Source organism: Acetobacter sp. DmW_125128, assembly GCF_008704325.1.
Classification (GTDB): domain Bacteria; phylum Pseudomonadota; class Alphaproteobacteria; order Acetobacterales; family Acetobacteraceae; genus Acetobacter; species Acetobacter oryzifermentans.
Map to the genome: position 1 here is coordinate 1 of NZ_VHOP01000017.1, position 57671 is coordinate 57671.

General features: G+C 53.8%; 58 protein-coding genes (1 of these 58 running past the window's edge). 14 read left to right on the plus strand and 44 right to left on the minus strand.

Annotation, left to right across the window (positions count from 1 at the left end; translation table 11 throughout):
* The 6 genes from FKW19_RS06360 to FKW19_RS06385 all read right to left on the minus strand — a co-directional run.
* Positions 1-566 (minus strand): MerR family transcriptional regulator (locus FKW19_RS06360; RefSeq protein WP_150150642.1); only part of this gene is annotated, 566 nt, incomplete at its 3' end.
* Entirely contained in the window at positions 559-879 is a 321-nt protein-coding gene (locus tag FKW19_RS06365; protein WP_003623929.1) for an integration host factor subunit alpha, read from the minus strand. The genes FKW19_RS06360 and FKW19_RS06365, both read right to left, overlap by 8 nt.
* 72 nt (positions 880-951) lie before the next feature.
* A complete protein-coding gene (locus FKW19_RS06370; protein ID WP_089179255.1) occupies positions 952-1932 on the minus strand; it encodes a beta-ketoacyl-ACP synthase III in 981 nt (326 codons plus the stop codon).
* Between the two features lie 64 nt (positions 1933-1996).
* Entirely contained in the window at positions 1997-3103 is a 1107-nt protein-coding gene (plsX, locus tag FKW19_RS06375; protein WP_003623933.1) for a phosphate acyltransferase PlsX, read from the minus strand.
* Between the two features lie 87 nt (positions 3104-3190).
* Positions 3191-3394, minus strand: a complete 204-nt coding sequence (gene rpmF / locus FKW19_RS06380; RefSeq protein ID WP_006116507.1) for a 50S ribosomal protein L32 — start codon at positions 3392-3394, stop codon at positions 3191-3193.
* 165 nt (positions 3395-3559) lie between these two features.
* Positions 3560-4114: a DUF177 domain-containing protein gene (locus FKW19_RS06385; RefSeq protein ID WP_193561124.1), complete on the minus strand. Its 555-nt coding sequence runs from the start codon at positions 4112-4114 to the stop codon at positions 3560-3562.
* Between the two features lie 246 nt (positions 4115-4360).
* On the opposite strand from FKW19_RS06385, the gene FKW19_RS06390 reads away from it, so the two are divergent.
* The gene (locus FKW19_RS06390) at positions 4361-4924 is read left to right on the plus strand and encodes an outer membrane protein assembly factor BamE (RefSeq protein WP_019088338.1); all 564 of its coding nucleotides are present in this window, start codon (positions 4361-4363) and stop codon (positions 4922-4924) included.
* A gap of 12 nt (positions 4925-4936) precedes the next feature.
* Here the strand turns inward: FKW19_RS06390 and FKW19_RS06395 are convergent, their stop codons facing one another.
* The 5 genes from FKW19_RS06395 to def are packed head-to-tail and all read right to left on the minus strand — an operon-like array spanning position 4937 to position 8768.
* The gene (locus tag FKW19_RS06395) at positions 4937-6319 is read right to left on the minus strand and encodes an ATP-binding protein (protein ID WP_089179257.1); all 1383 of its coding nucleotides are present in this window, start codon (positions 6317-6319) and stop codon (positions 4937-4939) included.
* 9 nt (positions 6320-6328) lie between these two features.
* A complete protein-coding gene (locus FKW19_RS06400) occupies positions 6329-7051 on the minus strand; it encodes a response regulator (protein WP_003623943.1) in 723 nt (240 codons plus the stop codon).
* Positions 7041-7562 carry a MarR family winged helix-turn-helix transcriptional regulator gene (locus tag FKW19_RS06405; protein WP_089179939.1) on the minus strand — a complete coding sequence of 174 codons (522 nt, stop codon included), beginning with the start codon at positions 7560-7562 and terminating at the stop codon, positions 7041-7043. The genes FKW19_RS06400 and FKW19_RS06405 overlap by 11 nt, the downstream gene beginning before the upstream one ends.
* A gap of 21 nt (positions 7563-7583) precedes the next feature.
* On the minus strand, positions 7584-8240 hold the full coding sequence (locus tag FKW19_RS06410) for a rpsU-divergently transcribed protein (protein ID WP_089179258.1): 657 nt from the start codon (positions 8238-8240) through the stop codon (positions 7584-7586).
* Between the two features lie 3 nt (positions 8241-8243).
* Positions 8244-8768 carry a peptide deformylase gene (gene def, locus FKW19_RS06415; protein WP_006116500.1) on the minus strand — a complete coding sequence of 175 codons (525 nt, stop codon included), beginning with the start codon at positions 8766-8768 and terminating at the stop codon, positions 8244-8246.
* A 213-nt stretch (positions 8769-8981) separates the two neighbouring features.
* On the opposite strand from def, the gene rpsU reads away from it, so the two are divergent.
* Entirely contained in the window at positions 8982-9185 is a 204-nt protein-coding gene (gene rpsU / locus FKW19_RS06420; protein WP_003623949.1) for a 30S ribosomal protein S21, read from the plus strand.
* Between the two features lie 151 nt (positions 9186-9336).
* Here the strand turns inward: rpsU and leuB are convergent, their stop codons facing one another.
* The 15 genes from leuB to ubiA all read right to left on the minus strand — a co-directional run bounded on the left by leuB (position 9337) and on the right by ubiA (position 23956).
* The gene (gene leuB / locus FKW19_RS06425; protein ID WP_006116499.1) at positions 9337-10461 is read right to left on the minus strand and encodes a 3-isopropylmalate dehydrogenase; all 1125 of its coding nucleotides are present in this window, start codon (positions 10459-10461) and stop codon (positions 9337-9339) included.
* A gap of 15 nt (positions 10462-10476) precedes the next feature.
* Positions 10477-11100 (minus strand): 3-isopropylmalate dehydratase small subunit, encoded by a 624-nt coding sequence (gene leuD / locus FKW19_RS06430; protein WP_089179259.1) that lies wholly within the window; start codon positions 11098-11100, stop codon positions 10477-10479.
* Positions 11100-12503: a 3-isopropylmalate dehydratase large subunit gene (gene leuC, locus FKW19_RS06435; RefSeq protein ID WP_063354281.1), complete on the minus strand. Its 1404-nt coding sequence runs from the start codon at positions 12501-12503 to the stop codon at positions 11100-11102. Before leuC ends, leuD begins: the two co-directional genes overlap by 1 nt.
* Positions 12504-12656: 153 nt before the next feature.
* Complete coding sequence (gene rplS / locus FKW19_RS06440; RefSeq protein ID WP_035350614.1) at positions 12657-13040, minus strand: 50S ribosomal protein L19; 384 nt, start codon at positions 13038-13040, stop codon at positions 12657-12659.
* A gap of 14 nt (positions 13041-13054) precedes the next feature.
* Positions 13055-13807, minus strand: coding sequence for a tRNA (guanosine(37)-N1)-methyltransferase TrmD (trmD, locus tag FKW19_RS06445; RefSeq protein WP_089179260.1), 753 nt, complete (start codon positions 13805-13807; stop codon positions 13055-13057).
* Positions 13804-14346: a ribosome maturation factor RimM gene (rimM, locus tag FKW19_RS06450; RefSeq protein WP_006116495.1), complete on the minus strand. Its 543-nt coding sequence runs from the start codon at positions 14344-14346 to the stop codon at positions 13804-13806. Before rimM ends, trmD begins: the two co-directional genes overlap by 4 nt.
* Positions 14347-14360: 14 nt before the next feature.
* The gene (rpsP, locus tag FKW19_RS06455) at positions 14361-14714 is read right to left on the minus strand and encodes a 30S ribosomal protein S16 (protein WP_003623956.1); all 354 of its coding nucleotides are present in this window, start codon (positions 14712-14714) and stop codon (positions 14361-14363) included.
* Positions 14715-14777: 63 nt separating this feature from the next.
* Positions 14778-16181, minus strand: a complete 1404-nt coding sequence (ffh, locus tag FKW19_RS06460) for a signal recognition particle protein (protein ID WP_089179940.1) — start codon at positions 16179-16181, stop codon at positions 14778-14780.
* 116 nt (positions 16182-16297) lie between these two features.
* The gene (locus FKW19_RS06465; protein ID WP_070324973.1) at positions 16298-16813 is read right to left on the minus strand and encodes a Spy/CpxP family protein refolding chaperone; all 516 of its coding nucleotides are present in this window, start codon (positions 16811-16813) and stop codon (positions 16298-16300) included.
* Positions 16814-16917: 104 nt separating this feature from the next.
* Positions 16918-17685 (minus strand): ATP12 family chaperone protein, encoded by a 768-nt coding sequence (locus FKW19_RS06470; RefSeq protein WP_089179261.1) that lies wholly within the window; start codon positions 17683-17685, stop codon positions 16918-16920.
* Positions 17682-19835, minus strand: coding sequence for an AsmA family protein (locus FKW19_RS06475; protein ID WP_089179262.1), 2154 nt, complete (start codon positions 19833-19835; stop codon positions 17682-17684). The genes FKW19_RS06470 and FKW19_RS06475 overlap by 4 nt, the downstream gene beginning before the upstream one ends.
* A 32-nt stretch (positions 19836-19867) precedes the next feature.
* Entirely contained in the window at positions 19868-20854 is a 987-nt protein-coding gene (locus FKW19_RS06480; protein WP_089179263.1) for an RluA family pseudouridine synthase, read from the minus strand.
* A gap of 16 nt (positions 20855-20870) precedes the next feature.
* Positions 20871-22232, minus strand: coding sequence for a replication-associated recombination protein A (locus FKW19_RS06485; RefSeq protein ID WP_006116489.1), 1362 nt, complete (start codon positions 22230-22232; stop codon positions 20871-20873).
* Positions 22233-22336: 104 nt separating this feature from the next.
* Entirely contained in the window at positions 22337-23032 is a 696-nt protein-coding gene (locus FKW19_RS06490; RefSeq protein WP_089179264.1) for an outer membrane lipoprotein carrier protein LolA, read from the minus strand.
* Between the two features lie 6 nt (positions 23033-23038).
* Positions 23039-23956 (minus strand): 4-hydroxybenzoate octaprenyltransferase, encoded by a 918-nt coding sequence (gene ubiA / locus FKW19_RS06495; RefSeq protein ID WP_089179265.1) that lies wholly within the window; start codon positions 23954-23956, stop codon positions 23039-23041.
* Positions 23957-24064: 108 nt separating this feature from the next.
* Here ubiA and FKW19_RS06500 point away from each other — a divergent pair, with 108 nt between their 5' ends.
* Both FKW19_RS06500 and FKW19_RS06505 read left to right on the plus strand, forming a co-directional pair.
* Positions 24065-24838 carry a 16S rRNA (uracil(1498)-N(3))-methyltransferase gene (locus tag FKW19_RS06500; RefSeq protein ID WP_089179266.1) on the plus strand — a complete coding sequence of 258 codons (774 nt, stop codon included), beginning with the start codon at positions 24065-24067 and terminating at the stop codon, positions 24836-24838.
* A 69-nt stretch (positions 24839-24907) separates the two neighbouring features.
* Positions 24908-26317 (plus strand): glutamate--cysteine ligase, encoded by a 1410-nt coding sequence (locus FKW19_RS06505; RefSeq protein WP_006116485.1) that lies wholly within the window; start codon positions 24908-24910, stop codon positions 26315-26317.
* Between the two features lie 35 nt (positions 26318-26352).
* On the opposite strand, the gene FKW19_RS06510 is transcribed toward FKW19_RS06505, so the two are convergent.
* The 6 genes from FKW19_RS06510 to FKW19_RS06530 all read right to left on the minus strand — a co-directional run bounded on the left by FKW19_RS06510 (position 26353) and on the right by FKW19_RS06530 (position 32127).
* Positions 26353-27744, minus strand: coding sequence for an MFS transporter (locus FKW19_RS06510; RefSeq protein WP_063354290.1), 1392 nt, complete (start codon positions 27742-27744; stop codon positions 26353-26355).
* Positions 27745-27774: 30 nt separating this feature from the next.
* Positions 27775-27951, minus strand: coding sequence for a hypothetical protein (locus FKW19_RS15410; RefSeq protein ID WP_157884514.1), 177 nt, complete (start codon positions 27949-27951; stop codon positions 27775-27777).
* Between the two features lie 93 nt (positions 27952-28044).
* Complete coding sequence (gene der, locus FKW19_RS06515) at positions 28045-29463, minus strand: ribosome biogenesis GTPase Der (protein WP_193561125.1); 1419 nt, start codon at positions 29461-29463, stop codon at positions 28045-28047.
* Between the two features lie 13 nt (positions 29464-29476).
* On the minus strand, positions 29477-30874 hold the full coding sequence (locus tag FKW19_RS06520) for a PQQ-binding-like beta-propeller repeat protein (RefSeq protein ID WP_063354291.1): 1398 nt from the start codon (positions 30872-30874) through the stop codon (positions 29477-29479).
* A 4-nt stretch (positions 30875-30878) separates the two neighbouring features.
* Entirely contained in the window at positions 30879-31574 is a 696-nt protein-coding gene (locus tag FKW19_RS06525; protein ID WP_089179268.1) for a tetratricopeptide repeat protein, read from the minus strand.
* Between the two features lie 157 nt (positions 31575-31731).
* Entirely contained in the window at positions 31732-32127 is a 396-nt protein-coding gene (locus FKW19_RS06530) for a hypothetical protein (protein WP_063354293.1), read from the minus strand.
* Between the two features lie 148 nt (positions 32128-32275).
* Between FKW19_RS06530 and FKW19_RS06535 the strand changes: the two genes are divergently transcribed.
* From FKW19_RS06535 to hisI, 5 genes are all read left to right on the plus strand, one after another.
* Positions 32276-33181, plus strand: a complete 906-nt coding sequence (locus FKW19_RS06535) for a glycosyltransferase family 9 protein (RefSeq protein WP_193561126.1) — start codon at positions 32276-32278, stop codon at positions 33179-33181.
* Positions 33178-34239 carry a glycosyltransferase gene (locus FKW19_RS06540; RefSeq protein ID WP_089179270.1) on the plus strand — a complete coding sequence of 354 codons (1062 nt, stop codon included), beginning with the start codon at positions 33178-33180 and terminating at the stop codon, positions 34237-34239. Before FKW19_RS06535 ends, FKW19_RS06540 begins: the two co-directional genes overlap by 4 nt.
* Entirely contained in the window at positions 34240-36000 is a 1761-nt protein-coding gene (asnB, locus tag FKW19_RS06545; RefSeq protein WP_089179271.1) for an asparagine synthase (glutamine-hydrolyzing), read from the plus strand.
* An 82-nt stretch (positions 36001-36082) separates the two neighbouring features.
* The gene (locus tag FKW19_RS06550; protein ID WP_089179272.1) at positions 36083-36958 is read left to right on the plus strand and encodes a folate-binding protein YgfZ; all 876 of its coding nucleotides are present in this window, start codon (positions 36083-36085) and stop codon (positions 36956-36958) included.
* Positions 36955-37374 (plus strand): phosphoribosyl-AMP cyclohydrolase, encoded by a 420-nt coding sequence (hisI, locus tag FKW19_RS06555; RefSeq protein WP_006116475.1) that lies wholly within the window; start codon positions 36955-36957, stop codon positions 37372-37374. Before FKW19_RS06550 ends, hisI begins: the two co-directional genes overlap by 4 nt.
* 6 nt (positions 37375-37380) lie before the next feature.
* Here the strand turns inward: hisI and lpxB are convergent, their stop codons facing one another.
* Entirely contained in the window at positions 37381-38568 is a 1188-nt protein-coding gene (gene lpxB, locus FKW19_RS06560) for a lipid-A-disaccharide synthase (RefSeq protein ID WP_089179273.1), read from the minus strand.
* A gap of 184 nt (positions 38569-38752) precedes the next feature.
* Here lpxB and FKW19_RS06565 point away from each other — a divergent pair, with 184 nt between their 5' ends.
* On the plus strand, positions 38753-40210 hold the full coding sequence (locus tag FKW19_RS06565; protein WP_089179274.1) for a SulP family inorganic anion transporter: 1458 nt from the start codon (positions 38753-38755) through the stop codon (positions 40208-40210).
* Between the two features lie 64 nt (positions 40211-40274).
* On the opposite strand, the gene FKW19_RS06570 is transcribed toward FKW19_RS06565, so the two are convergent.
* On the minus strand, positions 40275-40895 hold the full coding sequence (locus tag FKW19_RS06570; RefSeq protein ID WP_089179275.1) for a sulfite oxidase heme-binding subunit YedZ: 621 nt from the start codon (positions 40893-40895) through the stop codon (positions 40275-40277).
* A 224-nt stretch (positions 40896-41119) separates the two neighbouring features.
* On the opposite strand from FKW19_RS06570, the gene FKW19_RS06580 reads away from it, so the two are divergent.
* The gene (locus tag FKW19_RS06580) at positions 41120-41995 is read left to right on the plus strand and encodes an NAD(P)-dependent oxidoreductase (RefSeq protein ID WP_006116471.1); all 876 of its coding nucleotides are present in this window, start codon (positions 41120-41122) and stop codon (positions 41993-41995) included.
* Here FKW19_RS06580 and FKW19_RS06585 read toward each other — a convergent pair.
* Positions 41944-42798: a squalene/phytoene synthase family protein gene (locus FKW19_RS06585; RefSeq protein WP_089179276.1), complete on the minus strand. Its 855-nt coding sequence runs from the start codon at positions 42796-42798 to the stop codon at positions 41944-41946. The two genes, FKW19_RS06580 and FKW19_RS06585, sit on opposite strands and share 52 nt — an antisense overlap.
* A 194-nt stretch (positions 42799-42992) precedes the next feature.
* Here FKW19_RS06585 and FKW19_RS06590 point away from each other — a divergent pair, with 194 nt between their 5' ends.
* The 3 genes from FKW19_RS06590 to FKW19_RS06600 all read left to right on the plus strand — a co-directional run bounded on the left by FKW19_RS06590 (position 42993) and on the right by FKW19_RS06600 (position 47193).
* A complete protein-coding gene (locus FKW19_RS06590) occupies positions 42993-43601 on the plus strand; it encodes a superoxide dismutase (protein ID WP_035350597.1) in 609 nt (202 codons plus the stop codon).
* 255 nt (positions 43602-43856) lie between these two features.
* On the plus strand, positions 43857-46472 hold the full coding sequence (gene clpB / locus FKW19_RS06595) for an ATP-dependent chaperone ClpB (RefSeq protein WP_035350595.1): 2616 nt from the start codon (positions 43857-43859) through the stop codon (positions 46470-46472).
* An 88-nt stretch (positions 46473-46560) separates the two neighbouring features.
* Complete coding sequence (locus tag FKW19_RS06600) at positions 46561-47193, plus strand: NUDIX hydrolase (RefSeq protein ID WP_089179277.1); 633 nt, start codon at positions 46561-46563, stop codon at positions 47191-47193.
* Between the two features lie 59 nt (positions 47194-47252).
* Here the strand turns inward: FKW19_RS06600 and hflX are convergent, their stop codons facing one another.
* The 9 genes from hflX to FKW19_RS06645 form a co-directional block, all read right to left on the minus strand.
* Positions 47253-48599 (minus strand): GTPase HflX, encoded by a 1347-nt coding sequence (gene hflX / locus FKW19_RS06605; RefSeq protein WP_035350592.1) that lies wholly within the window; start codon positions 48597-48599, stop codon positions 47253-47255.
* Complete coding sequence (gene hfq / locus FKW19_RS06610; RefSeq protein WP_003624011.1) at positions 48553-48837, minus strand: RNA chaperone Hfq; 285 nt, start codon at positions 48835-48837, stop codon at positions 48553-48555. Before hfq ends, hflX begins: the two co-directional genes overlap by 47 nt.
* 77 nt (positions 48838-48914) lie before the next feature.
* Positions 48915-50306 carry a sigma-54 dependent transcriptional regulator gene (locus tag FKW19_RS06615; protein WP_089179278.1) on the minus strand — a complete coding sequence of 464 codons (1392 nt, stop codon included), beginning with the start codon at positions 50304-50306 and terminating at the stop codon, positions 48915-48917.
* A complete protein-coding gene (locus FKW19_RS06620; RefSeq protein ID WP_006116464.1) occupies positions 50296-52560 on the minus strand; it encodes a PAS domain-containing sensor histidine kinase in 2265 nt (754 codons plus the stop codon). The genes FKW19_RS06615 and FKW19_RS06620 overlap by 11 nt, the downstream gene beginning before the upstream one ends.
* A 9-nt stretch (positions 52561-52569) precedes the next feature.
* Positions 52570-54012, minus strand: coding sequence for a nitrogen regulation protein NR(I) (ntrC, locus tag FKW19_RS06625; RefSeq protein ID WP_006116463.1), 1443 nt, complete (start codon positions 54010-54012; stop codon positions 52570-52572).
* A gap of 56 nt (positions 54013-54068) precedes the next feature.
* Positions 54069-55178 (minus strand): nitrogen regulation protein NR(II), encoded by a 1110-nt coding sequence (locus FKW19_RS06630; protein WP_006116462.1) that lies wholly within the window; start codon positions 55176-55178, stop codon positions 54069-54071.
* Positions 55175-56245 (minus strand): tRNA dihydrouridine synthase DusB, encoded by a 1071-nt coding sequence (dusB, locus tag FKW19_RS06635; RefSeq protein ID WP_089179279.1) that lies wholly within the window; start codon positions 56243-56245, stop codon positions 55175-55177. Before dusB ends, FKW19_RS06630 begins: the two co-directional genes overlap by 4 nt.
* An 84-nt stretch (positions 56246-56329) precedes the next feature.
* The gene (locus tag FKW19_RS06640; RefSeq protein WP_035350588.1) at positions 56330-57484 is read right to left on the minus strand and encodes a bifunctional 2-C-methyl-D-erythritol 4-phosphate cytidylyltransferase/2-C-methyl-D-erythritol 2,4-cyclodiphosphate synthase; all 1155 of its coding nucleotides are present in this window, start codon (positions 57482-57484) and stop codon (positions 56330-56332) included.
* Between the two features lie 61 nt (positions 57485-57545).
* On the minus strand, positions 57546-57671 hold the end of the coding sequence (locus tag FKW19_RS06645) for a glycosyltransferase family 2 protein (protein WP_089179280.1). Its footprint extends 849 nt past the window's final position; 126 of the gene's 975 nt are visible here — the last part of the coding sequence; the start codon falls outside the window, past its right edge; the stop codon is at positions 57546-57548.

Here is a 57671-nt window from a genome sequence, read left to right on the forward strand (position 1 = left end):
TCTGGCTCTGGCTCTGGCTCTGGCTCTGGCTCTGGCTCTGGCTCTGGCTCTGGCTCTGGCTCTGGCTCTGGCTCTGGCTGGATTGTGGATGCATTATCATCCACAGCAACTGCTTTTTCGGCAGAATCTTCTACAATTTCAGATTTTTCTACTACAGCTTCAGATGGTTCAGTTACCTCTGTTGCAGTTTCTGGTTGCTTTTCAGCCTCATCTTGTGGGGCTGTTTCAGGTGTAGGCACACCACCGCTTTGCAGAATCCGCTGCACACCTTTGATGGTATAACCCTGAGTGTAAAGCAAATCTGCAATATGGCGTAAAAGCTCTATATCGGCTGGCCGATAATACCGGCGGCCACCACCGCGCTTTAACGGACGCACCTGATGGAACTGCGTTTCCCACAACCGAAGGGTATGCTGCGGCACATGAAGTTCATCTGCCACTTCGCTGATTGTCCGAAAAGCAAAGGGCCCTTTATCGGAAGGCGCTGAATTCGTGCTTACATTTTCCGTTGCCGGAGGAGACTGCTCTCCCCCTGTTTCGGAAAAAGTCTGCGCCTCATCAGTCATGATCATGCTCCGCTTCTGCATCTAGCGTTTCGTGGTTTACTTCAGCGCGCAGAAGCTGACTCGGACGAAAGACCAAGACCGAGCGCGGCAAAATCGGAACTTCCTCACCCGTTTTCGGATTACGACCGCTCCGTTGGCCTTTTTTCCTAACCGAAAAAGTGCCAAACCCGCTGATTTTAACACTTTCGCCGCGTTCAAGAGCGTCCATCACCGTCTCCAGAACATCTTCCAGAAGAACGGAGGATTCTTTACGAGACAGGCCAACCTGCTGATAGATCTGCTCTATCAAGGATGCACGTGTGACAGTTTCCATAAAAATTAAAGTAACACGCTTACACGCCGCGTCAATTCATTCACGCAGTTGTGCTTACAATATGTTCTAAAATTATAGCCTTACTAAAGCGGAACCCCATGTCAGACCACCACCCAAGGCTTCCATCAAAACCAGGTCACCTTTCTGGATACGTCCATCACGCACAGCCTCATCCAATGCCAAAGGCACAGATGCCGCTGAGGTATTGGCATGCCGATCAACCGTTATCACCACCCGCTCAGCAGGCAGGTTCAGCTTTTTCGCAACGCCTTCAATAATGCGGATATTCGCCTGGTGCGGCACCAGCCAATCTACATCTGCGTAAGAAAGGCCTTCAGCTTCCAGCGCTTCATCTACAGAAGAAGAAAGTTTGCCAACGGCATGGCGGAACACATCACGCCCGCTCATTTTCAGATGTCCGCTTTTATCTGGCTGCCCCACGGCACCATCCACATACAACAGATCGCCCGCTGTACCATCGGAATGTAAATGCGTGGAAAGAATACCGCGCTCACCCGGCTCATCCGAGGCAGAAAGCACGACTGCACCAGCACCATCTCCAAACAGCACACAGGTTGTACGGTCTTCCCAATCCATGATGCGGGAATACACTTCAGAACCGATAACCAGCGCATTCCGAATCTGACCGGAACGGATAAACGCATCTGCGGTGGAAAGTGCAAAAATAAAGCCAGAGCACGCGGCTGTAATATCAAAGCCAAAGCCCTGCTTCATGCCCAATGCGGCCTGAACACGTACAGCCGTTGCAGGAAAAGCCTGATCTGGCGTAGCTGTCGCCACAAAAACTGCATCAATATCTTCAGCCGTTAGCCCCGCATAATCTAAGGCGCGCCGTGCGGCCTCTGCCCCCATGCTGGCTGCCGTATCATTCGGCCCAACAAGATGGCGGCGGGTGATACCTGTGCGGGTTTTGATCCATTCATCTGATGTTTCAAGACGTTCTGCCAGCTCTGCATTGCTGACAACCCGATCTGGCAGGAAACCGCCAAACCCTACCAGAAGCGAACGTTTCGCCATAAACCGTTCTTTCATTATCAGCCAACAGCATGCGGTAGCGACCCAACATGCCGCTACTGATCAGACAGTCTTGTACCAATCAGGAAACGGGAACCGCTGGCTCGCGCTCCTCCGCATTTTGCTGGGGAGAGAGAAGTGCACTCATATGGGAGAGACGATCACGGATACTGTCATTAAATCCGTGCGTCACCATATCCATCGCCACATCAACCGCTGCGGCAAAACCTTCTGCATCCGTGCCGCCGTGAGACTTAACAACCACACCGTTCAGGCCTACAAAAACGGCCCCATTGTAACGGCGCGGATCAAGCCATTCCTTCATGCGTTCCAAACCCGGACGCACAAGCAGATATCCAATTTTGGAAACAATACCACGCTTAAATACGCGCCGCAGGAGAGTGGTTGCCATTTTAAGCACCCCTTCCCCGGTTTTAAGCGCGACATTTCCGGTAAACCCATCAGTTACAACCACATCGGTTGTGCCTGCGGTAATATCATGCCCTTCCACAAAACCATGGAACTGCGAAGCCAGTGGGCTTTCTCGCAGGGCTTCTGCTGCTACACGCAGCTTTTCATCACCCTTCAGCTCTTCCGAACCGATATTGAGCAACCCGATAGAGGGCGCAGGCAGCCCCAACACAGCCTTGGCAAAAGCTTCACCCATTACGGCAAACTCTACAAGGTTGCGCCAGTCACACGCCACATTCGCACCCAAATCCAGCATGACCACATCACCCTTGATGGTAGGGCTGATGGCCGCCATGGCCGGACGGGAAATACCCGGAAGGGTTTTAACAACAATCTTGGCCAAAGCCAGCATGGCACCGCTGTTACCAGCAGAAACCACACCACGGGCGCGGCCACTTGCCACGGCATCCATGGCAAGGCGCATGGACGATCGCCGCATCCGCAAAGCAGATGTTGGCTTCATATCCATTGGGATAGACTGATCCGTATGCGAGATAGTGCATATGGATGCAGCCTTGGGGTACTTTGCCAGCAAAGGCCGCAACTGGGATTCATCCCCCAGCAGCAGCACCTTGATGCCTCGGTGCCGTTCAGCGGCGGCGGCGAGCCCGGCGACAACAACTTCCGGAGCCCCATCACCTCCCATTCCATCCACGGCAAGGCTGAACACCTCGTCCTGTTCAGAAAGGGAATTATCTGGAATCTCGGTCTTGTTCATGCCTGCTTCTCTGCCATACCGCAGATGCCTTGCTCCCACAGAACGCGCATCACGCTGCAATGCGCGTTTTACCGCAAACCCACGCTATTAAGCGCGGACAGCAACCTTAAGTGCCTTACCAGAAGCAACCACTTCACGACCATCGTAATGGCCACAATGGCTGCACACATGGTGCGGGCGCTTCAGTTCGCCACAGTTAGAGCATTCAGCAAAAGCTTCCACGTTCAGAGCTTCATGGCTGCGACGCATGCCACGACGTGAAGGCGAGGTTTTCTTCTTGGGTACAGCCATGAGCCCGAGCCCCCTCTTGAAAAACGGTTTAAAAACGCCCGGCAGCGTGTTTTTTCACCCCACCGAACAACAACACAGGTTTATCACCAGACTGAGCCGGGGCCTCTAGCAGACAGCAAGCATTTTCGCAAGCAATCCGGAAAGAAAACCCGTACCGCGCCTAGATCAGGCCTTCCCCGGTTTTAGCCGAGATAGGGCCGCAAAGGGGTTCTGCTTTTCATCCTGCTCCCCTTCTTCCAGAAGTTTTTCTGCCTCTTCCTCGCTCAGAACAAGGCCTTCTGGCAGATCAATTTCCGGCGCATGTGGGTATGGGTCCAGATCAAGCGCAAACTGCTCTACAGCAGCTTCACCCAAGTCAATATCCTGCCCTTCATACGGAATTTCATCAATTGCATCCAAATCAGGCTCTTCGGGTTCTACAAACCGTTCAGCAGGCACAAACCGAATGTTGAATGCTCCTGCCAGAACATCCTCAAAGTTTTCAAGGCTGACAACGCAGGTCTGCGTATAATGAACAGCCAGCGCACCTTCTGCCTCCACCACGCTGTGCCTATCGGCCTTAAGCAGATACCGACAGCGAAAAAGTGTAATTTTTGGCAAACCAAGGCGGCGGGCAATCGCTGCACATTCCTGTTCTGTTGCTTCCACCGTCACTGCAGTTTCCTGCCCTCCGATTCGGCGCAATGCCATTGGGCGGGAAAATTCTGGTTTTTCAGACATGGCAGCCTCCTGAGCTGGCAGAGGAAGATCGTTTACAGGGGCGCATACACTTACGGGCACATCCCCATCTGCAACGCTTTTTCTAATTGGGGCTTTTTGAAGGAAAGCTAAAGGGGGTAAAGTGTAAAAACGAATGGAAAAAACCATTCTGTAATTGACGCTTCGTATCAGTTTGAGGCATCCGACTGTTACATGGCCGCGATGTGCGGATGCCTTAAATGTTATACTTAGGGAAGCCTCAACCGAATGAAGCAGCCACGCCAGAACAAAATATCACGTCTGCGGAATACCTGCGGCGCGTTGGCGGCAGTAATAGCGCTTTCTGGCTGCGCCGTGTTTGGGCCAACCCCCACGCCCCGTGGCTCTTTGATTGAGGCAGATGATTACAACCAGCTTATCCCCGGCGCCAGCACACGGGCCGATGCGTTAGATCTGCTAGGCTCCCCCACCACCAAGGGAGCGTTTGATGACAACACATGGATCTATATTTCCATGAGCACATATCTGATTCCCATGGATTTCCCGGGAATCGGCAAGCAGCAGGTTGTGGTGCTGAAGTTTGATGATGCAGGCAACCTTCAGAGCTTACGCACACTGAACAAAAAAGATTCCCGCTCTGTAGCCATGATCAACAGCATCACCCCCACGCCGGGCACAAAAATCAACATCCTACAGCAGATTCTGGGGAACGTGGGCCGCTACAACCCCATGCAGAACATGATGGGCGCGGGCTCCGCAGGCGGTGGCGCAGGTGGTATGGGCATGAACAATCAGGGGCCAGGCCACTTTGGTTCTGGCAACTCTCTGTAACTGCCAGCGGGTCTAGCGCGGCAGGAACAGCCTGACGCGCAGGCCACCCATTGGGGAATCCAGCAATTCCATCTCGCCGCCATGTGCGCGCACGATATCGCGTGAGATTGTTAACCCCAGCCCGGTTCCACCCCCACGCCCGCTCTCAAAAGCCCGTAGAACGCTGCCTCGACGTTCTGGAGGGATACCCGGCCCATCATCATCTACCATCACCACAACGCCATCTGATCGGCCCTGAGCGCTTAAATTGATATGCTTTGCATAGCGCCGCGCATTATCCACCAAATTGGTTAATGCGCGGCGCATGGCATCTGGGCGCATATGCACGCGCAACCCCTGTGCCACACGCACAGAAAAAACATGCGCGCCAGCCCGCCGGGCCGCAGCAGCCACGTCTTCCAAAAAGGGTTCTATTTCGGTTTCTGCAACGTTTTCGGCCCCTTCCCCCCGTGCAAAGGCCAAATAACTGGCAATCATGTGCTCCATTTCAGCCACATCACCAATCATGTCTTCCACGTCGGGTTGAATATCCTCTGCACGTACCATGCCGGTACGGGGCATCATGTCCAAAGAAAGCCGCAAACGGGTGAGTGGTGTGCGCAAATCATGCGATACACCCGCCAGAACCCCCGTGCGTTGCGATACAAAACGGTAAATCCGATCTTGCATGCGGTTAAAGGCCACAGCAGCTTTACGCACTTCCTGCGCCCCTGCCGGACGAATAGGGCCAATATCACGCCCAAGCCCAAACTGTTCGGCCGCATGGGCCAACCGCCGGATAGCCCGCACTTGGTTACGCATGAACAGGCTGGCAATCACAAACAGCAGCAAGGAACTACCAACAGCCCATGCCACAAACAGCCAGATCTGCCCCATATCCAACCGTTTACGCGGTGCTTCTACATCCAGCACACCATCTGGCAACTGAATGGAAATTTTGACTGTATGGGGGTCTGCCCGCCAGTTTACAAAAAACGGGTAACTAATGGAGGCACGTAAGGCGCGAGCCAGATCTTCATCCATAGGCCCCAACACATGGGTAGAGCCAAAACGCCTAAGCCGCGCATTGGAATGCCACGATTCCACCAACTGCAAATGTTGCTGGGCTTGCTCTACAAACCACTGCCGGTCTGCCGTTTTTTTCAAATGCTCCAAGGCGTTCAATGAGAGCACAATTTCCGATGTAACGGAATCTGAAAGACGCCGCGAGGCAACCTGTAGAAAATTACCGTAAAACACTTCCAGCGCAATGCCCTGCGTGATCAGCAAGGGAATGAACACAATCAGCAAAGATCTCGCCAGAAGCGAACGTGGAAGCACGCGCCGCATGGATTTTTCCACCCTGCGTGATTTCCAGAATGAGGATGGAAAAAGCTTTAGCCCGCTGCGCTGCATGATCTAGTCTTACAGCCCGGGTTTGAGCACATACCCACGCCCACGAATGGTATGCAGGTATCGTGGTTCCTTGGGATCGGGCTCAATACGTCGCCTAAGACGCGTAACCTGCACATCTACGGCGCGTTCTCCAATTTCCGCCATATCCAGCGCCTTGGCAATTTCCTCCCGCGAGAACACATCATTAGGCCTGCGCGCCAATACGGAAAGCAGAGCGGCCTCCCCTCCCGTAAGATGGATGGTGCCATTGGGGCCACTAAGAATAAGCCGAACCGGATCAAACTCCTTATCCCCTAACCGCACGATGCGCAGATTATCCGTGGCCGGAGCAGGCTGATGCCGGCGCAAATGTGCTTTCAAGCGCAAAAGCAGCTCACGCGGCTCAAAAGGTTTCCCCAGATAATCATCTGCCCCAGCTTCCAGCCCCGTAATGCGGTCTGCTGGCTCTCCTCGTGCTGTAAGAAGCAGAATGGGAAGCTCCTGCCCTTCATCACGCAGTGCGCGTGTTAGCTCCAAACCGTTTTCACCCGGCATGGTCACATCCAGCACCATGGCATCGGGCTGAATACCTTCCAGCGTTTGCCGTGCTTCTGCCGCACTCGCCGCCACGCTTACCCGAAAACCGTGCTCAAACAGGTAACGCTGCAACAGCCGCCGCAACCGTGGATCATCATCCACCACGATAACATGCGGGGCGACATCTTCTTCCACACTCTCGCGCTCATGCTCCATGCCGCCCTCCTTTTTTGCCTGCTGCATCTTCATTCAGCACAGACCGACTCTGCTCGGATAACATTCCACGCATCACGCGCCGAAACCCTTCTACGGCGGCACCTCCTGCCTCCCGGTACGCTGCCACAAGGCGCTGGCGCACAACAGCAAACAATCTGGCTTCTGCCGCCTTACCTTCTGGGCTTAAAAAAAGCAGACGCTGCCGCCTATCCTGGCGGCCCGGTTGGCTTTCCAGATACTGCCTTGCTTCCAGTTCATGCATGGTGCGGCCAAGGCTTTGTTTTGTCACCCCCAACACAGCTTGAAGGCGGCTAACTGGAATACCGGGGCTAAATGCCAGAACCTGCAAGACCCGGTAATGCGCGTGCCCCAAACCATCTTCTTCTAAAACGGGCTCAACAGCCTGCGCCATATCGCGCGATGCCAGAAACATGAGGGTTTGCGCCAGCCTCAATTGTTCTTCCCGCAGAAAGAGCAGGTCTGCCCCTGCTGTTTCATGAGGTAGGGACATATGCATTCAGGCTCCCTGCTTTTAAGCGCGCGCCATAAAGGGAAGACCACCCATACGGGCCTTGATACGCCCAAAACGCAGAACATCTGCCAGACGCCTGTCCACAAACGCAGCCAAAGCGGCTTCATTCTCGCCACGGGCCAGCCAGTACAGCAGCACAGAGGCATATATGCCACCCAAGCTCAGGCGCTTGGTCATGTAAGTTAGCCCAGAAGAGTCATCCTGCGCGGCCTGCCAGATGGCATTAACGGTGCGCATCATGCTTCGGCGCAGCGCTTTTCCCTCACACGGTGCCAGCAAAACAGAAAGACCTTTACGCGAGGCTGCACGGACAGACGCCTCTGCTGGGAGCCGATACAGCAGCGCCTGCCTTACACGCTGGCTTAGTCGAGCTTCTTCCGTATCCCACATAGCTTCCAGCATATCTCTGTCACACAGATCAAACCACGCTTCCACAAGCTCCGCACTCCCACCCGGAAACAGCAGGTCCGCATCTGGTCCTGCCACTTGCAGCAGAACATCCATGCCCCATCCGCGCTCTCCGGCCACCGCAGCCATTTTACGCAAGATCTCATCCCGCGCTGGGTCACGCTCCAAAGGCGCAGGCATAATGCCAGCAGCCAAAGTTGCCACTGCCAATGAGATAGCCTGACTTATCTTACCTGCACCCGTGCTCATGCTTTATGCCCCATAACGTGTGATTTCTTTTGCAAATCCAAATTTGCTCATATCCGTCATCCGCATGGGATAGAGGATTCCATCCAGATGATCCATTTCGTGCTGCATGACATGCGCCCGAAAGCCTGTGGCCATGCCTTCCACTTTCTGACCATGCTGATCAAACCCAGCATACCATATGCGCTTATAACGCGGCACTTCCCCACGCAGGTCAGGCAGAGAAAGGCAGCCTTCCGCCCGTAGCTGCGTTTCATCATCAACAGGCGTTAAAATCGGGTTGATCAAAGCCTGCACAGGCAAAGGCGGATCATCTTCTCCTTCACTGCGGGCCAACGGCACGCTGTAAATAAAAAGCCTTTGAGACACAAAAACCTGTGGGGCCGCCAAGCCTACGCCACCGCTTTCTTCCAGAGTTTCACGCATATCGGCTATCAAGCGCTGAATATCTGGGGCTGTGGGGTCTGGCACCTCCTGCGCGGACTGCCTTAAAACCGGGTGCCCCATGCGGGCTATTGCAAGAACTGCCATTTTTCACCCCATTTCTATGGAGGTTGCACAATAAAAGCACTCAGAAGTGCATTTTAAACACGAAAGAACAAATTGTATCTTGTCTAAAGGCCGTGTTATAGAGGCCGCCAACAAAGGAATCGGCGCCCCGCAAGGCCGCGACGGTTCCGGTTCCGTATAATCTACAAAAAGCCGGGTTACCCGGATTTTTCTGAAACAGGGGTTAGAGACCAAGTGCACGTTCTCGTCCGTGACAACAATGTCGATCAGGCTCTTAAAGCGCTCAAGAAGAAAATGCAGCGTGAAGGAATCTTCCGTGAAATGAAGCTGCGTCGGCACTTCGAAAAGCCGTCTGAGCGTAAGGCCCGTGAAGCGGCAGAAGCCGTGCGCCGTGCTCGTAAGATGGAACGTAAGCGTCTGGAACGCGAAGGCTTCTAAGCCTTTCCATCCTTCTATCCAAAAAAGGCCGGCATCCTATGGATGTTCCGGCCTTTTTTGTGCCTGCTATGTTTGAGAGCTTCGCGCACATAAAAAAGCCGCTCCCACCTAAAGTGGAGCGGCTTTTTTAACTGGTAGCTTGCTAAAAGCGTTACTTCTGGAGCTTATCCAGCTCCCGCACAATGGCTTCACCCATAACGGATGTACCAACGCGCGCCATGCCTTCGCTCATGATATCTGCCGTGCGCAGACCGCTTTCCAACACGTTGGAAACTGCCTGCTCAATCATGTTTGCTTCTTCCTGCTTATTCAGGGAGTAACGCAGCAGCATGGCAAAAGATAGAATCTGCGCAATTGGGTTTGCAATGCCCTGCCCGGCAATATCCGGCGCACTACCATGAATGGGCTCATACAGCGCGGGGAATTTGCCATTTTCACGCACAGCACCAAGCGTTGCAGAAGGCAGCATACCCAAGCTGCCTGTTAGCATAGATGCAAGGTCAGACAGCAGATCACCAAACAGGTTGCCTGTTACAATCACATCAAACTGGCGCGGGTTACGCACCATCTGCATGGCGCAGTTATCGGCCAGCATGTGAGAAAGTTCTACATCCGAGAATTCTTTGGCGTGCACATCTGTCACCACTTCCTTCCATAGAAGGCCGCTTTCCATGACATTGCATTTTTCAACAGAGCACACACGGTTGGACCGCTTGCGTGCCAGATCAAACGCCACACGTGCCACACGTTCAATTTCGGATGTGGTGTAAACTTCTGTGTTCACACCGCGCTTGCTGCCATCTGGCAGGGTTTCAATACCACGTGGGTTGCCAAAATAGATACCACCCACCGTTTCACGCACGATCATAATATCCAGACCGCGCACCACATCCGGCTTAAGCGTGCTGGCATCAACCAGTGCATCAAACACTTTGGCAGGGCGCAAGTTGGCAAACAGCCCCAGTTCCTGCCGCAACTTGAGAATGGCTACTTCCGGGCGCTTTTCAAACCCCACATGTGCCCATTTCGGATCCCCCACCGAGCCAAACAGCACAGCATCCGCAGCCCATGCCTTCTCGATCACTTCATCACGGATAGGCACACCGTATTCTGCCAGAGAAGCACCACCAACCAGATCTTCCGTAATATCGAAGGACAGGCCACGACGGCTTTCCAGCCAATCAATAACGTGCCGGACTTCCCGCATGATTTCGGGGCCAATACCGTCACCCGGCAGAACAAGAAGTTTTATGGCTGTGTTCTGTGCAGTCATCATGCAGCTCCAGAATAATCAATCAATATGAATGGAAGGCATCCAAGGTTTTTCCCGGCTTTCCCGGTTTTCATACCCTTCGATATTTGTTTCGTGCTGAAGTGTCTGGCCAATATCATCCAGCCCCTCCAACAGCATATGCTTACGGAACGGATCGATTTCAAAAGGCACTTCCTGCCCATCTGGCCGCACAATCACCTGCCGGGGCAGATCAACCGTAAGGCGGGCATTGCTGCCCATGCTGGCATCCTCCATCAGCTCATCGCAAATTTCGCGCGGCAGACGGATCGGCAAAATACCGTTTTTGAAGCAGTTATTGAAAAAGATATCTGCAAAAGAAGGGGCAATCACGCACCGAATGCCAAAGTCCAACAATGCCCAAGGCGCATGCTCACGAGAGGAGCCGCAACCCAGATTATCATAGGTAATCAGGATTTCGGCTTTGCGCCATGGCTCTTTATTCAGCACAAAATCCGGGTTTTCTTTGCCATCTGGCAGATAGCGCATAGCATCAAAGGCATTTTTGCCCAAACCAGTGCGCTGAGTGGTTTTAAGAAACCGTGCCGGAATAATTTTATCGGTATCAATGTTAGCTTCTGGCAGAGCTGCTGCAATGGCCGACAGAGTTGTAAACTTTTCCATTATGCCAGCTCCCTTACATCAGTCAGGCGCCCGGTAACGGCAGCAGCCGCAGCCATAGCTGGAGACAGCAGATGTGTGCGACCACCCGGCCCCTGACGCCCTTCAAAATTACGGTTGGATGTAGAAGCGCAACGCTGGCCCGGTGTCAGCCGATCCGGGTTCATGCCGAGGCACATAGAGCATCCGGCCTCACGCCATTCAAAACCGGCATCCAGAAAAATCTGATCCAGACCTTCTTCTTCCGCCTGCCGCTTTACGTTGCCCGAACCCGGAACAATCATGGCGCGCACGCCTTCAGCTACCTTGCGGCCAGCCGCTATCTGCGCAGCGGCACGCAGGTCTTCAATGCGGCTGTTGGTGCAAGACCCAATAAAAACCACATCAATAGGTGTGCCTGCAATTTTCTGCCCGGCTTCCAGCCCCATGTAGTCCAGCATGCGCTGCATTTGAGTGCGCTTGGCTTCATCTGCTTCATCAGCAGGATTAGGCACGGCAGCCGTAATGGGCAGCACTGTTTCTGGGCTGGTGCCCCATGTCAGGCTAGGGCTGATATCTTCTGCCCGAAGCGTCACTTCCTTATCGAAATGCGCACCTTCATCAGAAGCCAGTGTTTTCCAGTAGACAACGGCCTTATCAAACTCTTCGCCTTTGGGGGCAAAGGGGCGGCCACGCACATATTCAAATGTGGTTTCATCTGGCGCAACCATGCCTGCACGTGCACCGGCCTCAATCGCCATGTTGCACAGCGTCATGCGGCCAGCCATGTCCAGACCACGAATGGCGGAGCCAGCAAATTCAATAACATGCCCTGTGCCACCAGCCGTGCCAATGTGCCCGATAATAGCCAGCATGATATCTTTGGCAGAAACGCCAGCACCCAGCGCGCCATCCACCGTAACGCGCATGTTTTTGGCTGGCCGCTGCAGAATGGTCTGCGTAGCCATAACATGCTCAACTTCCGATGTACCGATACCGAAAGCCAGCGAACCCAGAGCACCATGCGTAGACGTATGGGAATCACCGCACACAATGGTCATGCCTGGCAGAGATATCCCCTGCTCTGGCCCGACAACGTGCACAATACCCTGATTGGCAGATAGCAGCGGGAAATACGGAACCCCGAATTCCTTAACGTTACGTTCCAGCGTTTCAATCTGGTTACGGCTATCAGCTTCTTCAATCGGCTGGGTACGGTCAGACGTGGGCACATTGTGGTCAACCACCGCCACCGTTTTTTCCGGATGGCGCAGTTTACGCCCTGCCAGACGCAAGCCTTCAAAAGCCTGCGGGCTGGTGACTTCGTGCACAAGGTGCCGGTCAATATAAAGAATGGAGGTGCCGTCCGGCAGAGTTTCAACGACGTGATCATCCCAGATCTTGTCGAACAACGTACGCGGGCCCATGCCCCCCTCCTTTAATTTCTTACACTACATGCACCAGCACACCTACTTGGGCCAGTGCTGTTGCGGTATGCCTATATATCAAAAAGACCCGACTGACATAGGCCAGCCGGGTTTTAAAAACCATATCAGACCGCAGTAAACGGTTATATGGTTTTAGTTGGCTGCCGGGGCAACCACTTCACGCGGGCGTTCTGCAATACGTGCAGACTTACCGCTACGGCCACGCAGGTAGTACAGTTTTGCACGACGCACTTTACCACGACGCACAACCTTGATTTCTGCCACCGTAGGTGCGTACAGCGGGAACACACGTTCCACACCTTCACCATTGGAAATTTTGCGCACGGTGAAGTTGCTGTTCAGGCCCTTGTTGGAACGGGCAATCACAACGCCTTCAAAAGCCTGCAGACGGGTACGTTCACCTTCCTGCACCTTAACGGAAACGCGCACCGTATCACCGGCTTCGAATTCCGGAACAGCGCGCTCTGCTGTCAGACGCTTAATTTCTGCAGCTTCATACTGCTGAATGATGTTCATGTCGGTATCCTTCCTCAAACCCCAAAATGGTCTGTCTGTGCGGCCCCGCCCACAGCTTCAGCCATGTTTCTTTCCTTGCGAGCCAGCCAGGCAGACCACAGATCCGGCCTTCTTTCCCGCGTTATTTCTTCTGCCTGCTTCTGCCTCCAGGCCGCGATGGCGGCATGATTGCCCGAAAGCAGGATTTCCGGCACAGCGCGCCCTTCCCATTCAGCAGGACGGGTATAGTGCGGATATTCAAGCAGCCCTTCGGAAAAACTTTCCTCTACGCCACTTTCTTCACACCCCATCACGCCGGGCAGCAGGCGCACACACGCATCCAGCAACACCAGTGCAGCAGTTTCCCCACCAGAGAGAATGTAATCTCCGATAGATACCTGCTCGACGTCATGCGCTTGCAGCACACGCTCGTCCACACCTTCAAACCGACCACACAGCAACAACACCCCAGAACCAGCCGCATAACGCCGCACATCCTGCTGCGTTAAAGGCCGCCCACGTGGCGTAAGATACACACGCGGCACATCCGCTGGCGCTTGAGAAGTTGCAAAAGCAGCATCCACCACATCTGGGCGGATAACCATGCCTGCACCACCACCAAACGGTGTATCATCCACTGCACGATGCCGGCCCAGACCATGCCGCCGCAGATCTTCCGTCCGACATGTCCACAAGCCTTTTTCAAGTGCTCGCCCTGCAAGGGAAAGCCCCAGTGGGCCCGGAAACATTTCAGGAAACAGCGTGAGCACAGTGGCCTGCCAGTTCATGGCTGCACCTCTGTTTTCTGCCGTTTACCAACGCCACGTCCTTCTTCGCCCGAAACTTCTTCAGGGCGCACCACCGTAATTGTCCGTTGTTCCAGATGCACTTGCGGCACACAGGCCTGAGTAAACGGAACAAGGGAACCATCACTTAGTTCCAGACTGGCGCCAGCTCCATAATCATGCACCATCACAACACGACCAAGAGAAAGACCGTTTTCGAATGCTTCCATACCAATCAGATCAGCATGATAGAATTCTTCTTCCTCAGGTTCAGGCAAAGCTGTGCGCGGCACATACAGGCGGGTGTTTACCAATGCCTGCGCGGCATCACGATCGGCCAACGGCGTGCCATTGGCATCCCGCAATTCGGCCACGCTATCCGCCCCACGCCAACTAAGGAACCATTTACGGCCTTGATCATCCTGCAATGCCCCAGACTGCTCCAGCGTTTGTGGGTTTTCCGCATAAGCGCGCACACGCACAAGGCCGCGCACACCATGCGGTTTACCAACAACGCCCATCAGAATGAGGTTTGAGCACATGATGGTTTCAGGCTTTAGGCAGCAGCGGCTTCGGCAGCTTTAGCAGCTTCAGCAGCGCGTGCCTGTGCCTTCTTCTTCGGAGCAGACTTTTTCGGCTGTTCACGATAAGCGGGCTTAGGCGCCAGACCAGCGTTACCAAGGAAGCGTGCAACGCGATCTGTCGGCTGAGCACCTTCAGACAGCCAATGCTTGATGCGTTCTTCCGTCAGGCGCACGCGTTCAGCGTGGTCAGACGGCAGCATTGGGTTGTAAGCGCCAACCTTTTCAATGAAACGACCATCACGCGGGGAACGGCTATCTGCCACAACGATGTGGTAGTAAGGACGCTTCTTGGCACCTGCGCGGGCAAGACGAATTTTAAGACTCATTCGGAGTTACTCCAGACCCAAAAATAAAAAAACCCGAAAAACTGCTTCTAGAAACAGACCGCCTTAGCGGAAAGGATTGCCACCAGGCCCACCCGGCGGCCCTCCTCCTCCCATTCCTTTCGGCATGAGCGCGGACATTCCCTGGCGCATGAGACCTTTCAAGCCCAGTTTGTTGAAGCGCTTCATCATGGAGGACATCATATCAAACTGCTTAAGCAGCTTGTTAACATCCTGAACTGTAGATCCAGACCCGGCAGCAATACGCTTTTTGCGCGATGCCTTGATAATGGCAGGCTTTTTGCGCTCTGCCTTGGTCATGGAAGAAATAATGGCAAGGTGCTTTTTCAGGATCGAGGTATCAAGATCCTTGTCCCCCAAAGCTTCCTTAACTTTACCCATACCCGGCAACATGCCCAGAATACCGGAAATAGACCCTAACTTGTTGATCTGGCGGATCTGGGATGCGTAGTCATCCAGATCGAACTTGCCCGCCATCATCTTCTGGGCGAGGCGTTCACCTTCTTCCTGATCAAGCGTATCGGCGGCTTTTTCAACAAGCCCGGCAATATCACCCAAGCCAAGAATACGGCCTGCCACACGTTCTGGATAAAACTCATCCAGCCCGTCCAGTTTTTCACCCTTACCAATCAGCTTGATGGGGGCACCGGTAATGGCACGCATAGAAAGCGCTGCACCACCGCGGGAATCACCATCCATCCGGGTCATGACAACGCCGGTTACGCCCACAGCCTCATTAAAGGCCTTAGCGGTATTCACGGCATCCTGCCCGGTCATGGCATCTACAACCAGCAGAGTTTCTGCCGGATGCGTGACATCACGAATCTGCCGCACCTCATCCATCAACGCTTCGTCTATGGAAAGACGACCGGCGGTATCGAGGATAACGACATCGTAACCTTCAAGCCGCCCCGTATCGAGGGCACGCTTGGCAATTTCTACTGGTGTCTGTCCAGCGATAATCGGCAGGGACGTGACACCAACCTGCTCTGCCAACTGCGCAAGCTGCAACTGTGCTGCAGGGCGCTGTGTATCCAGAGAAGCGAGCAGAACCTTTTTACGTTCACGCGTTTTAAGGCGCAGGGCCAGCTTACCAGAGGTGGTGGTTTTACCAGACCCCTGCAAACCAACCATAAGAACAGGAACAGGCGGAGTGGAATTGAGATTAAGAGGAACAGCACCCGCACCACCAAGAGCATCAATAAGTGCATCATTGACGATTTTGGCGACAGCCTGACCGGGAGAAATGCTTTCCAGCACCTCATGCCCAATGGCACGTTCTTTAACTTTATTAACGAAGTCTTTAACAACAGGCAGCGCAACGTCGGCATCCAGCATAGCCAGACGGACTTCCCGCATTGCCTCCAGAACATCGGCTTCAGACAGCGCTCCCTGTTTAGCGAGGCCATCAAAAACGCCGGAAAGCTTGCCTGAAAGAGCTTCGAACAAAAGTATCACACCCCATAACAAGACGCGCCACTGCGCGAACACTCGCGGAGTGGCGGGCCTGATTTGTTGCAGGGGTTACGGGATACCCCTGCGAGAGTCAAGAACCTTCTGGCGGTTTACTTGCCAGATTTGTCTGCATCAGCCGCTGGGGCCGGATGTTCTACCGCATGCAGTTGATCCAGCAGGTCATGAATTTTTACCTGACGTGCATGGATTTGTGCCAGCTGATCGGTTGTCAGCACATCATGGATGCGGGAAGCCGTTTCCAGATGCTGAGATTCACGCTGGGCGCGCAGGGTAGCCATTTCCTGCTGCAAAGTTGCAACCTTATCTTTATCCACCGGGCCGGGAGATGTCAGGGCATCTTCAATCTGGCGATGAATTTTGTCGAAATCACCACGGAGATCCTGCGCCTGATCCTGACGGTGTGCTTCCTGCAGGATGGTCTGGATCTGCTTGCGCTGCTTTTTTGTAAGATCAATGCCATCCAGAGCATTCAGCCCTGCACCCGGAATACCGGGACCAAAGCCGTTTCCATTAAATCCGTTACCCGGTTCTGCATGTGCGCTTACGCCTGCAACAGAAACACCTGCAGCCACAATTGCTGCCAGAAGGGTCTTTTTGATTTTCATAATGTCTATGCTCCTTAAAAGCTTGAACTGCTCCATACTTGGGGAAGATTGCAAACTTGCCAAGGGTTACGCCGAATATAAATCCTTAGGCATTCGGGTTGACATCAATCCGCAGACTTGCGCGCTAACTCTAGAAAACGGGCGGCATCGGCCACTTCCCGCTGTATACCGGCAATACGGTCTGTTATTTCCGTATCCTCACCCCATACAGCCATCTGCATACGTTCATCCAGCGTTGCATTGGCCACCAGCTCATCTGCAGAACCTGCACCATTCACCAGCGCCAAACCCAGCACAAGGCTCCCCAATGCGGGCACGGAAACAGCAAGCACAGCCAATTCCGCTGGGTTCAGCTTTTCCATGGCATCATAGAGCTTTTGCAACGACTCTTCAGGCTGCACAATTGGCATCACGCCAGAGGATGTGTGCAGGGTGACACCATATTGCTTACGCAGCCACTCCAGCCACGGGTCCCATTCCTTACGCTGGGCTTGTGCCAGCTTACCTTCTCCCGGTTCCCGGTAGCACAGCAGATCACTTCCCGCATAAGCCAGAAGGCTGCGTAAAACCCCTTCCCGCTCAGCAGGAATACGCTCGATCATGGAGCCTGCAATGCCGGTAAGAGGCAAATCTGCAGGTGAAAAACGACCATCTGCATTTTGCCCGGCGGCTTGCCATTCCGCCGCCAGTGCATCTGCCAACGCGCGAGACTTTACGCATAACGGAGTCTTGCGTGGCAGACGAATGCTGCGCCCATCAAGTTGCACCACAAAGCCCTGCTCTTCCGGCGTGACATTGGCCAGCTTCCAGAACCGCTTACGGCCAGCAGGCGCATTGCCAGAAACATTATGTTCGGTAGATGCCATTTTCATTGGAACAGCCCCAAGCCACGCAACATGTTCATGACCTTTCCTTCCTTGCCCGCTTTTTTCTGCGGAGCATCTGGCCCAGCCACACCCTCACGCGCAGCGGAAAGCATAGAGGGGCAACCATCTCCCTCTCCATCATTTCCACCAATACTTATGCCGTATCGGCCCTCGTAAGCCGGGTCCATACGCGGTTTAGGGTCTGACAATGTACCTGTAACTGCAACATCGGAAGAAGCCGAAGCCCCACCCAGCAACACGCGAGGAGACAGATGCATATCTAGCGCCTGAGAGCCCAGCCCCACTGTGCCGTGCCCATGCAGAACCAGAAACGGCGTTTCCAGCCCTAGCATATCAATGTTGGCGTTACCCTGCGCAAACTGCATATGGCTGCCAAAGCATCTAACTGGCATTTTGCCTTTAACAGGCACCTGCGGCCCTAAAAGGGTACGAATAGCGGCCCCACTTACGCTGCCATCCACAACCGAAACCCCAAGGTGACCATCCAGATTGTTGCGCCGATCTTCCGGCATTTCCCCTTGTGTGGAAACTGCTCCTACAAGCTGCACCGTGCCAGAAAGAGATGCAGAAAGGCCAAGCCAGCGCTCAACAACAGGCAATGGTAAAAATACAGGATGCGCCGCCAATTCAATCTGAGGCACAGCACCTGCGACATCATACACCAAGCGGCCGACTTGCTGGAAACCATTGCCCTCTGCCTGCACGGGATCAAGCGTTAGCCTGCTATTTTGCAACGTAGCATGCGTGCTGACATGCGCCCATGTAACACCTTGCCAATTTACACTTTGCGCCTGCACATCCACCGCACCATGCGCGCCACGCAGCACATCCGGCACAGCATGGTGCCGTATCAACGCAGCCGTATCGGCAACATCTATGCGGCCATCTACCTTAAAATCATTGGCGGCTGGCAGATCACCACCGGGCGCCACATGCGCAAGCTGGCCATGCACATCCAACGCAGAAGCCCCAGCACTTAGGGTACCTGTGCCGTGTATGCTGGATTCACCCTGTGTGAGCGTTAAATCCACTGGCACAACCTGCTGCGCAACGTGCTCAGGCTGAGCCAACTGCTGTATTGTGCCAACCGTGCCGCGCAGGCTCAATACCTGCGCCCCAACCTGACCATCAATCTGGGTCGTCACCGGGTCTGTTGGCCGGGCTGTGTCTATCACCACACGTGTTAACGCGGCCTGTGGCAACCATGCGCCCACGTCCACATTTTCTGCCCGCACATGCAGGCTTTGTGGTGCAGGCTGCGCCCCCTGCCCACCAACAGCCATATCTATAGATACGTTACGGCCATCTGGCAGATTTGCATGCGGAAAAAAGACATTCAGATCACGTAGTTGCGCAACAGAGCCACCAATCTGCAACGCATAAACCTTTTGGCCCCGTGGATCTGTGATGGACCCATCTATATGGGCCAACCCAGCAGGATGACCATTAACGGTAAGGGAAATTCTGAGCTGCATTGGCAACTGCGCAGACATTGGCAACAAAGGCCCAGTTTGCCCGGTAAGCGCTAACTGACCAGCCCCTTTACGCAGCTTTACGTCAAAATCAGGCGCGTTACCTGAAAGCCCTTTAACCTTGCCTTCGGCAACCTGAAACGCACCGGAACGATGATGCACTGCATCAAGCCAAGCAACCTGCGCCTGCGTGAGTGAAAGATCTGAGACCGTTAGATTCCAGTGCATCTTACCGGAACTGGAAGAAGTCCCTCCACCGCTGCTCTGACGCTCCTGCGGTGTGAAGTGCCAGTCTGCCCGCCCATCCGCCAAACGCCGCAACTGCACTTGTGGGCTGATCAGGCTGACATCTTCAAACGCAATGCGGTGCGAAAACAGCGGCAACAATGCCAGCCGGGCACGGACTTGCCCGATATCCAGCATATTTACGCCATCTTCCGCCACGCTGGAAAGTTTGACACCCTTTGCTTCCACCCATGGAAAAGGCAGAATCCACACATGCAACTGGCCGATTGTGAGGTGACGGCCTGTGCTACTTTCCACGGCATCGGCCAACCGTGTTTTAAGCCAATCAGCATCCTGTGTAGCAGATACAATCGTGGCACCGCCCAGCGCCAGAACAGCGGCCCCCGCCAGTAGGCCGATTTTCCATTTCAGACGCATGTGCGTTTCTCCTGTTTCAACTTAAACCGTCCTTATCCTTGACCACCACGACGTGACGGTGGTGGTGTAGTGCCCGGCACAAACCCAAGGGTTCGGAAGGTTTCACGCATATGCGGCGGCAATTCGGCACTTACGGTTAAGCGCCCACCAGCCGGATGAGGCATATCCAGCATACGGGCATGCAGATGCAGTCTATCTGTAAAACCGGAAGGATGTGCAGCCGCCCCACCATATTTGGGATCACCCAAAATAGGCGTACCTAAAGACTCGCAATGCACACGTAACTGATGCGTACGCCCGGTAAGCGGTGAAAGCTCCAGCCAAGAAAACTTGCGCGCAGCCGAATCCAGCACTTCGTAAACAGAACGTGCAAATTGCGCATCGGCATCCTTGCGGTCTGCCGCCACGGTTATGGAACCGGGGCCTGCACCCAAACGCGCCAATGGCTGGTCTATTTCACCCGAAAGTGGGTCAGGCCGCCCAACCACAACCGCCCAGTAGATTTTTTTCACATCCCGGCCACGGAAAGATGCGGCCAGCTTGGCAGCCACACCGGGTGTGCGAGCTAACAGCAGCAAGCCGGAAGTATCTTTATCAATCCGGTGCACCAGCCGTGGGCGCGGGTCATCTTCTTCCCGCAGGCCATCCAGCATCATATCAATATGTTTGGTAATGCCGGGGCCACCCTGCACGGCAAGCCCTGCGGGTTTGTTAAGAACAATAACGTGCTTGTCCTGATACACCACCATCTTGCGGATTTCGCGCGCCAGTTTTTCATCCAGCGGGCGCGGCATATCTCGCGCGGGTTTAGCGGCCATGGGTATAGGGGGCACACGCACCGTTTGCCCCGGCTCCAGCCGAGTAGAAGCTTCTACCCTTTTGCCCTCAACACGAATCTGGCCTGTGCGGCACAGTTTTTGAAGCGCCCCCTGCGTAAGATGCGGGTAATGGCGGCGAAAATAGCGATCCAGACGAATACCATCTTCGTCTTCGCTTACGGTACGATTGACAACACTCATGCGCCGATATTCACGACTAACGCCGATCCCGCAAGCGGGACCACGTTTCTAGCCTGTGACGAACCTCCCGTTCATAGCCTCTGCCCGTTGGATTATAGAAGTTCTGCCGCCTCATACCGTCGGGAAAATAATTCTGACCAGAAAAGCCTTCTTCCGCATCATGATCATACTGATAGCCCTTACCGTAGCCGATATCCTGCATCAGCTTTGTGGGGGCATTTAGAATATGTGCAGGCGGCATGAGGCTGCCTGTGGCCTTGGCGGCACGGCGCGCAGCACCATAGGCTTTATAAACTGCATTGGATTTGGGTGCTGTGGCCAGATGTACCACAAGCTGTGCCAAAGCCAGCTCCCCCTCTGGGGAGCCTAGGCGCTCATATGTTTCCCACGCAGCCACAGCCAATGGCAGGGCGTGTGGGTCTGCCATGCCTATATCTTCTGCGGCAAAGCGTGTCATACGGCGGGCCAGATAACGTGGGTCTTCCCCCCCTTCCAGCATGCGGGCAAACCAGTAGAGGGCCGCATCCGGATCTGATCCGCGCATGGATTTATGCAGCGCGGAAATAAGATTGTAATGCTCTTCCCTATCCCGATCATACAAAATGGCGCGTTTTGCCAACAGGCGGGAAAGTGCCTGCGCATCCAGCGGCTTTTCTGTTTTCAGGCTTAAAAGCTGCTCCACCATGTTCAGCAGATAACGACCATCACCGTCCGCCATGGCGCGGAGGGTTACGCGTCCATCTTCCGTAAGCGGCAAGGGCCGGCCTGTTTCTTCCTCCGCCCTTACCAGAAGGGCTTCACAGGCAGGATCATCCAGCCGGTTCAGCACCATGACCTGACAGCGAGAAAGCAAAGCCGAGTTAAGCGCGAAGGAAGGATTCTCGGTTGTAGCGCCTACCAGCACAACGGTGCCGTCTTCCACAACAGGCAAAAAGCCATCCTGCTGCGCACGATTGAAGCGATGAATTTCATCTACAAACAGCAGTGTGCCACCACCAGCTTCTGCTTGCCTGCGTGCGTTCTCGAACGCTTTTTTCAGATCCGCCACACCAGAAAACACAGCGGAAAGCTGCACAAATTTCAGCCCCGCAGCTTGGGCCAACAGGCGCGCGATAGTGGTTTTACCTACACCCGGCCCACCCCACAAAATCAGACTGGCAAGAGAACCACGTTCGAGCATACGCGTTAGCGCACCCTCTGGCCCCAACAGGTGCGCTTGCCCTACCACATCTTCCAGCCGCTGCGGGCGCAAACGGTCGGCCAATGGCTGTGTGGGCGCTGGCTTTTTACGTGCGTCCGCGCTTCCCCCCTGCGATGGCTCAGGAGAAAGCCCAAAAAGATCATCACCCATTATCGGGGGCTCACGCTCTGCGGCCATGGCCTGCGTGCCTCACTTTAATCTGTCTCAATCTGTATGAATATATCGGCCCGCACGGCAGCTTTTTCCAGAAGAGAGGAGGAAAAAGCTGCTTTCAACACAGTTTAATCGTTCTCTGCTGGCAGTACGAAGGTGCTGGCTGGAATATCTGCGCCTGCATGCACATCAAACAAGGTTACACGGGTTTCCCGCCCCTGCGCATCCAGCACACTCCATGATCGCAGAGCAACTGGTGTTTCATAAAAAACCAGTGTCAGACTGCCATCACCGGGAGAAGACGTGCGCACAAGCGTTACCTGCACCAACCCGTTATCATGCTGAAAGCCCGTAACTGTTACGTCATCTATCAGGCTCACATGGGGGCGCAGCAAAAGGCCCAATGGTGTACGCTCAATGGGAATAACCGTGGTTTGATCCAGTTGGTTATCCCGGAACACAACCTTCCCGCCATTTGCCACCAGAAGCAGTGGGGATGGTGGATCATACGCCAAGCGCATCTGGCCGGGACGCTTCATCCATACGGTGCCGGTGGTGCGCTTTCCCTCTGCATCCAGTTGCTGAATGCGGGCCTGAAAGGTTTTGGATTGGTTGAGCGCCTGCTCAATCCTCTTCAGCCATACTTTATCTGATGCAGAAAGCGCCACAGCAGCCGGTGCGGAAGAAGATGCCACGGGAATAGCCGTTTCACCGGTATCATCCTGTGCGTAAGCTTGGCTGCCAGCCAGAACCAACCCCATAGCCGCTAGCAGAACAGCCCGGAAAATGGATTTCATGAACGTGGTTTCTTTCATATGAAACATGCAGGCTTATACAGCTATCAACCCAGCAACGAGCGCCAGCGCTACGGCCAAGCCAATTTCTCGATTAGCCCGAAACTGAGCCAAGCACAAAGCGGGGCTTGTGGGGTCTACCTTAAGGGCCTGTTGCCACAACAATATGGCAGGCACCACCAAAGCCACCCAAAACAACGGGCCAGCCCCCGCCAAAACAGCCGCCAGAGCCAACAAAACAAGCATCAGCCCGTAACAGGCGCCAATAAACCCACGTGCCCGACCCACCATAAGGCGAGAGGTGGATTTTACACCAATACGGGCATCGTCTTCCATATCCTGAAAGCCGTAGATGGTATCAAACCCCAGTTGCCAAACGATGGTTGCCGCATACAAAGCTGCCTGCGCCCAAGATAAATGCCCTGCGGCTGCCGCATACCCCATGGGAGCGCCAAACCCAAAGGTAAAGCCCATGACAAGCTGTGGCCACCACGTAAACCGCTTGGCCAATGGGTAAAGCGCTACCAACAGCAGGGATGACACACCCAACACCCACGAAAGGCTGTTTAACTGCACCAGAACAGCCAAGCCTGCCAGCAAAAGCAGCACCAAAAACAGTGTCGCCTGCTTCATGCTCAACGCGCCAGATGCCAGTGGCCGCCCCGCTGTGCGCGCCACCTGCCGGTCTATGTCCCTATCCCACATATCGTTTACAACGCAGCCTGCGGCCCGCATAACAAGGCTGCCAATACCAAACAGCACAATCAGCCGGATACGCTCGAAAGTAGCAACACCCTGAGGCAGCAGAATGCCCCACATGCCCGGCAGCCATAAAAGCCACGTACCTATGGGCCTATCCAGCCGTGCAAGCAAAGCATAGGCCTGCAATGCCGGTGGTAGATGGGCAATCCACCCTGTAATGCGGATATCTGTATGGCTGGAAGAAACTGACACGGCTGCTCACGTATCCTGTTCAGAAAGGCATATGGTGTTAAGGGCTGGTGTTCTATGCCACAAAGCGGGAATCACTTACACCTTTCAGCTTAGACAGACCCGGTAACCATGGTTGTAACAGATGCCACAGCGCACCTTCCGCGCCTTTACAATGCTCCAGAAACGTTGGGAGACGCCCAAACAGGCCTAACTCTGCCCATCGCGCCAGATCAGGCCCGCTATCTGGGCACCGTGCTGCGCAAAAAAACCGGAGACCATGTGCGCATCTTCAACGCAAAAAGTGGAGAATGGCTGGCACGCATTACGGAAATCCGGAAGGACAAAGGTTTTTTTACGCTAGAACACCAATTGCGCTCCCCCACGCCACAACCTGCTTTGGTTCTGGCTTTTGCCCTATTAAAGCGTGATGCCACAGACTTGGCCTTGCGCATGGGCACGGAACTGGGTGTCACGCACTTTGTGCCCCTTATAACCGAACGCACCAATACTCACCGCATCAACCCAGACCGCCTGCACGCCATCGCCACCGAAGCCACGGAGCAATGTGAGCGCTTTGATGTGCCACACATAGAGTCCCCACAGTCATTCACAGATTTTCTGGCAAGCTGGCCACAGGAACACCGCCTGTTTGCAGGCATAGAACGTGGAGAGAACCGGGCAATACATACCCCCGCGCTGCTACCCGATGCACATGCAGGTGATGGTTTTTTAGTTGGCCCTGAAGGTGGCCTAAGTGATAGAGAATGTCAGATGATGCTGAAATATTCCTGCATCACCCCAATATCCCTAGGCCCGTTGGTGTTGCGGGCTGATACAGCCGTTGCTGCTGGGCTTGCTCTTATAGGCTGTGGCTTGCGTTCGGCTGCGGTTTTGTCACAATAACGCTTCCATATCTTCGCTTTGCTGGCGCAGAGTGCGATTTCTCTGTTTTTCAAGGATCTGTGATACCCCATGTCCAACCCCGGCGCATCAGATGAAACCCCTGCCCGCACCGTTGCACAGCTGGCCGAAGTGCTTGCGCAGGGATGCAAGCCGCGTGACGCATGGCGGATTGGCACGGAACACGAAAAATTCGGCTTTCTGCGTCCAGAATCCGTAAAAGAAGGGCAAAAAGCTTATTCTGCCCCGCCTTATGCCCCCAATGGTATTGAAGCGCTGCTCAAAGGTCTGCAAAAGTTTGAGCCGGATGATTGGACATCTGTTCTCGATAACAACAACATCATCGGCCTGAAAGGGCGTGGTGAAGCCGCAGGGGCTGCTATCTCCCTTGAACCTGCTGGGCAGTTTGAACTTTCTGGCGCGCCTTTGCGCACGTTGCACGAAACAGCAGAAGAACTGACAGCCCATTTTGATGCAGTACGCCCTATTGCACGTGAACTTGGGCTGGGGTTTGCCCCTTTGGGCTTCCACCCCACTGCCACACGGGCAGAACTGCCGTGGATGCCAAAATCCCGCTACGCCATTATGCGTGAATACATGCCCAAAGTTGGCTCAATGGGTTTGGACATGATGCAGCGTACCTGCACCGTGCAGGTTAATCTGGATTTTGGGTCTGAGCAGGACATGGTGCGCAAAATGCGTGTTTCCATGGCGCTACAACCTGTAGCTACAGCCCTGTTTGCCAATTCTCCTTTTGTAGAAGGCAAGCCCAACAACATTCTTTCCAACCGCGCGCAGGTCTGGACAGATACGGACAACGCCCGCTCTGGCATGCTGGCATGTGTGTTTGAAGATGACTTCAGTTTTGAACGCTATGTGGAATGGGTGCTGGATGTGCCCATGTATTTCATTATGCGTGATGGCAAGATGCGCAACGTGGCGGGCCGCTCCTTCCGCGCATGGATGAATGGAGAACGGCAGGATGGTCTGGAAGATGTAACCCCCACCATTGGGGATTTTGAAGACCACATTACAACAGCCTTCCCCGATGTGCGGCTCAAGCAGTTTTTGGAAATGCGCGGGGCAGATGCTGGCTCACCTGAAATGATGCTGGCTCTTTCCACTTTGTGGACAGGCCTGCTGTATGATGATGCAGCCTTAGAATCCGCTTGGGAACTCGTTAAGTCTCACCCGTGGGAAGACTACGTGAAACTGCGGGATATTGTGCCACTTATGGGGCTGGATACGCCTTGGGGCGAAGGCACAGTGCGCGATCTGGCCGCACAAATGATTGCCATTGCCATGGACGGCCTACAGGGACGAGACATGACGGATGAAAGCGGGCAAACGGAATGGGTTTACCTCGCCCCCCTCACCTCTTTGGTGGCTGGTGCCCCCACACAGGCCGAACGTTGGTTGGAACGTTATTACGGCGCATGGATGGGTGATGTAAACCGCATCTTCCTAGAAGCTGAAGTCTGAACGACCGCATATAATACGACCAATAAAAAGCAGCGTCAGGCTGCTTTTTTTGTATTCAGAAACAAACGGCTTGCACTTAACGTGGCGGCAAATAACGCAACACATCCGGCCATAAGCAGGCATTTTTGCGTGGCCCCATGCACAAACCACGTAAAAAAGGCCGCAACCCCCATAGCCCCCAAGGTCTGCCCCGCTTGGCGCGCAACCTGCACCATACCACTGGCCCCGCCCGCGCGGTTATGAGGTGCAGCCACCATCATGGCCCGATTATTGGGGGGCTGAAAAAAACCAAACCCCCAGCCTGCTACACCGGTACGCCATGCAATATCCCACACAGAAGGATGAGCAGGCAGCAGCCACAACAAAAAGAACCCCAATGCCGTTGTACTCAGTCCGATGGAAGACAACACACCAGCAGAAACCTTATCCGCCACCCGCCGGATAAGCGGAGCAGCGCACATAATGCCTAACGGCCAAGGGGTAATCAGCAAACCCGTTGCAGCCGAACTAAGGCCAAGAGTGTTGTGCAACGTAAACGGCATGGAAACGATATAGAAATTAGAGGCCACAAAACCACAGAACCCGGTGATAAAAGCCACTGCAAATTCTGGATTTTCAAGCAGATCAACCGGCAAAATTGGTTGCGGAGCTTCTGCCTCACGCCGCACCAGCAGCACTCCGGCGGCAAGCCCAGCCAGAAGCAATGCACAGGAAATGGCTGTGTTTTGGGAATGCGCCAGCCCATCTCCTCCCATTACGGAGGCACCAAAAGCTAGCATACACAATATGCTGCCTGTAATATCCAACTTGCCAGAAGTGCGCGGTACTGTAGGCAATGCATAAAAAGCCATGCCCAAGGCCAAAGCCCCAAACGGCAAATTAATCCAGAACAACCATGGCCAAGACCCAATAGTGAGAATAGCCGCAGCAGCCGTAGGGCCTAATGCCACACCAAGCGCTACCACAACGCCATTAAGGGCAATGCCGCGCCCTATTTCTGCATGCGGGTAAATAAAACGCACCAGCGCGATATTCACACTCATAATACAGGCGCCGCCAATGCCCTGCAACACGCGCGCACCCGCCAAAATAGGCAAGCTGGTGGCCGTAGCACAGAACAGGGATGATACCATGAAAATGATAATCCCAACCTGACAAAGCCGGGCAAACCCTACCCTGCTCCCCAATGCTGCCAACGGCAGAAGAGAAACCAGACTGGCCATCTGATAGGCATTTACAACCCAGATGGATGAAGATGAGGATGCGTTTAAATCTCGCGCAATATCGGGCAGCGCAACATTGGCAATGGCGTAATCCAGCAATGCCAGAAAAACAGAAAGCGCCACAGCCAGCATGGCCATATTGCGGGCAGCTCCATGCAGCCCATCCACCACGGGTGCTGACTGAGAAGTGGGGAGCTGTGTCATGGAACAAAACGTCCTTCTGCCTGCAAGGCGTTACTTACCTGCTTTTTCTGGGAAACCAGAACGCACGCAGGCATGTTTCTCCCACCCACCTTGCACAGCCAATGTATGAGCCGCAGCCTCGCACGCCAGTTCAGACGCCATAGGCAAAACAATATGGGCACTACCTGATGCAGTGCCCCATGCAACAAGAAACCATGCAGCAATCATGGAGCCTATGCTTTCATCCTCATCTTGTCAGAACAGTATTTATAGTGGCTGCCAATACTGCTCTGACGAGAAGGCGAGACGACACCTATCAGATCAAGAATCTGCGTAAGGGTTTTTGGTGCCGCGCGTTTGCAGGCGGATAGGCACTCCCGGCAGGTCAAACGTTTCACGCAGGCCATTTACGAGATAGCGCTTATAATCATCCGGCAGTTGCTCTGCCCGTGTACCGAATATGACAAACGTTGGCGGACGAGATTTAACCTGCGTAATATACCGCAGCTTCAATCGACGCCCCTGCACCAATGGCGGCTGATGGCGTTCCAGCATTTCCTCAAACCAGCGGTTGAGGGCGCCTGTTGGCACACGTGCGTTCCATACTGTCCATGCATCACGCACTGCGGGCAGCAGCTTGTGAATGGAAGCCCCGGTGAGTGCAGAAAAAGTAACAACTGGCACGCCCCGCATCTGCGCCAGAGAAATGCTCAGGCGGTCCAGAATAGCATTGCGCGTGGCTACCCGATCCTGCACGGCATCCCATTTATTCAGGGCCAATACGCAGGCACGGCCTTCACGCTCAATTAAGCGGGCAATCTGCAAATCCTGCTCATGCACACCCAATGTAGCATCCAGAACCAGTACGGCAACTTCTGCCATTTTCAGCGCTTCGATAGCAGCCGAAACGGACATTTTTTCCAGAGATTCATCAATGCGCGCTTTTTTGCGCAAACCCGCCGTATCTACAATTTCAAACGTATCATCGCCATCTCGCAGCGTTACGGCAATGGAATCTCGGGTTAGCCCTGCTTCCGGGCCGGTAATCATACGCTCTTCACCCAAAAGGGCGTTCATGAGGGTAGATTTACCCGCATTGGGCCGCCCCACAATAGCCACACGCAGCGGGCCTGTAGGGCGCGGAGGTTCTTCCCCTTCTTCTACAGCAAAATCATCTTCTGCTTCGAATTCAGGTTCTGCCTTATGCTCCGGCTCTGCGGGCAGCCTATCGGCAATTTCCCACATCAAATCGGTCACACCTTCACCGTGTTCGGCAGAAAGCGCCAAAGGCTCACCCAAACCCAGCGCATAGGCTTCCATTGCAGAAGCCGTGCCAAGCCGCCCTTCGGTTTTATTGGCAACCAACAGCACAGGCCGGTTCTGACGCCGGATCCACTGCGCAAAATGCTCATCCGCTGGCGTAATACCGGCGCGCGCATCTACACAAAACAGCACCAAATCTGCTTCACGCACAGCGCTTTCAGAAGAAAAGCGCATCCGTCCAAACAGGCTTTCGGGGGCAGCTTCTTCCAAGCCGGCTGTATCAATCAACCGCACATAGCGCCCACGAATAAGGGCTACACCTTCCTTGCGGTCTCGGGTTACGCCGGGCGTATCCGCCACAAGCGCCTGCCTACGCCCGACAAGGCGGTTGAACAGCGTGGATTTACCAACATTTGGCCGACCTGCAATAACAACAACAGGCATATCCCCCGTAGGAAGCGGCGGAGGTGGGCGCATAGATTTGCGGCGATCAGCCATAAGAGCAAAGGTTCCCGTCGTTTGTCACGATCAGCATCTGGTTATCTACGATAATTGGCGGCACGAAAGAAACGGCATCCATGCTGTCTACTGATATAATTGCACCTGTTGTCGGGTTAATCCGCACCATACCATTTTCTGGCAAAGAGCTTAGACAAACCAGTTCGCCGCCCACCAGCATGGGGCCAAACCAGGTTACGATATCTTTGTGCACATCCACGCGCCGGAAGCGCCGCAGTTGCGTAATCCAGCGCACATGGCCGGAAAGGCGGTCAATACATGCAATCTGCTGATCTAGCGAGACCACAAAAAGCCAATCCCCCACGCAAAGCAGGCTGTTCTGGCTGGCAACCGAGCGTTCCCACACACGGCGGCCTGTGCGGATATCAATAGCAGCCAACACCTGCGCCATACTAACGGCATACACAATGCTATCAACAATAACAGGCAAGCCACGCACGCAGGAAAGATCCAACGTACTGGCCTGACTGTTGACGTTGCCCATCATGTCACTCCAGACAACCTCACCACTTTCCACTCGGAAAGCAACAAGATCACCCCCACCAAATCCGGCCACCACAATGCCGTTATCTACAGCAGGAGCAGGCTGGCCAAATACGGTGGTTTCCACAGATGTAGCGGTATATGCCCACAACTGGCGGCCTGTGGCAGAATCCAGCGCAAAAAACCGCTCATCAATCGTGCCAAAGAAAACACGCCCGCCAGCAACTGTTGGGGCAGAACGGCCCGGTGCCCCGTTGGTGGTTTTCCACTTTACTTTGCCGGTTGCCGCATCCACCGCCATAGTTTGGGAAATGCCATCTACAATGTAAACAACACCGCCATCTACGGCCAAACCGCCGCCCATATTGGCAGAGTAAGACTTTTTGGGCCGTGGGTTATACGCCCAAATATGGCGCATACCGGGCCAAGAAAAAGCCCGCACAACGCCTTGGGCATCCATAACAAACAGGCGGCCATCCTGCACAACGGGTGGCGCAGGAATAAGCCCGCGGCCCAAAGTGCCAAGTGCAGCCCATGCCATGAAATCTGGCTGAGAGATACCGGCCCCGATATCCTTGCTCCACCTTTTATGCAGGCCGCCCCACGCATAATTGCTGCCGGTATGGGCTGAAACACGCCCACAAATAGGCCATTCTGAAACACTCATAGGGGCAGGTATTGTAATGGGCGTATGATCGTCCGGATCAACCATCAGCCCAGAGCCGGAAGATAGAATATCCGTGCGGTGCCCAGCCAGAATGGGCTTTCTATCACTCTCAAACATAGTGCACCCAGCTAGCGCGGGGGCCAAAGCGGCTCCGCCTAACAGGGCACGGCGTGAAAGTCCGGAACGTCTGGTTGCGCTGGATTTCTTGTTGCTGCTCATTCTACTAGCCTGCTGTCGGATCAAGGGCCTGCATCATATCCTGCGCCCGGTTGCGTACGCCCTGAGGAACATCCTGCGCAGCCTGTAGCGCTGCAAATTTCTGCCGCGCCTCTGCCACATGTCCTTCGCGCACATCCAGAACTGCCAAGGCTTCCATGGCCAAACCATTCCATGGCTTACCTTTGCCAGTAAGCAGCGCAAGGCGAGAACGCAGCGTAGCGGGCTCTCCCGTATCCAGCTGTTTTTGGCACCACAGCAAGGTTGCCAGATCACGCAGTGCAGAATCCGCATTGGGGTCCTTCTGCACGGCATCCCATGCGGCCAGCGCCCCTTTTACATCACCCCGCGCTGCCTGCACGCCCCCTTCCTGCAAACGGGCCAGAACAGCCACACCTTTTGCATCGGAAGATGCTAATTTCTGCAACGAGGCCAAGCCCGCCTGCGCGGTAGTGGTAAGATCTACCGTGCCTGAAGAAGGAATTGAGGGCAGATGGTCTGTCTGCCGCAAGGCCGTAAGATACGTTCCTGTGGCTTCCAACGCCTGAGATTTCTGGTTGGAAACATGCCAAGACCACGCACCAATGCCTGCAAGCACGGCCACAACCAGCCCAAGGCCAGCACCGGCATAGCGCTTTGCTGCCATACGCAGGCGCTCGGCCTGCATTTCCTCATCAACTTCCTTGAAAAGATCCTCTGCCACGGTCTGGCCTGTTCCTGTCTGCTGGCGTTCTGCCTGACGGCTTTGTGTTACCGTCTATCTGCCTCAGCCGGGGGTATCATACAAGTCATACAGGCAATCAGCCTGATGGCGGCTCTTTTACTGCTGTACCAGAAAAACAGCCGCCCTGCCGAAAACTTTAGTGCTCTGCCTTCTGTAATTTGCTGCCACCAGCCTTGAGAGCCGTGGTTAACTTGGTGAAATTACCAGCAATACGTTTTTGCACGGTGCTGCTGCCCTCATGGATATGGGCAATTTTTTCACGCGCTTCGTTGCTAATAGCTGTTTCTTCCTTAACGGCAGCCTTGGCTACACAGCTATTATAGGTGCGTGCTGCTTTTTCATACGCACTTACCTTATCAACGCTGGCGTTATATTTATCAACGGAAGACACTTCTACAGAAGGTGCAACAGGTTCTGCGCCACAGGCGCTGGCTGTCCACATCTTGTCTGCTGCCTGAGCAGGCAGGGCAAGTATGCCGCACAACTGCGCCGCTGCAAGCCCGGCGATGAGATAAAAACCTTTCCTAATCATTCCTGTATCCCCGATTCAGAGCAGAGATATTTTTCTGCCCAGTTTATAACTCTACCATCAGCAAACGCTTCTTGCACAGGCAGCGCAAATGTCCACACCTGCGCGCACTGGGTTGGAAAAAAAACCGGAAGACAGTATAGGCGCGATAATGCGCATTCTTTTCATCACGGCTACACGTCTGGGCGATGCCGTGCTTTCTACAGGCCTGCTGGCATATCTGCACCAACGCTGGCCAGATGCGCGGTTCACCATAGCATGTGGGCCTGTTGCTGCCGGGCTGTTTAGTGCGTTTCCCGGACTCGAACGCACCATTGTAATGGAAAAACGTCCCTATGATCTGCACTGGTTTGATCTGTGGAAAGCCTGCGCACCTTTAAAATGGGACATCACGGTGGATCTGCGCGGTTCTGCCGTTACTTTTCTTTTACGCTCTGGCCGACGGTTTATTATGCGCGGAGGCCGCCGTGCAGGCGCACGCATTACACATTTGGGAAGAGCCCTAAACCTTTCCCCCCCTCCGCTCCCTACTGTTTGGGTCAGCCCGGCTGATCGCGCAAAAGCACAGGACATTATTCCTGATACCGCGCCCATTATTGCCTTAGGCCCTACGGCAAACTGGACAGGAAAAATCTGGCCAACAGAGCGTTACCTGCCCTTGTGGCAACGCCTTTGCGCTGCATACCCACAGATTCGGCCTGCCATTTTCTATGGCCCGGGTGAGCAGGAAGCTGCGCTGGCGCGCCCTGTTCTGGAAGCTTTGCCCCATGCCATTGATGCTGGAGGCCATTTTTCCCTTACGGAAGTTGCTGCCATGCTGGCTCGTTGTCGCCTGTATATTGGCAATGATTCGGGTTTGATGCACTTGGCTGCCGCAGCGGGCACACCCACTTTGGGACTTTTTGGACCATCTCGTGCATCGGAATACGCACCTTCTGGCAAAAATGCGCGCTGGATTGCCGCCCCCGGCCCAGAGGGTGAAGCCCCCATAGCTGGGTTGGATGTTGCAGATGTGGCCACAGCAGCGCTCTCCCTTCTTAAGGAAACCGGCATATGATGAATGGTACTGCCAACAGGCTGAACTCGCAGCCCTTGAAAGTTGCGCATATTATGGCCGGTGCCCCCACAGGCGGGGCAGAACTGTTTTTTGAGCGCCTATGTATTGCACAGGCTGCCGCCGGGCTTTCTGTTCTGCCTATTATCCGCACCAATCCGGAACGTAGCCAACGTTTACGTGCAGGCAACCTTACGCCGGTGGAACTGCCTTTTGGCAACATGCTGGATATACGCACCCGCATGGGCCTGCGCTCTGCCCTTAAAGAGTTTTCCCCTCGCGTTGCCGTTGCATGGATGAACCGTGCCGCACGGTTTGCCCCCCAAGGCAATTGGGTGCTGGCCGGGCGGTTGGGGGGATTTTATGATCTTTCCAATTATCGCCGTTGTTCTCATCTTATCGGCAATACGCATGGGCTGGTACGCTGGATGCGTGAGCAAGGCTGGCCCACCAACGCCGCGCATTACCTGCCTAATTTTGCCACGGACCTTGCTGCCACACCGCCTGTATGGCCCACATTTTTGCCGCAGGGTACGCCCTTTCTATTGGCATTAGGGCGGCTACATAAGAACAAGGCTTTTGACGTTCTGATCCGTGCCATGAAGCATGTGCCTCACATTCCACTTGTTATTGCCGGAGAAGGGCCAGAGCGCGCAGCGCTGGAAGCGCTTGCCCAGCAGGAAGGTGTGGCTGAACGCGTATTTATGCCCGGTTGGGCCAACCAACCCGGAGGCCTGTTACGCGCCTGCTCTGCCATGATCTGCCCTTCCCGGCACGAGCCATTGGGCAATGTTGTAATTGAAGGATTTTCGGCCTGCAAACCGGTTATTGCGGCTGCCTCTCAAGGGCCAAGCGAACTCATCCGTAATGGTGAAAACGGGCTACTAGCTCCGGTAGAAGATGCAAATACTCTGGCAGCACAGATCTGCACTGCACTGGAAACACCAGACCTAGCAACCCGTATGGCGCAGGCCGGCCGCAGGGATTATGAAACAACCTATGCTGTCACACCCGTTTTGGATGCGTGGCATAAGTTTTTGTCCACGGTGGAGGCTGGGTAAATGTGTGGCATTGGGGGGCTGATTTATACGCCCGGCACGCAGCCATGTTCCGAATCGGTTCTGGAACGTATGGCGCAGGCCTTAGGCCATCGTGGCCCCAATGGGATACATATTGCCCGGTTGGGCCGTGCAGATATGGTGCATACACGTTTAGCCATTATTGATCTGAAAGGTGGAGACCAACCCTTAACCAGCGGTGATGGTACGCTTGTTGCCAATGGTGAAATCTATAACGACCCACAAATTCGCCAGCAGATCGGGCCAGAGTATTTTCAAACCGGGAGTGATTGCGAATCTCCCTTGCTTTTATGGGAGCGTAATGGATGCACCTATACACGCGGGCTGCGTGGCATGTATGCCATTGGGCTGTACGATAAAGCCCAGCAGGAGCTTTTACTCTCGCGCGATCCATTTGGAATCAAACCACTTTATTTTACCGAATTTTCAGGCGGTATTGCCTTTGCATCCGAGCCTGCCCCTTTAATCGCCTCTGGCCTTGCCCCGCGTGCTATTGCACCTGCTGTGCGCGATGAACTGCTGCAACTTCAGTTCACCACTGGGTGGGAAACAATCTTTCCCGGTATTCAGCGCGTTATGCCGGGAGAAACCTTGCGCATTAACCAAGGGCGCATTCTGGACAGGCAACGGCAATCACCCATTCCGGCCCACGCGCCTTTATTTACCTCTGAGGCCGAGGCTCTGAACCATCTTGATACAGCCTTGATGGACAGCGTGTATGCGCATGAGCGTGCAGATGTGCCATTTGGGCTGTTTCTTTCTGGCGGAATAGATAGCGCCTGTCTGTTAACGGCCATGAGCCGTCTCCCCCGCACCACGCCTTTACGCACATGGACAGCTATTTTTGATGCGCCGGGTGCAGCGGATGAAGCGGATGCCGCCAGCGCATTGGCCAAACACGCCCGCACAGAGCACGAAACCTTGCGCATTACAGCAGATATGGTGTGGCAGCACCTGCCTGCCATTGTGGCCAGCATGGATGATCCGGTTGCGGATTACGCCATTATTCCAACATGGTTTTTAGCCCAAAAAGCTGCACAGGACGTTACCGTTATCCTTTCGGGTGAAGGGGGGGATGAACTGTTCTGTGGTTATGGACGTTATCGCTCTGCCAGCCGCCCTTGGTGGAAAGGCAAACGGCGCATGTGGCGGCGTGGTATTTTTGATAACATGAATATTCTGCGCCACCACCCAGCCCATTGGCGTGATGGTATAGCGGCTGCAGAAATGGCCGCCGCAGATGCCTCAACACCGCTTTCCCGCCTGCAAGCTGTGGATATTGCAGAATGGCTGCCAAATGATCTGCTTATCAAGCTGGATCGGTGCCTTATGGCGCATGGGTTAGAGGGGCGCACACCGTTGCTGGATCCCATTGTGGCCCAAACAGCATGGCGCCTGCCCGATTCCATGCGCCTACGTGATGGCAAAGGGAAATGGCTTTTACGCAAATGGTTACAACGACATAATTCTGCTGCACGCCCCTTTGCCCCCAAGCAAGGCTTTACTGTGCCGATTGGCACATGGATCCGGCAAAAAGGTACGCACCTCGGAGACCTGATGGCGCGGCAGGAATGTATTGCAGAAATTGCCCGACCAGACCGTGTAAAAGCCCTATTTCGCGCAGCAGATAACCGCAGAACGGGTGCAGCCGCATGGACACTTTTGTTCTACGCTTTGTGGCATCGGACACATATTCGCAATCTTCCGCCAGAAGGCGATGTGTTTTCCGCCCTAAGTCAGTAAGGTTTGAACAGTTTCTGTTCCTTATCTCAAAAATCCCCTCTCTTCCTTCGGGAAGCCTTTGTTCTTTTATGGGAGAATGTAAATGCCTTCCCCAACACATATAACCCGGCTTGAAAACCGCACTGTTCTCAAGCTTTCTGGTGCTGACCGCGTGCGTTTTCTGCAAGGTCTGGTTACGGCGGATATTGCTGCGCTGGAACCGGGTGATGCCACATGGAGTGCTTGCCTGACCCCCCAGGGCCGCTGGCAAGCAGACTTTTTTGTGGTTTCAGACCCTGATGATACCTGCCTGCTGTTAGATTGCGCCACAGAACAGGCCGAAAACCTAAAGACCACTCTTCGGCGCTTTCGCCTGCGTTCAGATGTTCAGCTAGAACTCACCGCCCTGCCCGTACATGTGGCGTGGGGAAACCCACCGCCAGACAGTGTGTTGGAAAACGCCATTAGCTTTCGGGACCCTCGGTTAGAAGACGCAGGATGGCGGCTTATTGATGCCGCGCCGGATACTCCAATAACTGCTACAGAACAGGACTATAATCTGCACCGCATCATATTGGGGCTGCCGGATGGTGTGCAGGATTGCGAAGTAGGCCGCACTTTGGCAGCCGAAGCCAATCTGGATCTTCTGGGCGGCGTATCGTGGAAAAAAGGCTGTTATATGGGGCAGGAAGTTACGGCCCGCATGCATTACCGCACACTGGTAAAGCGCCGCCTGATGCCTGTTGCAGCCACATCCCCTTTGCCCGCACCCGGAACACCCGTGCTGTGCAATGGTGTAGAGGTGGGCACATTGCGCTCATCCCAAGATCATGTTGGGCTGGCATTACTAAAAACAGAAGCCGCCAATAACCAACTCACCTGTGCCGAGCATCCGCTTGTCGTTCGCTTACCTACGTGGCTGGAAACAGCACTTAAACCTCAAACATCTTCTGATTCTAATCCTACGGAAAAACCATGACTTATATTGCCCCACCAGCAGCAGAACTGGATGCCATGCTGGATGTTGTAAAATTTGATGCCTCTGGTCTGGTTGCCGCCATTGCTCAGCAGCACGACAGCGGCGAAGTGCTGATGATTGCATGGATGACGCGTGAAGCCCTGCGTGAAACATTAGAAAATGGGCGCGTCTGCTATTATTCCCGTAGTCGCCAGAAACTCTGGCGTAAGGGTGAAACATCTGGCCAAATCCAGCACCTTATTGAAGCCCGGCTGGATTGTGATGCAGATGCCGTGCTGCTGCTTGTGAACCAGATTGGCGTAGCATGCCACACCGGCCGCCGTAGCTGCTTTTACCGAGCGTTTACACCAGACGGCCTAAAAGAGCTGACAAAGCCGGAAATTGACCCCAACCAGCTTTATCACAAACACAATTAAACACGTTTAACCGAGCATCTTAGCCGTATTTTTACGGTTAAGAACCTCCAAAACAGCTTCTGCTGCGGCATCGGCTGGCAGTTGGCCCTGTGGCCCTTCCAGCCCGTGCAGAACCGTAGCAAAAGCCTGTTTCTGAGCGTGTGCCACATCTGTATTTTCAAACAGAATTTGCACTTCACGCGCCAACACATCTGCGCGGCATTGCTCCTGTAAAAGTTCGGGCACCACAGCACGGCCTGCTAACAAATTCACCATAGCGACAAATGGCACTTTAATAAGCCGACGGGCAAAAAAGGCTGTTATGGGGTTAACCCGATACGTCACAGCCATTGGCACACCGGCCAGAGCCAGTTCCAAGGTAGATGTGCCTGATTTGGTTAACGCGGCCCCGGCTGCGGCAAAGGCATCGTGCTTGTCATGAATATCCGTAACGATAATCGGCTTTACGGGCCAATCCTGCGTAGCACGTTCCACTACATTTGCCACAACTGGAGAAACTGGCACTACAGGCACCACGTCTGGCATGGATGTTTTAAGCAGACGCAACATCTGCCCAAAAACTGGCAGCAAACGCGGCGCTTCTGAACGGCGGCTACCGGGCATAAGCACCAGTATTTTGGCGCCCTGTGGCAATCCATGCTGGATACGAAAACGCGCCGCATCTCCATCCTTTGCGCCGGATTGTAAAACCGGGTGGCCTACAAAGCGGGTTTTCAGACCATGCTTGCTAAAAAACTTTTCCTCAAACGGTAAAAGGCACAACAACTCTTCCCATAAACCGGGAAATTCCTTCACCCTTTTTTGCCGCCATGCCCAAACCTGCGGTGCAACATAATGCACGCGCGCAATGCCTAAACCGCTTATTTTTTTAAGAAGCCTAAGGGCAAAGCCGGGGCTATCTATGGTAATCACTAAATCCGGCTTTTGGGCTGCAATATCCTGCGCAGCTTCATCCAGCCGAGCAGAAAGCTGACGCACGCGGGGCAAAACTTCCACCAGCCCCATAACAGCCAGATCCCGCATGGGAAACAAGCTTGCCAGCCCTTCCTCTTGCATACGCACGCCCCCTACGCCTGCAAAGCGCATCTTGGGCATACGGGTGCGCAAAGCATGCATAAGGCGTGCACCCAATACATCACCACTGGCCTCACCAGCCAGAATCCAAACAAGAGGGGAAGAAGAAGGAGAAACCATGCATCACGCATAAAACGCCGCAACACAGAGCACAATCATCTTGTCTGTGCATTACGGTAGGATATCGCTAACAAGGCATGTATATCTTACAAATAATGCCTCAAAAGTCTTTCTTGCCCCGAAACACTTTTGATGCCCGATTAATACGCCACTCCACAATCAACCAAGGGACAACTTGTTTCTCGTGACAGTTAAAACCTATATTCATGAATGGACAGACCAGCCCGTCCGCAATGTTCTGGCCGGTATGGTGGGCACTTTTGCACTTATTCCAGAAGTTATTGCTTTTTCTTATGTGGCTGGGGTTGCGCCCTCTGTGGGACTATTCGCCTCGTTCGTTATCAGTATTGCCATTGCCATTACGGGTGGCAGGCCGGGCATGATTTCCGGGGCTGCGGGGTCTGTTGCCCTTGTGGCAGCCGAGCTCGTGCATAGCCACGGCCTGCAATATCTGCTTTTGGCCACACTGCTGGCTGGTGCATTCCAGATTATTTTCGGTTTGCTGCGTTTGCAAAGCATGATGCGCTTTGTCTCGCGCGAAGTGGAAACCGGATTTGTAAACGCGCTGGGTATTCTTATCTTTTCCGCGCAGGTACCGCAGATGCTGCATGTTACGTGGCATACTTATGCACTTATCGCACTTGGGCTGGCTATTGTTTACCTTTTGCCGCGCATCACCACGGCTGTACCTTCCCCTTTAATCTGTATTCTTGTGCTAACAGGCATTACTTTTGCGGTACCTATGCCTGTACATGTGGTGTCTGATTTGGGAGAACTCCCCTCCGGCCTGCCGCATCTTACTTTGCCAAATGTGCCTTTTTCGGCAGAAACTTTTAAAATTGTGCTGCCTTATGCGTTTGCCATGGCCATGGTAGGCCTTTTGGAATCCCTCATGACAGCCACTGTGGTGGACGAATTAACAGACACGCACAGCAACAAACGCATGGAATGCACCGGGCTTGGTTTTTCCAACATCATGGTGGGCCTATTCGGCGGCATGGCTGGTTGCGGTATGATTGGGCAGACAGTTGGCAACTTGCGGTATGGCGGGCGTGGCCGACTTTCTACCTTTACGGCTGGGGCATTTTTACTGCTGTTGCTGGTTGTGTTGCACCGCTTTGTAGCCCAAGTGCCTGTTGCTGCGCTGGTGGCCATTATGATTATGGTGTCTGTCAGCACATTTTCATGGTCTTCCCTACGAGATCTGGTAAAGCATCCGCGCCTTTCTTCTACCGTCATGCTGGCTACTGTTTTGGTGGTGGTGTTAACGCATGATCTGGCAGCAGGCGTAGCCTGCGGTGTGCTATTGAACGGGCTGTTTTTCTCTTTTCAGGTTATGAAACTTGTTCAGGTAAGCAGTACGTTTTCAGAAAGCCACAACACGCGCACCTACTACGTGCATGGGCAAATGTTCTTTGCCTCAGCCAGTGTTCTTGCCGATGCCGTGGATTTTCAGGACACAGCTTCAACTATCGTAATTGATCTTAAAGATGCCCATATCTGGGATATCAGCGCAGCAGATGCCTTGGAAAAAATTGCATCTCGCCTAAAAACACGCGGGAAAACAGTTTCCATTATCCATGCTGATCAACGGGCAGAAAAACTTCTAGCTTCTTTGGGTCATGATACCTTGCTGGCCTAGGCCATTTATACAACAGAACAACTTTCAAAAAGGAGGCATGAAAAATTCATGCCTCCTTTTTATTTCAGGATTTTTTAAGCCCGGGTTTTGGCACAAGCCGTAAACCCAACACACATGCCGCTACGGCTGCATATATAAAAGGTTCAATATACCACTGCTTAAATGCAATGGCGTAATGGATGCACGCCAAAACCATGGCGACATATACCAGACGATGCAAACGCGCCCATTTTTTACCCAACCGTATGATGGATTTACGTGTGGATGTTGCTGCCAACACAATCAAAATAGAAAATGCAATTAGCCCGAATGTCAGGAATGGACGTGTTAAAAAGTCTTTCCATATCCGCTGTACATCAAACCCGCGTGCCCACCAGAAATAAAGCGTAACGTGCAAAGCTGCGTAACTGAAAGCCAACAGCCCAAGCGGGCGACGGTAAACCATTAAATCAATTTTCAAAAACCGCTTGAGCGGCGAAATCATAAGAGAAATAAGCAAGAACCGAAATGCATAACGCCCGAATTCATGCAAACAGGTCTTAAATGGATTTGGCCCCAGATCCCCCGAAAAAGCACCAGCCAGATAAGATACTGCTGGCAGCATGAACAGCACATACAGCAATACCTGCCGCGTAAGGGGAGAAAGGCGAAACCGCCGGCTTCGGTCTGGGGTGGACAATGGCATGGGGTTTTCTGTTCTCCACTGTTTGAGGCACCGCAGCCACTTACGCTGAGTGCATGATTACCCTTACAAAATCAGCCTTATTGCGCAAGAATACTGTGCAATCGTAACAAATTACATCACACCCAGACACGTAAACGCGAACAGTGTTTCCCAAACCTATCCAAGACATATCTTGCTATTCAGGTTTATAATTCTGCTCATACAAACAAGAAGGTTCATTCAGCATGACAACTCAGCAGACAATCGGTTTTATTGGGTTTGGTGCCATGGCCAGCCGTATGGCTGCTCATCTGGAAAAAGCCGGATATGCAACCCTTGCCTATACTCCCTCTGGCAAGGGGGGAGATGGCGTAACCCGTTTTCTGCCCACTCCGGCAGAAGTAGCCAGCAAGGCAGATATTGTTCTGGCCTGCGTACCGGATGATGAAGCCCTTGCCGCCAGTATGTACGGGCCACAAGGCGTTCTGGCAGGCATAAAGGCAAATGGTTTGCTGCTGAATGCCAGTTCCGTTTCCCCAGAAGCCGCAGATGCCCTGCAAAAAGCCGGACAGGAAAAAAAGATCTGCGTTATAGATTGTCCGGTATCTGGCAGCACACCAGAAGCAGAATCTGCCAATCTGGTTATTCTGGCCGGTGGAGATGATGCCGCTATTGCGCGTGCTCAGCCCATTTTTGATAAAATTGGCCGCATTACCATTCATGCAGGGCCATCTGGCAGCGGTGCGCGCCTTAAACTGGTGATCAATGGCATTATGGGTGCCGGGTTGGCCGCTGTGGCAGAAGGTATTGCCTACGGGCTGGCAGCTGGGTTGGATCGTTCCATGCTGTTTGATGCGCTGGATGAAATGGCTGTTATTTCTCCGCACCACAAGCGCAAGATCAAAATGGCCAAAGCAGGAGATTTCTCCCCCCAGTTCCCTGCTCGCCTCATGCAAAAAGACATGCGCCTGCTCATGGATGCCGCAGCTCGTCTGGCAGTGCCCGCACCTACGTTGGCAGCCGTTACGCAGCAACTTTCCCTTGCCCGCCGCGCGGCAGAAAATGCTGATTATTCGGTTCTGATTGGCGTGATGGAAAAAATTGTCGCCAACGACGCCTGAATACCAGCGCGACATACAGCAAGCCTGTCCCCTATTCCGCGGGGCAGGCCTGCCTGCTCGCTTCCACGCGCCAGATCACGCTTTGCCAACACCGCAGGTAAAGCGGTTTTACGACATTGTGGCTCCAAAGCTGCAAAATCACATTCTTGCAAAAATGTCTTTCCAGCCTGCCTGAGTTGTTCCTGCGTGCCGGGAAACAAAAAACGGCCACTCCCTGCAAGCAACGGCCAATGTCTTAACATGGAGCCTGCCCCGTAAGCCGCCCCTCCGGCTGCCAAGCGTTGTAGCTTATCAGAATCCTGCACACCCAGAAGTTCGCCTATCGCCTGTTGGAAAGCACCAGCGCCATCGCGCATCATAAGCACCCAGCGCTCTACATCTTGCGTGGTCTCCAGTTCCATTTCCCGCGCAGCAATCATTCTCAGGCACGTTTCACGTTGCACTTGTCCGGATTCCACAAGCCTCATAAGTGCGGGGGCCAAAATATGTTCTGGCTTGCGTTGCTGCTCCAGCACCTCTCGCCACCATTGCAGGCGAATATACCCAGCCATTGGCCCTGCCACAGATGCAGAACGTGCGGGAGTCAAAGCGCGAATCAACTCATTATGGAAAGCCAGAAGAACATAAGCGGCATCACGCACAGAAGTCGGCAAAAACCATAAACACAACGCCCGGTCTGGGTCTGCCTGCACAGCTTTTTGCACTTCCATTGCAAGAGGCTGATGTTCCTGCTGCGCCATTGGCTCCGATATCCCCCTTACCCAAACGTAGTTTGATGTGCGGGAAACCTGTGCATGGCCCATGCGTTTGAATAATCCCGCTTTCCTAACGGAAGGCCCTTATTGTAAGCCCTGCTGGCAAGGCAAGTTTCCGTGAGTATGGCTGCGCAAGGCACATGTCATGCGCCTTTCCCTTGACGCATCTGCCCTGCGCCCATAGCTCTGGAACTCAGGTGTGTTCCCTCACACGCCCCGCCTTTAGAATACGGAGTATTAAAATGGCTTTTGAACTGCCTGCCCTCCCCTTTGCACCCACCGCACTTGGCCCACGTGGCATGTGCCCAGAAACGCTTGAATACCATCATGGCAAGCATCATCTGGCCTACGTCAACACCCTGAACAAGCTGCTGGAAGACAAGCCCGAATTTCAGGGTAAGTCTTTGGAAGAAATCATTCTGGCTGCCCACGGCAAAGCAGATCTTACCGGCCTGTTTAACAATGCTGGCCAGCATTGGAACCATTCCTTCTTCTGGAACTGCCTCTCCCCCAATGGCGGTGTGATGCCAGAAAAGCTGGCTGCAAAAATTGCCGCCGATTTTGGCAGCATTGACACCTTCAAGGAAGAATTCCGCAAGGCTGCTGTTTCTCAGTTCGGTTCTGGCTGGGCATGGCTGGTTCTGGGTAAGGATGGCAAGCTGGCCATCACCAAAACGCCTAACGGCACCAACCCGTTGGCCGAAGGTCAGGGCAAGGCCCTGCTGACAGTGGACGTGTGGGAACATTCCTACTACCTGGACTTCCGCAACCGTCGTCCAGACTACGTCACCAACTTCCTGGACAAGCTGGCGAATTATGAATTCGCTGAAGCCCAGCTGAACGCGGCGTAAGTTTTCCTTATTAGGAAAACACAAAAGGCAGCACCTTACTGGGTGCTGCCTTTTTTTATTGGAAACTCTGCTTCCTCAAGGTGTTCTGCTCGCACCATCTATCACCCATGCACGAAAACGCATCACGCCCCCTTGATTGTCTCTCTCAACGTTCCAATCTCAATTTATGAAGAATGAGACCACGCTGACATTGCCTGCATGGGGTGCCAGCAGGGCCTTCAGTCGCCTGATGTAAAAGGGACAAGAGGGATTATAATGGATATTGCAAAATTTACAGATCGTTCACGCGGCTTTTTGCAGGCTGCGCAAACAATAGCTTTACGTGATTTTAACCAGCAGCTTACACCAGAGCATCTGCTCAAGGCTATGCTGGATGATAATGAAGGAGCTGCTTCCTCACTTATTCGCAGTGCGGGTGGCAATCCGGAAGCTGTAAAAGCCGCAACCGAACAGGCTTTGGCAAAACTGCCAAAAGTTCAGGGCAGCGGTGCAGGGCAGCCAGCAGCAACACCGGAACTGGTGCGTATTCTGGACAATGCAGAACAAACCGCCCAGAAAGCTGGTGATAGCTTTGTTGCACAGGATAGACTGCTTGTAGCTATTGCTGCATCTGATACGCCAGCAGGCCGTGCATTAAAAGAAAACGGTGCCTCTGCTGATACACTTGAAAAAGCCATTACGACTATTCGCAAAGGACGCACAGTGACCAGCGAAAACGCTGAAGCCAATTTTGATGCACTTAAAAAATATGCCCGTGATGTCACGGAAGTTGCCCTTAAAGGCAAGCTAGACCCCGTTATTGGGCGTGATGAAGAAATCCGCCGTGCCATTCAGGTTCTGGCCCGCCGCAGCAAAAACAACCCGGTTCTGATTGGTGAACCCGGTGTGGGTAAAACCGCTATTGTGGAAGGCTTGGCCCAACGTATTGTTAATGGCGATGTACCCGAAGCACTGAAAAACAAAAAACTGCTTTCCCTTGATATGGGCGCGCTGGTTGCTGGCGCCAAATATCGCGGTGAATTTGAAGAACGCCTAAAAGCTGTTCTGAAAGAAATTGAATCCGCCGAAGGCCAGATCATCCTGTTTATTGATGAAATGCACACGCTGGTTGGCGCTGGCCGCACCGATGGTGCAATGGATGCCTCTAACCTCATCAAGCCGGAACTAGCCCGTGGTACACTGCACTGCATTGGCGCCACCACGCTGGATGAATACCGCAAGTATATTGAAAAAGATGCAGCCCTAGCCCGCCGCTTCCAGCCGGTATTTGTGGGTGAGCCTTCTGTTGCGGATACAATCTCTATTCTGCGTGGTATTAAGGAAAAATACGAACTCCATCATGGTGTGCGTATTACCGATGGTGCGTTGGTGGCAGCAGCCACACTTTCCAACCGCTACATCACAGACCGCTTCCTGCCCGATAAAGCGATTGATCTGATTGATGAAGCCGCAAGCCGCCTGCGTATGCAGATTGACAGCAAGCCCGAAGAACTGGACGAGCTGGATCGCCGCATCATTCAGCTAAAAATCGAACGTGAAGCCTTGAAGAAGGAAGATGATACGGCCAGCAAGGATCGTCTGGAAGCCGTAGAATCTGAACTGGCTGATCTGGAAGAAAAGTCCAACACGCTTAGTGCCGCATGGCATGCGGAAAAGAACCGTGTAAACACCATTCAGAAACTGCAGGAACAGCTTGATCAAGCACGTTCTGATGTAGAAGTGGCACAGCGTAAAGGTGACTTGGGGCGCGCATCTGAACTGATGTATGGCGTTATCCCCAACTTGCAGGGCCAGATCGCGGAAGCTCAGAAAACAGAAGAAGAAACCGCTAAGAAAGATGATCTGGTTTCCGAAGCTGTTACGGATCAGGGCGTGGCTTCTGTTGTATCTCGCTGGACTGGCGTGCCGGTTGATCGGATGCTGGAAGGTGAACGCGCCAAGCTGCTGCGTATGGAAGACGAACTGCGTAAATCCGTGGTTGGTCAGGAACAAGCTCTTAAAGCTGTTTCCAACGCGGTGCGTCGTGCCCGTGCTGGCTTGCAGGACCCCAACCGCCCGATTGGTTCCTTCCTGTTTCTCGGCCCAACAGGTGTTGGTAAAACAGAGCTGACCAAAGCACTGGCCCGCTTCCTGTTTGATGATGATAAAGCCCTGCTGCGTATCGACATGAGTGAGTTCATGGAAAAGCACGCAGTGGCCCGCCTGATTGGTGCCCCTCCGGGTTATGTGGGGTATGAAGAAGGTGGCGTGCTGACAGAAGCTGTGCGCCGTCGCCCTTATCAGGTCATCCTGTTTGATGAAGTAGAAAAAGCACATGAAGATGTGTTCAACATTCTGCTTCAGGTGCTGGATGATGGCCGCCTAACGGATGGGCAGGGCCGCACGGTAGACTTCCGCAACACCCTTATCATTCTCACCAGCAATCTGGGTTCTGAATATCTGGCCAACTTGCCGGATGGGGAATCTCCCGACATGGTGCAGGCACAGGTGATGAAGGTTGTGCGTGAGCACTTCCGCCCTGAGTTCCTGAACCGTCTGGATGAAATCATCCTGTTCTCGCGGTTGCAGAAAGCGGATATGACCAAGATTGTGGATATCCAGATTGCTCGCTTGCAGCAGTTGCTGGATGATCGCAAAATCAGTCTGCACTTGGATAAACTGGCCGAAGCATGGCTGGCGAATGAAGGGTATGACCCCATTTACGGCGCCCGCCCGCTTAAAAGGGTTATTCAGCGCACGCTGCAAAACCCGCTGGCAGAACAGCTTCTGGAAGGTAATATCCTTGATGGAGAAACGGTTAATATCTCCGCCAATGGTGATGGCCTGCTGATCAACGGTAAAACCGCAGCACAAACAGAAGCAGCCATGTAATTTCTGCCTTGGCAGAGTGTGTTACACAGAACGGGAAGGCTTAGGCCTTCCCGTTTTTTATGAAACTTGCTGATCAAAGGAATGTAGAATGTCGGAACCTGTCTGGCTGGTATGGGCCAGAGAAATTCAGGCCATTGCCCAGACAGGGCTTACCTATGTGCAAGACCCGTTTGATAAAGAACGCTATGAAATGCTGCGCAATCTGGCCGCGCAAATGATGGCCGAAGGCAGCCATGTAGATGTGCAAAAAATAGAAAACCTGTTTAGCAAGCAATCAGGTTACGCCACGCCCAAGCTGGAAGTGCGCGTTGGTGTGTTTGATGCCCAGAACCGCCTGTTAATGGTGCGCGAAGTGCTGGACAGCAACCGCTGGACCGTGCCCGGTGGCTGGACAGATGTAAACCTGACCGCATCTGAATGTGCAGCCAAAGAGGTGTGGGAAGAAACTGGCTATACAGTGCGGATTACCAAGTTAGCCATGGCGCTGGATCGGGCGCACCAAGGGCATATGCCGCCAGAACCTTTTTCTGTCACCAAGCTATTCTTTCTGGGCGAAATAACCGGGGGGGAAGCTACCACCAGTATTGAAACAAGCGAAGTTGGCTTTTTTGCACAGAACAATATCCCGCAGGATATTTCAACCGGGCGCATTACACCGCACGAAATTACCCGGCTTTTTGCACATCAAGCAGACCCCGAATTGCCTACAGATTTTGACTGAATAAAAAATCTGACATCAGGATTTTAAAAATATTTATCCTGATGTCAGAGCTTTCCCTTTTAAGCGAGCATCGGTTGGATGTGGGAAAACTGGCGTTCAAACCGGGCGCGATCCTCTGTTGAAAGGCGAACAGTAATATCTGTCTGTTCATCCTTGTCTTCCCGCGCAACAACTTCACCGTGCTGATAAAGCCAAGCCGAGGCTGCTCCATCTGCCAACGGCAAACGGTAACGCACCGTTTCCATACCTTGTGTAATACGCGCATCAATACGTGCTAGAAGTGTTTCCAAGCCATCCCCTGTAATGGCGGAAATAGCAATGGTATCTTCTGTTTGCGGAATAGCTTCTGGGCCACCCAGCAGATCAACCTTGTTCAGCACTTCAATTATGCGTTCCGGCCAATCCTGCTCCAGCATGTCATCCTTCGCCATACCTTCCAGAACACCCAGCACATCTTTTTTCTGGGCTGCGCTATCTGGATGCGCCACATCGCGCACATGCAGGATAATGTCTGCCTCTGCCACTTCTTCCAACGTAGCCCGGAAGGCCGCAATCAGCTCCGTTGGCAGATCACTGATAAATCCTACCGTGTCAGACAGAATAACCCTCCGGCCAGAAGGCAGGTCAATCGCGCGCATAGTAGGGTCTAGCGTCGCAAAAAGCTGATCCTGCGCATACACAGTGGCACCCGTAAGCGCATTGAACAGCGTGGATTTACCTGCGTTGGTATACCCCACCAAAGCCACCACCGGGAAAGGTACGCGCTTACGTGCCTGCCTATGCAACCCGCGTGTGCGCCGCACCTGTTCCAGATCTTTTTTAAGCCGCACAATACGATCACCGATCATACGCCGGTCGGCTTCAATCTGGGTTTCACCGGGACCACCAAGAAAGCCAAAACCACCGCGCTGGCGTTCAAGATGGGTCCACAGGCGTACAAGGCGGGAACGCTGATATTCCAGATGCGCAAGTTCAACCTGCAAGGTGCCTTCCTTTGTGGCGGCACGGGCACCAAAAATATCCAGAATAAGGCCGGTACGATCTATAACCTTACAACCGCATTCTGTTTCCAGATTACGCTGTTGGGCGGGGCTAAGCTTTGCATCCACCACCACCACATCAACCTGATCTGCCTTAACAGCAATACGCAGGGAATCTACCTGCCCCTTACCTAAAAGGGTGGCGGAACGCCTGCTGCGCAGAAGCAATACATCCTTGCGCACAATCACCAGCCCAATAGAGGCTGTTAGTCCCACGGCTTCTTCTAACCGTGCCTCTGCAGCCCGCACATCCTGCCCGTGGGCAGAACGCTCCCACGGCAGGATAACTGCCGCGCGGGTTGCTACTTTCTTTTTCTTTTCAGAGAAACTCGTCGCCAAGAGAAAGGTCCCTGTCTGCCTGCGCATCGGCAGTGTTGGAATCGGAAATATTGACAGGAATGCTGGGCATTACCGTGCTGATGGCATGCTTGTAGATAAGCTGGGTTTGTTCATCACGCCGTAAAAGAACAACCTCATCATCAAACCATGTAATAAATCCCTGTAACTTAACGCCGTTAACCAGAAACACCGTAACAGCGGCGCGTGAGCGCCGGATCTGGTTCAGGAACGCATCCTGCACGTTATATGCACTCTCTTTTTCCACAGTGTGAGGCCCTATTCCGTTCTCATTATTATATTTTAGCCGGACTGCCTGCCTAAAGCCTGCAACCTTGAAACATGTCAGCCCACGCCTCGTTCCTCAGATGTTACACCAAGCTGCTTAAGTTTGCGATGCAAAGCGCTGCGCTCCATGCCCACAAACAGCGCTGTACGGCTGATATTCCCGCCAAAACGCAAAAGCTGAGCTTGCAGATACTGGGTTTCAAACAGATCACGCGCTTCTCTTAAGGGCAATGCCATAACATCTGTTGAGGCATCAAACTTCAGCAATGCGGGCGCACTTTCCCCCACAGTAGAGGGCAGCATATCTGCGCGAATGGGCTCTTGGCTGCTCCCGGGCTGCATAATCAGCACACGTTCCATGAGGTTGCGCAGCTCTCGCACATTACCCGGCCAATCATAGGCCTGAAGGGCGGCAACGGCATCGGGCGAGAGTTCACGCGTAGGCAAACCAGCCATTTCTGCTGCGCGGCGCAAAAACATGGCTGCAAGCCCGGGAATATCATCCCTTCTTTCTCGTAGCGCGGGCATACGCAGCGGCACAACTGCTAACCGATAATACAGGTCTTCCCGAAAACGCCCGGCCATAATTTCAGCCTGCAAATCACGGTTTGTGGTAGCCAGCACACGCACATCCACTTTAACGCGGGCATCACCACCCAGACGTTCGAATGTCTGATCCTGCAAGGCCCTTACAATCTTGCCCTGTGTTTCCAGCGGCATATCTGCCACTTCATCCAGCAAAAGCGTGCCACCATGTGCGCGTTCCAGCACCCCGGTACGGCGACCTACGCCTTCTGTGCCGCCTTCAAGCCCGAACAGTTCTTCCTCAAACCGTCCTGGTGCCAGCGTGGCGCAGTTGAGCGCAACAAAAGGGCCGTCCTCCCGCTTGGAGCGAGCATGGATCATACGGGCAGCCACTTCCTTGCCTGCCCCCGGTCCACCGCTGATAAGTACGCGTGAGCCTGTGGGAGCTACTTTTTCTATCTGGTTTCTAACGGCTGCAATCTGGGTGCTGTTACCAAACAGTTCCGTATCCTGCCCGGCTTTTATGCGCAGTTCTTCGTTCTCACGCGCCAGCCGCGAAGCCTCCAGCGCACGCCGTACAATAACCAGCAGTCTATCTGCCTGAAATGGCTTTTCTATAAAATCGTAAGCACCATGCTGAAGCGCCGCCACGGCTGTTTCAATTGTGCCATGGCCAGAAATCATGACAACAGGAACCGAAGATTCCTCGGCTTTCATGGCCTGAAGAATGGCCAGACCATCCATGTCTGACCCTTGTAGCCAAACATCCAGAATAACAAGTGATGGCCTACGAGCCCGAAAAGCGGCCAATGCGGTATCTGCACTGGCGGCTACGCGTGTTTCATAACCTTCATCACTCAGAATGCCCTCAATCAGCATTCTGATATCGGGTTCATCATCAACAATCAGGATTTCATGCGCCATGGTTGTCTTTCACCGACAAAATCAGAGTAGCCACAGTTCCTCTTTCTCCCGCTTTGTCTTCCAGACGCACTGTTCCACCATGATCTTCCATGATCTTTTTCACAATAGCCAAACCTAAACCAGTACCCTTGGCTTTGTGCGTCACATAAGGTTCCGTCAGACGATTTCTATCGTCCGATGGAAGTCCCACTCCGTTATCTGCCACTTCTATGGCGATATCTTCTGCACCTTCTATAATCCGAACCGACACTTCACCCTTTGTAGCGGATGCTTGATCTGTAGCTTCGCCCTGTCTGGCTGTCATGGCAATGGCATCCGCCGCATTCTGCAAAAGATTAATAAGTGCCTGACTTATCAATCTTCTATCACATCGTGCTTTGGGGCCTCTGTCTGGAATATCCAGATGGTAGGCAATTTCTGGGTGTGCGTTTCTTTGCAGAATCAACACCTCACGCACAATACGCGAAATATCCTCGTCTTTCATGACAGGCTGCGGCATACGCGCAAAGGCCGAAAACTCATCCACCATGCGCCCGATATCCCCCACCTGCCGCACAATTGTATCTGCACACTGCGAAAATGTATCGGGATCGGAAGTAATTTCTTTTAAAAAACGTCGCTTTAACCGTTCAGCCGCCAGTTGGATAGGCGTAAGCGGATTCTTGATTTCATGCGCAATACGCCGTGCCACATCGGCCCATGCAGCTTTACGTTGCGCCTGTTGCAGGGCCGTAATGTCATCAAATGTCATCACGTACCCTTCGGTAATCGTGCCCCGTAGCTCGGCCCCCAAACGCACCAACAAGGTACGCTGGCTAGCTTGCTGACCTATCTGAATTTCCCGCGTGAGCACAGCATCTGGCGTTGTGCGTGCTTCTTGCAAAAACTCGGAAAATTCCGGCACACGTTGGGCCAAGGGCTCACCAATGGCATCCATTAAATCTGTTTGCAGCAAAACACAGGCAGCACGATTTGGCAGTTCGATATTCTGCTTAACGTCCAGCCCAATCACACCGGCTGAAACGCCAGAAAGCACGGCCTCGGTAAACCGCCGACGTTCATTGATCTGCCCATATGCAGCCATCAACTCCGAACGCTGGCTGGCCAGTTCTTCTGTCATGCGATTAAAAGCGCGGGAAAGACTGGCAACTTCATCATCCCTGTCATTTTCAGGCACATGAACACCCAAATCCCCCTCACTTACCCGGCGCGCAGCTACGCTTAACAAACCCAGCGGGCGCGCAATCTGGTTTGCAAGCGCCAGCCCGATCAAGGCTGCTGCAGCAAGCACCAACAACGCCACCAACGCAAAGATCATGACAAATGTTAGCTGGATCTTGGCACGGTTGTTGCTCAGCCGCTTGTAATCCGCCACCACCTTTTCCGTGCGATGCATGTGCTCCAGAATAGTTGGATCAACCAGCCGGGTAATGACCAGCATAAGCGCTGGCGTTTGAGAAAGTTCCACCACAGCCCGCACTGTACGTTCATCTGGAGAATCCAGAATAGCCACATCGTTTGAGCGCGCCATAACCGTAGCCGCAGGAGGGGGCAGTTCCTGCAAATACCCCGTGCGGCTCATCAACCCGCCCGCGGCCACAACCTTGTTGGTAATGGGGTCATACACCAAGGCTTCTGTCAGCCCGCGCATGGTGGCCTGACTATCCAGCATTTGCGCCAAGGCATCGTGATCCTGAAACAGATCCATGCCACTGGCCGCCAGTTCATTCTGGGCGCTCATGATGTAATTGGCCATCGAGAACGCATCTGTACGGATATTGGCGTTATGTTCCACCAGATACCCGCGAGAAGCCTGCAAAGCTTCATTCAACGCTGTGTTAACCCGGTCTGAAAACCAGATCTGAATGCCATAATGGAAAAACAACGTTGCAAACGCGCCCACAACCAGCGTGGGGGCCACAGCCACAATGCCAAACAGCGTAACCAACCGCACATGCAGCCGCGCCCCAGCCAACCCCTTCCGATGCTCGCGCACCATTGGGCCGATACGGATAGCCAAGGCCACCACAAGCAGCGCCAGCACCATACCATTCAGGAACAGCAGCAAGGGTTCAATCAGGGAATAATGCCCAAAGGACATCCCCCCTGAAAGCACTACAAACGTGGCAAACCCCAAACACAACGCCAACGCAGCAAGCGTAATGGCAACCGTTTTACGCTCCAGAGAACGCAAGAGCCAATGCAGGCGTGTGCGGGAAAGAAGATGCCTTAGGGAGAACAGAAGCTGCTTCATACCTAAGGATCAGACTACGCCACGAACGACAGGGATCTCAAGGTCTCGAATTTTTTTCCGCAATGTATTTCGGTTCAGGCCTAACATGGCAGCAGCTTTGATCTGGTTGCCGCGTGTTTCGGCCAGTGTCATCTGGATAAGCGGACGTTCAACTTCTGCAATAATCCGGGCATGCAGATCATGCAGCGGCACACCATCCCGCCCGGCTTCCAGATAACGGGCGATATGGCGAGAAACAGATTCCGACAAAGGTTCCGCCGCCATAACGCTGTTGGGAATCGGATCATACGCCAGAGGTTCGGCCAGTTCTGCATCAATTACATCGCCGGTGATGGTTTCCTGAGAATACAGAGCCACAATACGGCGGATGAGGTTTTCCAATTCTCGCACATTACCCGGCCAGCGCCAGGCCTGAAGCCTTGTAATGGCACTTTCATCCAGGATTCTGTACGTTCCGCCATCATCCCGACACTGAGAGAGAAAATGCCGCGCCAGCAGCGGAATATCTTCCAACCTTTCCCGCAGTGGTGGCAGGCGCAACGGCACCACATTCAGGCGGTAATACAGATCCTCACGGAACGTACCTGCCTGAATAGCCTGCCTCAGATCTCTATGCGTAGCAGCTATAATGCGCACATCTGCACGCAAGGGCGTTGTGCCCCCTACTGTGGTAAATTCACCTTCCTGCAAAACACGTAGTAAACGGGTTTGTGCCTCCTGCGGCATGTCTCCAATTTCATCCAGAAATAGCGTACCGCCTGTGGCCTGCTCAAACCGTCCGGGCATGCGGCCTAACGTGCCGCCACGTTCATACCCAAACAATTCGCTTTCAATCTGCTTGCGCGGAATAGCCGCCATATTGACGGCCACAAAAGGCCCACTTCTGCGTCGACCATATTCGTGCAATGCGTGAGCTACCAGTTCCTTACCCGTACCACTTTCCCCTGAAATCATGACTGTGAGATCAGAAGTGGTCAGGCGGGCAATGCTGCGATAGATCCCCTGCATAACAACGGACTGCCCAATTAAAGGCAAGCGTTCTTCTGGCGGTTGATCGGCCGCTGGTTTTTCGGCTTCCTGCACTGGGGTTGTAAGCGCCCTTGCCACAACCGCCAGCAGTTCCTTTAAATCAAACGGCTTAGCCAGATATTCAAACGCGCCACGTTGCGTGGCTTTTACCGCTGTTGTGAGAGTTGATTGCGCGCTCATGACAATAACGCGCAGATCTGGCCGAAATTGGCGAATGCGCGTAACCAGATCCAGCCCACTGCCATCTGGCATGATCACATCCGTAATCACCAAATCCCCCTCACCTTCCTGCACCCATTGCCAGAGTGTGTTTACGGATGGTGTGGTTTGCACCTGATAGCCTGCCCGACCCAATGCCTGCCCCAGCACAGTGCGAATAGAACGATCATCATCAGCAACAAGAATAGTGGGCAGCGGTGTCATAACGTCTCAAACCAGATAAAAAGCTGAAAAACAGAACTGTTGCACAAAGGGGCATCTCACCCGGAATGCCCCATATGGTCGACAATCGGCAGAAACAAGCTGATTTCCGTACAGCCGCGGCGGCTTTCTACCTCAATAACGCCACCGTGGTCGTCCATCACCTTACCGACCAAAGCAAGCCCCAGCCCGCTTCCATTTACCTTGGTGGATACAAAGGGCTCGAACAAATGAGGGCGCACTGTTTCGGAAATACCCGGCCCTGTATCCCGCACAGTAACAACCAGCGGAAGGTGCCGCCATTGGGCTGTGCCCGGCACAGCCACCCGAATACCGGGGCGATAGCTGGTAAGCAGCGTGATCTCCCCGCCTTTATCGGTATTGCGTATGGCTTCGGCTGCGTTTTTCACTAAGTTAAGCAAGACCTGCACCAACCTGTCCCGATCCCCCCATACATGCGGGAGGGAGGGATCATAACGCTCTATAATTTTGATACCCTTGGCAAAACCGTTGCTGGCCAGCAGGCGCACATGTTCCAATATTCTGTGAATATTGAGTGCCCGGAAATCCAGATTGGCTTCACCAAACATGCCCATGCGGTCAACCAGCGCATCAATACGGTCAACCTCATCACAAATCAGGGTGGCAAGATCACGGTCTGCATCTGTTACGGCCTGTTCCAGCAACTGCGCAGCCCCTTTAATGCCAGATAGCGGGTTGCGCACCTCATGCGCCAGCATGGCGGCCAGCCCGGAAACGCTACGGGCCGCAGAACGGTAGGCAAGTTGCTGATCCAGCATACGGGCTGCGGAAGGCTCATGAAATGTCAGTAAAATGATGTCCGGGTAATCTGGCACATCAGCGGCCTGCACACTGACACTTTCATGATGAAAGCGTGGGGAACTAAACAGCAGTTCATGCTCTGTTACACTTCCACCACGGGTGCGCACATGCTGAAGCAGCAGGTAAACCGGATGGTCCTGCGGAACAACTTCTGCCAAACCACCGTGCCGTAACTGATGGCGAGACATGCCAAAAAACTCTTCTGCCGCCATATTGGCAGCAAGAATTGTATTTTGTGGCCCTATTTCCAAAACCGGAACGGGCAGACTGTCCAGAACAAGCGCCGCATCGGGCTGAGCAACCCCATGCGCTGCTTTTACCTTCACGCCGCCTGAACCTGATCTTGCTGCTGCGCCATGGCATGACGGGAAACGCGCGGCTCTCGCACCGCACCAGCCGCAATTTGCTGATCGTAAAAATCAGCAATCATGGCAATGGCTTCTTCTGGCGTTTCCACCCGATTAAACGCCGCGCGGAATGATGCCGAGCCATGCAGTCCTGCCGAATACCAAGAGACATGCTTGCGTGCCAGACGCAGGCCGGGGCGCTGACCAAAGTGCTCCAGCATCATATTATAATGTTCTAGCACAATGGCTTTTTCTTCCGACAAAGCAGGATCGGGAATTTCCTGCCCCGTACGCAAAGCGTGTGCCACCTGCGCCAAAAACCACGGACGCCCGTAACAGCCACGTCCGATCATGACCCCATCTGCGCCAGATTGCGCCAATGCCTCCCGCGCATCTCCAACCGTAAGAATGTCACCATTCACGATAACGGGTAGATCCACCGCGTCCTTTACATTTTTCACAAAAGCCCAGTTGGCCGTGCCATTATAAAACTGCTGGCGCGTGCGGCCATGCACCGTAATCATGCGGATACCCACATCCTGCGCAATACGCGCCAGCACAGGGGCATTTAGGTGTTCATGATCCCAGCCCATGCGCATTTTAAGGGTAACGGGTACCGGCACGGCTTTAACCACGGCAGCCAGCAAACGCTCGGCAGCCCCTTCATCCCGCATAAGGGCAGAACCGGCCATCTGGCCAACGGCCACTTTTTTAACCGGGCAACCAAAATTGATATCAATAAGATCTGCCCCGCGGCCTACGGCAATACGCGCGGCCTCTGCCATGGCATCCGGGTCGCACCCTGCAAGCTGCACGGCATTTGGGCCACCCGCATCCGCCACCTCCGCCATACGCAAGGTGGTATCGTTTTCACGCACCATCGCCCAAGAGGCGATCATTTCAGAAACAACAAGACCGGCCCCCAACTTGCGTGCCAGACGCCGAAACGGCAGATCTGTCACACCAGACATGGGGGCCAGAATGACAGGCGTATCCAAAACGATACTGCCCAGAGTAATGGGACGCAGGGTGGGTTGCGTATGCACTGTTATTTCCGTTTGCCTATGATTTAGGCAGAAATACAGCCACCCTGCGCCTTACGCAACATAAGAAACCGTAATGGCGCCAGCTTAGGGCACCAGAACAGAAACTGTAGCCGTGCAGGCAATACCTTCTTCACGCCCGGTAAAGCCCAGACGTTCGGATGTGGTGGCCTTAACGGAAATCCGATCCACATCCACTTCCAGCAAATCTGCCAGACGTTTACGCATGGCTTCAGAATGCGGGCCAATTTTAGGGCGCTCGCAAATCAGTGTCAGATCCGCATTTACCAGCATGCCGCCGCGTTCACGGATACGCTGGCCTGCGTGCACCAGAAAGCGGGCGCTATCTGCGTTTTTCCACTCATTCTGGCTGGGTGGAAAATGGCGGCCAATATCACCTTCAGCCAATGCACCATAAATGGCATCACACAACGCATGGATACCCACATCGGCATCTGAATGCCCGGCCAAGCCTTTGGTATGGGGCACCGTAATACCGCACAGGATGAGCGGACGCCCTTCCTCAAACGCATGCACATCGTAACCCAGCCCTACGCGCGGCAGAAGCGTGGGGCCGATCAGTCGTTCCAGACGCACCAGATCACCCTCATATGTCAGCTTGATATTATCTTCATCACCCGCCACCAACGCGACGCTGAACCCGGCATCTTCCAGCAGTTTGGCATCATCCGTTGCACTCACGGATGCAGCACCACGATGGAGATCTAAAAACAGGCCAAAGCGGAAGCCCTGTGGCGTTTGGGCACGATAAAGATGATCCCGCGGGACGGTGCCATCAATCACACCATCTTTTTCCCGCTTGAGTGTATCCGCCACTGGCACAGCCGGAATGGCCCCAGGATGCTGCTCCAATGCAGAAACAACATTGCCAATCACCTGCGCGGTCACATACGGGCGGGCCCCATCATGCACCAGCACGATATCCGGCTTTTCGGCTTCTGGCAGTTTATCCAGTGCCTCCAGCCCTGCGCGCACACTGGCTTGCCGGGTTTCACCCCCAGCTACTGGCGGCAGAATCTTCAATCCTTCCAGCGCCTCGTTCAAGGAGGCAGGATCTCCAACTGGCTGAATAGAGGTGACATGAGGCAATAAAGCTTGCGCTGCATGACGGATTACGGGTTGTCCAGCCAGCAGCACGTACTGCTTGGGAATGGAAGAACCCGTAGTGGCGGCATAACGACTGCCCGTACCGGCAGCCAAAAGAATGGCGGCTACTCGCATGTACGAAGCAATGGGGCGGCCTGCCTTGTCCGTCAAGCCTCAAAATAGACAGAACACGGCTTTAGGGTTGGGCCGTATGCTCTTTTTCCTGCGCCGGGCGATAGGCTTCTACCAGATAAAGCGGGCGTTTTTTGGTTTCATTAAAAATACGGCCCACATATTCGCCTATCAAGCCAACTGTCATAAG

Coding starts and splice junctions, on each gene's coding strand:
- FKW19_RS06365 (WP_003623929.1), bottom strand. CDS start 879: ATGGAAACTGTCACACGTGCATCCTTGATAGAGCAGATCTATCAGCAG.
- FKW19_RS06370 (WP_089179255.1), bottom strand. CDS start 1,932: ATGAAAGAACGGTTTATGGCGAAACGTTCGCTTCTGGTAGGGTTTGGC.
- plsX (WP_003623933.1), bottom strand. CDS start 3,103: ATGAACAAGACCGAGATTCCAGATAATTCCCTTTCTGAACAGGACGAG.
- rpmF (WP_006116507.1), bottom strand. CDS start 3,394: ATGGCTGTACCCAAGAAGAAAACCTCGCCTTCACGTCGTGGCATGCGT.
- FKW19_RS06385 (WP_193561124.1), bottom strand. CDS start 4,114: ATGTCTGAAAAACCAGAATTTTCCCGCCCAATGGCATTGCGCCGAATC.
- FKW19_RS06390 (WP_019088338.1), top strand. CDS start 4,361: ATGAAGCAGCCACGCCAGAACAAAATATCACGTCTGCGGAATACCTGC.
- FKW19_RS06395 (WP_089179257.1), bottom strand. CDS start 6,319: ATGCAGCGCAGCGGGCTAAAGCTTTTTCCATCCTCATTCTGGAAATCA.
- FKW19_RS06400 (WP_003623943.1), bottom strand. CDS start 7,051: ATGGAGCATGAGCGCGAGAGTGTGGAAGAAGATGTCGCCCCGCATGTT.
- FKW19_RS06405 (WP_089179939.1), bottom strand. CDS start 7,562: ATGTCCCTACCTCATGAAACAGCAGGGGCAGACCTGCTCTTTCTGCGG.
- FKW19_RS06410 (WP_089179258.1), bottom strand. CDS start 8,240: ATGAGCACGGGTGCAGGTAAGATAAGTCAGGCTATCTCATTGGCAGTG.
- def (WP_006116500.1), bottom strand. CDS start 8,768: ATGGCAGTTCTTGCAATAGCCCGCATGGGGCACCCGGTTTTAAGGCAG.
- leuB (WP_006116499.1), bottom strand. CDS start 10,461: ATGATGACTGCACAGAACACAGCCATAAAACTTCTTGTTCTGCCGGGT.
- leuD (WP_089179259.1), bottom strand. CDS start 11,100: ATGGAAAAGTTTACAACTCTGTCGGCCATTGCAGCAGCTCTGCCAGAA.
- leuC (WP_063354281.1), bottom strand. CDS start 12,503: ATGGGCCCGCGTACGTTGTTCGACAAGATCTGGGATGATCACGTCGTT.
- rplS (WP_035350614.1), bottom strand. CDS start 13,040: ATGAACATCATTCAGCAGTATGAAGCTGCAGAAATTAAGCGTCTGACA.
- trmD (WP_089179260.1), bottom strand. CDS start 13,807: ATGAACTGGCAGGCCACTGTGCTCACGCTGTTTCCTGAAATGTTTCCG.
- rimM (WP_006116495.1), bottom strand. CDS start 14,346: ATGTGCTCAAACCTCATTCTGATGGGCGTTGTTGGTAAACCGCATGGT.
- rpsP (WP_003623956.1), bottom strand. CDS start 14,714: ATGAGTCTTAAAATTCGTCTTGCCCGCGCAGGTGCCAAGAAGCGTCCT.
- FKW19_RS06465 (WP_070324973.1), bottom strand. CDS start 16,813: ATGAAAATCAAAAAGACCCTTCTGGCAGCAATTGTGGCTGCAGGTGTT.
- FKW19_RS06470 (WP_089179261.1), bottom strand. CDS start 17,685: ATGAAAATGGCATCTACCGAACATAATGTTTCTGGCAATGCGCCTGCT.
- FKW19_RS06475 (WP_089179262.1), bottom strand. CDS start 19,835: ATGCGTCTGAAATGGAAAATCGGCCTACTGGCGGGGGCCGCTGTTCTG.
- FKW19_RS06480 (WP_089179263.1), bottom strand. CDS start 20,854: ATGAGTGTTGTCAATCGTACCGTAAGCGAAGACGAAGATGGTATTCGT.
- FKW19_RS06485 (WP_006116489.1), bottom strand. CDS start 22,232: ATGGCCGCAGAGCGTGAGCCCCCGATAATGGGTGATGATCTTTTTGGG.
- FKW19_RS06490 (WP_089179264.1), bottom strand. CDS start 23,032: ATGTTTCATATGAAAGAAACCACGTTCATGAAATCCATTTTCCGGGCT.
- FKW19_RS06500 (WP_089179266.1), top strand. CDS start 24,065: ATGGTTGTAACAGATGCCACAGCGCACCTTCCGCGCCTTTACAATGCT.
- FKW19_RS06505 (WP_006116485.1), top strand. CDS start 24,908: ATGTCCAACCCCGGCGCATCAGATGAAACCCCTGCCCGCACCGTTGCA.
- FKW19_RS06510 (WP_063354290.1), bottom strand. CDS start 27,744: ATGACACAGCTCCCCACTTCTCAGTCAGCACCCGTGGTGGATGGGCTG.
- FKW19_RS15410 (WP_157884514.1), bottom strand. CDS start 27,951: ATGATTGCTGCATGGTTTCTTGTTGCATGGGGCACTGCATCAGGTAGT.
- der (WP_193561125.1), bottom strand. CDS start 29,463: ATGCGCCCACCTCCGCCGCTTCCTACGGGGGATATGCCTGTTGTTGTT.
- FKW19_RS06520 (WP_063354291.1), bottom strand. CDS start 30,874: ATGAGCAGCAACAAGAAATCCAGCGCAACCAGACGTTCCGGACTTTCA.
- FKW19_RS06530 (WP_063354293.1), bottom strand. CDS start 32,127: ATGATTAGGAAAGGTTTTTATCTCATCGCCGGGCTTGCAGCGGCGCAG.
- FKW19_RS06535 (WP_193561126.1), top strand. CDS start 32,276: ATGCGCATTCTTTTCATCACGGCTACACGTCTGGGCGATGCCGTGCTT.
- FKW19_RS06540 (WP_089179270.1), top strand. CDS start 33,178: ATGATGAATGGTACTGCCAACAGGCTGAACTCGCAGCCCTTGAAAGTT.
- asnB (WP_089179271.1), top strand. CDS start 34,240: ATGTGTGGCATTGGGGGGCTGATTTATACGCCCGGCACGCAGCCATGT.
- FKW19_RS06550 (WP_089179272.1), top strand. CDS start 36,083: ATGCCTTCCCCAACACATATAACCCGGCTTGAAAACCGCACTGTTCTC.
- hisI (WP_006116475.1), top strand. CDS start 36,955: ATGACTTATATTGCCCCACCAGCAGCAGAACTGGATGCCATGCTGGAT.
- lpxB (WP_089179273.1), bottom strand. CDS start 38,568: ATGGTTTCTCCTTCTTCTTCCCCTCTTGTTTGGATTCTGGCTGGTGAG.
- FKW19_RS06570 (WP_089179275.1), bottom strand. CDS start 40,895: ATGCCATTGTCCACCCCAGACCGAAGCCGGCGGTTTCGCCTTTCTCCC.
- FKW19_RS06580 (WP_006116471.1), top strand. CDS start 41,120: ATGACAACTCAGCAGACAATCGGTTTTATTGGGTTTGGTGCCATGGCC.
- FKW19_RS06585 (WP_089179276.1), bottom strand. CDS start 42,798: ATGGGCCATGCACAGGTTTCCCGCACATCAAACTACGTTTGGGTAAGG.
- FKW19_RS06590 (WP_035350597.1), top strand. CDS start 42,993: ATGGCTTTTGAACTGCCTGCCCTCCCCTTTGCACCCACCGCACTTGGC.
- clpB (WP_035350595.1), top strand. CDS start 43,857: ATGGATATTGCAAAATTTACAGATCGTTCACGCGGCTTTTTGCAGGCT.
- FKW19_RS06600 (WP_089179277.1), top strand. CDS start 46,561: ATGTCGGAACCTGTCTGGCTGGTATGGGCCAGAGAAATTCAGGCCATT.
- hflX (WP_035350592.1), bottom strand. CDS start 48,599: ATGCGCAGGCAGACAGGGACCTTTCTCTTGGCGACGAGTTTCTCTGAA.
- FKW19_RS06615 (WP_089179278.1), bottom strand. CDS start 50,306: ATGGCGCATGAAATCCTGATTGTTGATGATGAACCCGATATCAGAATG.
- FKW19_RS06620 (WP_006116464.1), bottom strand. CDS start 52,560: ATGAAGCAGCTTCTGTTCTCCCTAAGGCATCTTCTTTCCCGCACACGC.
- ntrC (WP_006116463.1), bottom strand. CDS start 54,012: ATGACACCGCTGCCCACTATTCTTGTTGCTGATGATGATCGTTCTATT.
- FKW19_RS06640 (WP_035350588.1), bottom strand. CDS start 57,484: ATGCGAGTAGCCGCCATTCTTTTGGCTGCCGGTACGGGCAGTCGTTAT.